The 57671-nt window shown below is 40.7% G+C and carries 52 protein-coding genes (1 of these 52 only partly in view); 29 read left to right on the forward strand and 23 right to left on the reverse strand.

Translation table 11 applies throughout. The features are described 5' to 3' along the window. Nucleotides 1–50 precede the first annotated feature (50 nt). The 4 genes from EGN73_RS19920 to EGN73_RS19935 are packed head-to-tail and all read right to left on the reverse strand — an operon-like array spanning nt 51 to nt 3645. A complete protein-coding gene (locus tag EGN73_RS19920; RefSeq protein WP_219293622.1) occupies nt 51–713 on the reverse strand; it encodes an acetoacetate decarboxylase family protein in 663 nt (220 codons plus the stop codon). Beyond that, a complete protein-coding gene (locus tag EGN73_RS19925; RefSeq protein ID WP_219293624.1) occupies nt 710–1153 on the reverse strand; it encodes a DinB family protein in 444 nt (147 codons plus the stop codon). Before EGN73_RS19925 ends, EGN73_RS19920 begins: the two co-directional genes overlap by 4 nt. A 10-nt stretch (nt 1154–1163) precedes the next feature. Next, on the reverse strand, nt 1164–1916 hold the full coding sequence (locus EGN73_RS19930; RefSeq protein WP_219293626.1) for an SDR family NAD(P)-dependent oxidoreductase: 753 nt from the start codon (nt 1914–1916) through the stop codon (nt 1164–1166). 10 nt (nt 1917–1926) lie between these two features. Then, complete coding sequence (locus EGN73_RS19935) at nt 1927–3645, reverse strand: IlvD/Edd family dehydratase (RefSeq protein WP_219293628.1); 1719 nt, start codon at nt 3643–3645, stop codon at nt 1927–1929. A gap of 441 nt (nt 3646–4086) precedes the next feature. On the opposite strand from EGN73_RS19935, the gene EGN73_RS19940 reads away from it, so the two are divergent. The 4 genes from EGN73_RS19940 to EGN73_RS19955 all read left to right on the forward strand — a co-directional run bounded on the left by EGN73_RS19940 (nt 4087) and on the right by EGN73_RS19955 (nt 6906). Continuing rightward, nucleotides 4087–4281, forward strand: a complete 195-nt coding sequence (locus tag EGN73_RS19940) for a hypothetical protein (protein ID WP_219293630.1) — start codon at nt 4087–4089, stop codon at nt 4279–4281. Between the two features lie 97 nt (nt 4282–4378). Then, a complete protein-coding gene (locus EGN73_RS19945; protein WP_219293632.1) occupies nt 4379–5503 on the forward strand; it encodes a DUF4221 family protein in 1125 nt (374 codons plus the stop codon). Then, nucleotides 5496–5894: a hypothetical protein gene (locus EGN73_RS19950; RefSeq protein WP_219293634.1), complete on the forward strand. Its 399-nt coding sequence runs from the start codon at nt 5496–5498 to the stop codon at nt 5892–5894. The genes EGN73_RS19945 and EGN73_RS19950 overlap by 8 nt, the downstream gene beginning before the upstream one ends. Further along, on the forward strand, nt 5884–6906 hold the full coding sequence (locus EGN73_RS19955) for a hypothetical protein (RefSeq protein ID WP_219293636.1): 1023 nt from the start codon (nt 5884–5886) through the stop codon (nt 6904–6906). The genes EGN73_RS19950 and EGN73_RS19955 overlap by 11 nt, the downstream gene beginning before the upstream one ends. A gap of 882 nt (nt 6907–7788) precedes the next feature. Here EGN73_RS19955 and murA read toward each other — a convergent pair. The 4 genes from murA to EGN73_RS19975 all read right to left on the reverse strand — a co-directional run bounded on the left by murA (nt 7789) and on the right by EGN73_RS19975 (nt 13406). After that, the gene (gene murA / locus EGN73_RS19960) at nt 7789–9093 is read right to left on the reverse strand and encodes a UDP-N-acetylglucosamine 1-carboxyvinyltransferase (RefSeq protein WP_219293638.1); all 1305 of its coding nucleotides are present in this window, start codon (nt 9091–9093) and stop codon (nt 7789–7791) included. After that, nucleotides 9094–9759 carry a DUF4290 domain-containing protein gene (locus EGN73_RS19965; RefSeq protein ID WP_219293640.1) on the reverse strand — a complete coding sequence of 222 codons (666 nt, stop codon included), beginning with the start codon at nt 9757–9759 and terminating at the stop codon, nt 9094–9096. It lies immediately after the preceding gene. A 56-nt stretch (nt 9760–9815) separates the two neighbouring features. Beyond that, on the reverse strand, nt 9816–12071 hold the full coding sequence (locus EGN73_RS19970) for an ATP-dependent helicase (RefSeq protein ID WP_219293642.1): 2256 nt from the start codon (nt 12069–12071) through the stop codon (nt 9816–9818). Between the two features lie 486 nt (nt 12072–12557). After that, nucleotides 12558–13406 carry a lysophospholipid acyltransferase family protein gene (locus EGN73_RS19975; RefSeq protein ID WP_219293644.1) on the reverse strand — a complete coding sequence of 283 codons (849 nt, stop codon included), beginning with the start codon at nt 13404–13406 and terminating at the stop codon, nt 12558–12560. Between the two features lie 118 nt (nt 13407–13524). On the opposite strand from EGN73_RS19975, the gene EGN73_RS19980 reads away from it, so the two are divergent. From EGN73_RS19980 to nadD, 4 genes are all read left to right on the forward strand, one after another. Next, nucleotides 13525–14118 carry a sigma-70 family RNA polymerase sigma factor gene (locus tag EGN73_RS19980; RefSeq protein WP_219293781.1) on the forward strand — a complete coding sequence of 198 codons (594 nt, stop codon included), beginning with the start codon at nt 13525–13527 and terminating at the stop codon, nt 14116–14118. A gap of 61 nt (nt 14119–14179) precedes the next feature. Continuing rightward, nucleotides 14180–14452: an anti-sigma factor gene (locus EGN73_RS19985; protein WP_219293646.1), complete on the forward strand. Its 273-nt coding sequence runs from the start codon at nt 14180–14182 to the stop codon at nt 14450–14452. Nucleotides 14453–14456: 4 nt separating this feature from the next. Beyond that, complete coding sequence (gmk, locus tag EGN73_RS19990; RefSeq protein WP_219293648.1) at nt 14457–15029, forward strand: guanylate kinase; 573 nt, start codon at nt 14457–14459, stop codon at nt 15027–15029. A gap of 14 nt (nt 15030–15043) precedes the next feature. Then, nucleotides 15044–15610 carry a nicotinate (nicotinamide) nucleotide adenylyltransferase gene (gene nadD, locus EGN73_RS19995; protein ID WP_219293650.1) on the forward strand — a complete coding sequence of 189 codons (567 nt, stop codon included), beginning with the start codon at nt 15044–15046 and terminating at the stop codon, nt 15608–15610. A gap of 91 nt (nt 15611–15701) precedes the next feature. Here the strand turns inward: nadD and EGN73_RS20000 are convergent, their stop codons facing one another. From EGN73_RS20000 to EGN73_RS20010, 3 genes are all read right to left on the reverse strand, one after another. Next, the gene (locus EGN73_RS20000) at nt 15702–16691 is read right to left on the reverse strand and encodes a 6-bladed beta-propeller (protein ID WP_219293652.1); all 990 of its coding nucleotides are present in this window, start codon (nt 16689–16691) and stop codon (nt 15702–15704) included. Between the two features lie 370 nt (nt 16692–17061). Further along, nucleotides 17062–17673 carry an RNA polymerase sigma factor gene (locus tag EGN73_RS20005; RefSeq protein WP_219293654.1) on the reverse strand — a complete coding sequence of 204 codons (612 nt, stop codon included), beginning with the start codon at nt 17671–17673 and terminating at the stop codon, nt 17062–17064. Beyond that, nucleotides 17664–18800, reverse strand: a complete 1137-nt coding sequence (locus EGN73_RS20010) for a glycosyltransferase (RefSeq protein ID WP_219293656.1) — start codon at nt 18798–18800, stop codon at nt 17664–17666. The genes EGN73_RS20005 and EGN73_RS20010 overlap by 10 nt, the downstream gene beginning before the upstream one ends. A 133-nt stretch (nt 18801–18933) precedes the next feature. On the opposite strand from EGN73_RS20010, the gene tgt reads away from it, so the two are divergent. The 4 genes from tgt to EGN73_RS20030 all read left to right on the forward strand — a co-directional run bounded on the left by tgt (nt 18934) and on the right by EGN73_RS20030 (nt 23408). Then, nucleotides 18934–20064, forward strand: a complete 1131-nt coding sequence (gene tgt, locus EGN73_RS20015) for a tRNA guanosine(34) transglycosylase Tgt (RefSeq protein WP_219293658.1) — start codon at nt 18934–18936, stop codon at nt 20062–20064. After that, nucleotides 20065–21138 (forward strand): LptF/LptG family permease, encoded by a 1074-nt coding sequence (locus EGN73_RS20020; RefSeq protein WP_219293660.1) that lies wholly within the window; start codon nt 20065–20067, stop codon nt 21136–21138. Continuing rightward, nucleotides 21138–22058: a DMT family transporter gene (locus tag EGN73_RS20025; protein WP_219293662.1), complete on the forward strand. Its 921-nt coding sequence runs from the start codon at nt 21138–21140 to the stop codon at nt 22056–22058. Before EGN73_RS20020 ends, EGN73_RS20025 begins: the two co-directional genes overlap by 1 nt. Nucleotides 22059–22271: 213 nt before the next feature. Further along, nucleotides 22272–23408 carry an ATP-binding protein gene (locus EGN73_RS20030; RefSeq protein ID WP_219293664.1) on the forward strand — a complete coding sequence of 379 codons (1137 nt, stop codon included), beginning with the start codon at nt 22272–22274 and terminating at the stop codon, nt 23406–23408. A 138-nt stretch (nt 23409–23546) separates the two neighbouring features. On the opposite strand, the gene EGN73_RS20035 is transcribed toward EGN73_RS20030, so the two are convergent. From EGN73_RS20035 to ispE, 3 genes are read right to left on the reverse strand one after another with little or no spacing between them, the layout of a single operon-like run. Continuing rightward, on the reverse strand, nt 23547–23882 hold the full coding sequence (locus tag EGN73_RS20035; RefSeq protein ID WP_219293666.1) for a type II toxin-antitoxin system PemK/MazF family toxin: 336 nt from the start codon (nt 23880–23882) through the stop codon (nt 23547–23549). Then, entirely contained in the window at nt 23869–24111 is a 243-nt protein-coding gene (locus EGN73_RS20040; protein ID WP_219293668.1) for a ribbon-helix-helix protein, CopG family, read from the reverse strand. The genes EGN73_RS20035 and EGN73_RS20040 overlap by 14 nt, the downstream gene beginning before the upstream one ends. Before the next feature lie 40 nt (nt 24112–24151). Next, nucleotides 24152–24958, reverse strand: coding sequence for a 4-(cytidine 5'-diphospho)-2-C-methyl-D-erythritol kinase (ispE, locus tag EGN73_RS20045; protein WP_219293670.1), 807 nt, complete (start codon nt 24956–24958; stop codon nt 24152–24154). 531 nt (nt 24959–25489) lie between these two features. Here ispE and ilvD point away from each other — a divergent pair. From ilvD to leuB, 9 genes are read left to right on the forward strand one after another with little or no spacing between them, the layout of a single operon-like run. Further along, nucleotides 25490–27166, forward strand: coding sequence for a dihydroxy-acid dehydratase (gene ilvD / locus EGN73_RS20050; RefSeq protein ID WP_219293672.1), 1677 nt, complete (start codon nt 25490–25492; stop codon nt 27164–27166). 13 nt (nt 27167–27179) lie between these two features. Then, a complete protein-coding gene (gene ilvB, locus EGN73_RS20055) occupies nt 27180–28862 on the forward strand; it encodes a biosynthetic-type acetolactate synthase large subunit (protein ID WP_219293673.1) in 1683 nt (560 codons plus the stop codon). 14 nt (nt 28863–28876) lie between these two features. Further along, nucleotides 28877–29386: an acetolactate synthase small subunit gene (gene ilvN / locus EGN73_RS20060; protein ID WP_219293674.1), complete on the forward strand. Its 510-nt coding sequence runs from the start codon at nt 28877–28879 to the stop codon at nt 29384–29386. Between the two features lie 13 nt (nt 29387–29399). Beyond that, nucleotides 29400–30443, forward strand: a complete 1044-nt coding sequence (gene ilvC, locus EGN73_RS20065; RefSeq protein ID WP_219293675.1) for a ketol-acid reductoisomerase — start codon at nt 29400–29402, stop codon at nt 30441–30443. Nucleotides 30444–30450: 7 nt separating this feature from the next. Continuing rightward, nucleotides 30451–31962, forward strand: coding sequence for a 2-isopropylmalate synthase (locus EGN73_RS20070; RefSeq protein WP_219293676.1), 1512 nt, complete (start codon nt 30451–30453; stop codon nt 31960–31962). Between the two features lie 6 nt (nt 31963–31968). After that, a complete protein-coding gene (leuC, locus tag EGN73_RS20075) occupies nt 31969–33366 on the forward strand; it encodes a 3-isopropylmalate dehydratase large subunit (protein ID WP_219293677.1) in 1398 nt (465 codons plus the stop codon). Between the two features lie 18 nt (nt 33367–33384). Next, nucleotides 33385–33975 carry a 3-isopropylmalate dehydratase small subunit gene (gene leuD, locus EGN73_RS20080; RefSeq protein WP_219293678.1) on the forward strand — a complete coding sequence of 197 codons (591 nt, stop codon included), beginning with the start codon at nt 33385–33387 and terminating at the stop codon, nt 33973–33975. A 54-nt stretch (nt 33976–34029) separates the two neighbouring features. Beyond that, nucleotides 34030–35658, forward strand: a complete 1629-nt coding sequence (locus EGN73_RS20085) for an alpha-isopropylmalate synthase regulatory domain-containing protein (RefSeq protein ID WP_219293679.1) — start codon at nt 34030–34032, stop codon at nt 35656–35658. Further along, a complete protein-coding gene (gene leuB / locus EGN73_RS20090; protein ID WP_219293680.1) occupies nt 35627–36688 on the forward strand; it encodes a 3-isopropylmalate dehydrogenase in 1062 nt (353 codons plus the stop codon). The genes EGN73_RS20085 and leuB overlap by 32 nt, the downstream gene beginning before the upstream one ends. 118 nt (nt 36689–36806) lie before the next feature. Here the strand turns inward: leuB and EGN73_RS20095 are convergent, their stop codons facing one another. Genes EGN73_RS20095 through EGN73_RS20115 form a run of 5 tightly spaced genes read right to left on the reverse strand, consistent with a single transcriptional unit; the run spans nt 36807 to nt 44487 of the window. After that, nucleotides 36807–38351 (reverse strand): hypothetical protein, encoded by a 1545-nt coding sequence (locus tag EGN73_RS20095; protein WP_219293682.1) that lies wholly within the window; start codon nt 38349–38351, stop codon nt 36807–36809. Beyond that, nucleotides 38348–40264, reverse strand: a complete 1917-nt coding sequence (locus EGN73_RS20100) for a glycosyltransferase family 2 protein (RefSeq protein ID WP_219293684.1) — start codon at nt 40262–40264, stop codon at nt 38348–38350. Before EGN73_RS20100 ends, EGN73_RS20095 begins: the two co-directional genes overlap by 4 nt. Next, nucleotides 40264–41109 (reverse strand): hypothetical protein, encoded by an 846-nt coding sequence (locus EGN73_RS20105; protein WP_219293686.1) that lies wholly within the window; start codon nt 41107–41109, stop codon nt 40264–40266. The genes EGN73_RS20100 and EGN73_RS20105 overlap by 1 nt, the downstream gene beginning before the upstream one ends. Then, nucleotides 41099–43150, reverse strand: coding sequence for a cellulose biosynthesis cyclic di-GMP-binding regulatory protein BcsB (locus EGN73_RS20110; RefSeq protein ID WP_219293688.1), 2052 nt, complete (start codon nt 43148–43150; stop codon nt 41099–41101). The genes EGN73_RS20105 and EGN73_RS20110 overlap by 11 nt, the downstream gene beginning before the upstream one ends. Continuing rightward, complete coding sequence (locus EGN73_RS20115) at nt 43147–44487, reverse strand: sensor histidine kinase (RefSeq protein WP_219293690.1); 1341 nt, start codon at nt 44485–44487, stop codon at nt 43147–43149. Before EGN73_RS20115 ends, EGN73_RS20110 begins: the two co-directional genes overlap by 4 nt. Before the next feature lie 107 nt (nt 44488–44594). Between EGN73_RS20115 and EGN73_RS20120 the strand changes: the two genes are divergently transcribed. Both EGN73_RS20120 and EGN73_RS20125 read left to right on the forward strand, forming a co-directional pair. Beyond that, nucleotides 44595–45602, forward strand: coding sequence for a glycoside hydrolase family 5 protein (locus tag EGN73_RS20120; protein WP_219293692.1), 1008 nt, complete (start codon nt 44595–44597; stop codon nt 45600–45602). An 18-nt stretch (nt 45603–45620) separates the two neighbouring features. Beyond that, nucleotides 45621–46409 carry a tRNA pseudouridine synthase A gene (locus EGN73_RS20125; protein ID WP_219293694.1) on the forward strand — a complete coding sequence of 263 codons (789 nt, stop codon included), beginning with the start codon at nt 45621–45623 and terminating at the stop codon, nt 46407–46409. 31 nt (nt 46410–46440) lie between these two features. Here the strand turns inward: EGN73_RS20125 and EGN73_RS20130 are convergent, their stop codons facing one another. Continuing rightward, a complete protein-coding gene (locus EGN73_RS20130) occupies nt 46441–47313 on the reverse strand; it encodes a geranylgeranylglycerol-phosphate geranylgeranyltransferase (RefSeq protein WP_219293696.1) in 873 nt (290 codons plus the stop codon). Nucleotides 47314–47396: 83 nt separating this feature from the next. Then, nucleotides 47397–48188: a glycoside hydrolase family 16 protein gene (locus tag EGN73_RS20135; protein ID WP_219293698.1), complete on the reverse strand. Its 792-nt coding sequence runs from the start codon at nt 48186–48188 to the stop codon at nt 47397–47399. 229 nt (nt 48189–48417) lie between these two features. On the opposite strand from EGN73_RS20135, the gene EGN73_RS20140 reads away from it, so the two are divergent. Further along, nucleotides 48418–49581: a homogentisate 1,2-dioxygenase gene (locus EGN73_RS20140; protein ID WP_219293699.1), complete on the forward strand. Its 1164-nt coding sequence runs from the start codon at nt 48418–48420 to the stop codon at nt 49579–49581. A 232-nt stretch (nt 49582–49813) separates the two neighbouring features. Here the strand turns inward: EGN73_RS20140 and pafA are convergent, their stop codons facing one another. Further along, entirely contained in the window at nt 49814–51445 is a 1632-nt protein-coding gene (pafA, locus tag EGN73_RS20145) for an alkaline phosphatase PafA (RefSeq protein WP_219293700.1), read from the reverse strand. Nucleotides 51446–51616: 171 nt separating this feature from the next. On the opposite strand from pafA, the gene EGN73_RS20150 reads away from it, so the two are divergent. Then, the gene (locus tag EGN73_RS20150) at nt 51617–53023 is read left to right on the forward strand and encodes an aminopeptidase P N-terminal domain-containing protein (RefSeq protein WP_219293701.1); all 1407 of its coding nucleotides are present in this window, start codon (nt 51617–51619) and stop codon (nt 53021–53023) included. Nucleotides 53024–53068: 45 nt separating this feature from the next. Here the strand turns inward: EGN73_RS20150 and EGN73_RS20155 are convergent, their stop codons facing one another. Continuing rightward, nucleotides 53069–53698 (reverse strand): carboxypeptidase-like regulatory domain-containing protein, encoded by a 630-nt coding sequence (locus EGN73_RS20155; protein ID WP_425515045.1) that lies wholly within the window; start codon nt 53696–53698, stop codon nt 53069–53071. Between the two features lie 145 nt (nt 53699–53843). Here EGN73_RS20155 and EGN73_RS20160 point away from each other — a divergent pair, with 145 nt between their 5' ends. The 4 genes from EGN73_RS20160 to EGN73_RS20175 all read left to right on the forward strand — a co-directional run. After that, nucleotides 53844–54227, forward strand: a complete 384-nt coding sequence (locus EGN73_RS20160) for an ArsR/SmtB family transcription factor (RefSeq protein WP_219293703.1) — start codon at nt 53844–53846, stop codon at nt 54225–54227. 12 nt (nt 54228–54239) lie between these two features. Then, nucleotides 54240–54935, forward strand: a complete 696-nt coding sequence (locus tag EGN73_RS20165; RefSeq protein ID WP_219293704.1) for a YjjG family noncanonical pyrimidine nucleotidase — start codon at nt 54240–54242, stop codon at nt 54933–54935. 115 nt (nt 54936–55050) lie between these two features. Beyond that, nucleotides 55051–56685 carry an L-glutamate gamma-semialdehyde dehydrogenase gene (gene pruA / locus EGN73_RS20170; protein ID WP_219293705.1) on the forward strand — a complete coding sequence of 545 codons (1635 nt, stop codon included), beginning with the start codon at nt 55051–55053 and terminating at the stop codon, nt 56683–56685. A gap of 419 nt (nt 56686–57104) precedes the next feature. After that, nucleotides 57105–57671, forward strand: partial view of a DUF4221 family protein gene (locus EGN73_RS20175; protein ID WP_219293707.1) — the 5' portion only. 546 nt of this gene lie beyond the right edge of the window; the window shows 567 of its 1113 coding nt (coding positions 1–567); the start codon lies at nt 57105–57107; its stop codon lies off the right edge, out of view.

Consider the following 57671-nt stretch of genomic DNA (forward strand, 5'->3'; position numbering starts at 1 on the left):
TTTTCGCGGAAAATGTTTTTCTGATATAGAAATCAGTGCCAAGATCAAACTCATTGGAGCTCTGTAATAGAAGATGGAGCCGGAAATTCTATGGAAAAAGGGCTTACTTTTACTCCAAATAGGGGCTTGAATTGACTGATGTCAGGAAAACGCTTGGCATTGATTTTCAAAGATTCAATTTTGGCCAATTTCCCCCAGCCTGATCCCCTGGGTTCTGTATGGAATGATCTTCTGTTCCATTGCTGGTGCAATTTGAGTGGTAATATTTTAGTGCTGACAGGGAATGCTATTCCTTTATGGCTGATCTTACAGAAAAAAAGAGGTTCATCTTCCTCACCCACTCCTATGGTATCCAAACCCTTCTCCGATTCCCAGATAATGGGAAGGGTTATTTTGGGAATACCCCAGTTGTACCTGCCGTTTTGTGTACTACTTTCTGAGTTGACGATGATGTGGGATATGCTTTGTCTGTTTTCAGGCTTGAATTTTCCAGGGATCAGGAGCAGTTCCTTATATGGTCCTACAGGTGAATCATAATAGTTGACCAACATCAGGTAGCCAAACCCTCCTTTAAATTCCCCCTTTAGGTACTGAGGAATCAATGGGTGATCATTGATCCATTTTTTGGGAAACCTGTAAAGAAGAATAATTCCTTCTCCTTTCAGTTGCCAAGGAGGAGGGAAGTGCGTTTCGGGTTTTTGTAGTACACTCATCTTTTTCGGAAAATAAAATCCGTGGACACAGCTTCATCGACTTCTTCCCTGAGCATCATCGCAACTTGCCCACGGTGGTAGGTGCCGTGATTGACTATGTGCGTCATGATGTCTTGTATGGTGTCATTGAATTGCAACCCTTTGGAGGTTTTATAAGAAATAATTTGCTCCAAATTTGATTCGCTTAAGATTTCTGAAGTTTTCTGATGCACTGCTTGGTTAATGGACTTCAGGCTGTCCAAAGGGTGTACTTGCCAAACCCCGTAATGTTGGGATTTTCCTAAAATACGATTGTTCCAGATGTCTTGGGCATTGAGAATATGGGAAAAAATGCGCAGGCAATTTTCAGAAACCCGGCCTTTGTGCTTTTCAAGAATTAGAATAATCTTCTCATTGCTGCTTAGGTTGTACTGAAAAAAGTCCTCAAGAAAATGTTTCATGACTTTGGATTTAATAAGGTGATGGACTGATGCTGGTCCAGCCCCCATCGATGATCAGGTTTTGACCTGTGATGTGGCGGGCTTCTTCTGATACCAGAAAGGCAGCAGCATGGGCAATGTCTGTGACAGTGGCAGGCCTTCCCATTGGAGTGATTTTGGACCATGTTTTTTCATAATCTTCATCCATGGCCGTTCTTTTGGTCAGTGTAGCTCCAGGAGCAATGGTGTTGACATTGATATGGTATTGGGATAGCTCGATGACGAGATTCTTTGCCAACATTTCTATGGCTGCCTTGCTCATGCCGTAGGCGGCGAGATTTTTATGGGCCTGATGTGCAGTGACCGAGGAAGTGAAAAGCAGGGAGCCACCGGATTCCTGTGTCTTCATGATTGATGCGGCTGCTTGTGCCAAAAAGAAAGTGCCTCCGGTATTCACCCTCATGACTTCCATAAAATCATCTTCCTGATATTGCCAAAAGTCCCCGTATAAAGTGATTCCTGCATTGGCTATGGCAATGTCCAGCTGTCCAAATTCTGAATTGGCCCTGTTGACCAGCTCGTGGATACAATCCCGGTCACCGGAATCTCCCTGTATACCGAGGATTTTTCCTTTACTTCCGGGCCGTAGAAATGCCAGGGCATCTTCCAGCAGGCCACCCTCCAGGTCGTTGAGGATGATATGATGTCCCTTGAGGGTAATGAGCCGGGCGATTTCGAGACCTATGCCCTGCCCGGCTCCTGTGATGATAGCTACTTTTTGCATAGCATGTTGATCAATGTGAATCTCTTTTCACTTCAGAACCTGAGGAGCCTTGAAGGAAATCAAAATCTACTCCATCATGTGCCTGATTGACTTTGTCAAGAAAAAGGTTGACATATCCCCTCTCATAAGGCAGGGATAGCGGCTTGAACGAGGATTTCCTTTTTTCCATTTCCTCCTCTGATATCAAGAGCTCCAAGGATCTGTTGGGTACATCGAGTTTTATCATGTCCCCGTTTTTGACCAAAGCCAATGGCCCACCAATGGCAGACTCAGGGGATACGTGCAATACTACTGTGCCATATCCGGTTCCGCTCATTCTGCCATCCGAAATCCTTACCATGTCTTTGATTCCCTTGTCCAGCAACTTTTTAGGAAGGCCCATGTTGCCTACTTCCGGCATACCTGGATAGCCTTTTGGGCCTACATTTTTCATTACCAAAACAGAATTCTCATCCACTTCCAGAGCTTCATTGTCAATTTTGGCTTTGTAGTCATCAATGTCTTCAAAAACTATGGCCTTTCCGGTATGTGTGAGCAGGTGAGGGCTGGCAGCTGAGGGTTTGATGACTGCACCATTTGGGCAAAGATTTCCTTTGAGAACAGCAATACCTGACTCGGGTTTGATGGGCTTTTCGAGTGTACCTATCAAATTCCTATCGTAGCACTCGGCATTGGCGATGTTTTCACCTAGTGTTTTACCATTTACTGTGATGCAGTCCCTATTGAGATGCTTTTGGATTTCTTTCATCACTGCTGGCATTCCTCCTGCATAAAACAAGTCTTCCACCCAATGCTCACCCGATGGCTGTACATTGGCTATCAAAGGGATCTTGGCAGAGAAATGGTCAAAATCGGTAAGGTCAAGGTCCACACCGATCCTTTTGGCAATTGCGGTGAGGTGAAGGATAAAATTGGTAGAGCCGCCGATGGCAGCATTGACCATAATGGCATTTTCAAAAGCCTGCCTGCTGAGGATTTTGCTCATTTTCAGGTCTTCTTTGACCATTTCCACTATCCGCATGCCGGCAAGGTGGGCCATTACCTTTCTTCTGGAATCGGCAGCAGGAATGGTGGCATTGTCCGGCAATGCCAATCCAAGAGATTCTACCATGGCAGCCATGGTGGAGGCCGTTCCCATTGGAGCGCAATGTCCAACTGATCTGGACATGGCCGCTTCCGCTTCGATAAAATCTTCTTGGGAAAGTTTTCCGGTCTTAAAGTCTTCTGCAAATCTCCATACATCGGAGGTGCCTATTTTTTTGCCCTTAAATCGACCCACCAACATCGGTCCTCCCGATAGGACCAGACTGGGGAGGTCTACGGAAGCTGCTCCCATGACAAGTGAAGGGGTGGTCTTATCGCATCCGCACATCAGGATGACCCCGTCCATAGGGTTGGCACGTATGCTTTCTTCCACATCCATACTGGCCAGATTTCTGAAAAGCATGGCGGTGGGTTTGATGGAGCATTCCCCCAATGACATCACGGGAAATTCAAGTGGAAATCCTCCTGCTTCCCAAACACCTCTTTTGACTGCTTCGGCGAGATCGCGGAAGTGGGCATTGCAGGGCGTGAGTTCGGAGTAGGTGTTGCAGATCCCGATGACAGGTTTTTCGCCTTCAAAAAGATGGTGGGGCAGGCCTTGATTTTTCATCCAGGAGCGGTAAATAAAACCGTCTTTACCGGTCCTTCCATACCATTCCTGACTCCTTAATTTCTTTTTTTTCATAGGTTAAATAGGGTTGAATGAAATTAAAATGCAGATCATTTTATTTAGAATTGAAGTTAGGAAAAGTTTTGGAGGAATAGTGGAGGATGAGCTACAAAATGTTAACTAAATAGATTGGTTTTGGAAAGTTTTATAGTCTTATTTACTTGTCACTTATCAAGTGACCCTAGCGATTATAAGATTGCCTGAAAACAAAGGTGTATACAAATAAATTTTTGATTTGAACTCCAACACCGGAAAAAATAATTTAAAACGATTTTATCACTTAAATAATTAAATAAGCATACCCAAAACTGGGTATTTTTTCTTGAAAACCTTAACTATTTATAGTTAATTCTTGGATAATAATAATAATAATAATAATAATAAATTTAAACAGTTAGTCGATTGGCTAATCGCTCTTGGCCAAGGGTTTTCATAAATTTTAAAGTTTTATTGTATATGAAAAAGTTTATTATAGGGATTGGTCTTTTGGCTCTAACCTTTGTAAATTTAATTCCTTCATTTGCGATTTGCAGGGATGGAAATGGTCAAATTGAAGTTGAAAATGGTAGAGTTTTTTCTGCAAATAATCTGGATGGCTCATGTTCAGATTGCGATTATACTTGCTCTATGCCTATTTCATCTATTCCTTAATCAAATCATAGTTCTGCTATCAATAGTATAGCAGGACTATGTTTATTTTGTTTTAATGATTATGATCAAAAAGAAATATATCAACTGTTTGTTTACAATGATAATTCTCATTTCATGTCAAAAAAATGAGAGGTTTTATGTTGAAAAGGTCCAAAAGTATCACGTTGGAGTAAGCAAACTAAGTATTGACGATTCGACCTCTTTGGATTTTATTAAAATATCATATTTGCATGTGGGAGATAAGGAATATTTATTTCACCAGAATGAATTCAAAAGAACCATTCAGGTATTTGATCTTAAAAGCGGATTTGTTGAAAATGAGATTCGTTATCCTGTTCAAGAACCATTTGGGCTGAAAGTGGTTCAAGGAATTACAGCTGTCAGCTTGGATTCAATTTTTGTTTTCTTGCCTTTATCAATACGAGGAACTCTCTTAATTAATGGGGAAGGCGAAATATTAGATAGGTTTATGCCAAATAAGGAAGAAGACTTGGAGAAGTCCTTAATAAATCATGTTTCCTTCGGGGCAATGCCAACTCTGCTTCATGAAGGTAAAATAAGATTTATAAAGCTTCCGCTTTTTGAATTGAGCAATCCAGCGAACATTAACGAAGAATTCCGGTTTGAAACTATTTACGATGTTGAAAATAATTTAATTACTGAAATTCCGGAATCTTCATTTCCTGAATTTTACCATAATAAAATTTGGGCTGGCCAAGATTTACAGGTTTCCAGAACCATTGATAATGCGGGAAGGATAATTTATTCTTGGAAATATCTTGACTCTTTAATAATAGTGGAAGGAAGAAATTTAAATAAAGTTTTTTCCAAAAGTGAATTTCTAAACAAGAAACCAACACCTTTTTCCATGATCCCAAGTTCAGATCAAAAGGCCCAACATATTATTGAAAACACAAAGTACTACGGCATATATTATGATAAATATCGTGACCTATACTATAGAACAGTTCAACTTCCGGGAATTTATGATAAGAATGGTATATTGAAAGAGATGGATTCAAGACGCGGTTTTTCTGTTATGGTGTTGGACAACAATTTCAACAAAATCGAGGAAGTCCGGTTTCCAGGTGGTATTTATAATATCTATAGGGCATTTGTGGGTAAACAAGGATTATACCTTCCTAAAAATAATGTCCTAAACCCTGATCTTGTTGAAAATTACCTAGATATAGATATTTTTGATTTTACAGCCGATGAATAAGCTTTTAATCTTATGTTTATTTGTTTTACTTGCATGTGAGAGGCCAATTATCACTTTAAAAAACTATAGCGAACAAATAGGTTTTGATGAAAGTAAACCCACTATTTTATTAAGTTTGGAGAATTGTAGTTATTGTTTCGTAGAGTACCAAGAAGCGATAAAGAAAATTGATACAAGCAAATTTAATCTTGTCATCATTTCTTCACAAAGAAAAAAAGCTTCAATGCTGGCAGTGCCCGATAATAAAACAATATTTGTCGATCAAGATAAACTCGCAATGAAATTGAATTTGATAAAGTCTCTGCCCGTAATATTACTCCCTAGTGGGGAAACTATAGAGATTTTTTCCCCAGATCAATTACTGGTTAATCTAAAAAACAATGTTCCATAAGAATTTAATTCAATTCATTATCCTTGCTTTAACTTTTGGTGGTTGCAAAAATAACAGTGATGTACCAAGAGAAATTTATTCAAATTTCAAATTGGATTTAACCTCAAATGCATTTGTGTCTGATATTGAAATAAGCGAAAATAAGGTATTTTTTTTTACGAACAAACACGAATTGTTAACTTATAACTATAGCGGAAATTTTTTACTTGATACGGTCATTTCTCCCCCAAAACTTTTTCCAAATGGTTCGGTTGAGGCTTATAATAATAATTATTTAGGATCAATTTTCTATTTTAATAATGCTATTTATTCTTTAGGTAATAACCCCAGTGATCTTTACCGTTTTGATTTGGAGTCAAGGGGGATTTCACAAAAAAGAATTGAAATAGCAGGAGGTGGCCTTTATGATATTTTGAGCACAGATTCAAAAAGAATGCTTGTAAGTTTTTGGATTCCTAGTCAAACTAAAGTCCAGTTTTTTAATTTAAATTTCCCCAACTTAAGGCCTACAAAAGTAGCAGAACTCTCACCTACTTCAAATAAAAACACTTTTGCTTCTTTTTATTACAAGGAAAAGATTTATCTGTTGGAGGCATTGGGAAAAGGTATATGGGAAATAAACCGTCAGGGGAAGGTTAGATTTCATGAAAGCTATTTTTTAGACTCTGTCCTTTTCAAAGGAAAGTTGAAGGGAGTTAAAGATTTAAATGAATTTAGTGGTTTAAAGCCTTGGGAACGGAATCAATATTTTCCTGATGAAATTCTATCAGTTATAAAGTTAAGAGAAGATTGCGCTTATTTTTTAGTGAAAAAGTTAAATAGGACTATGCCGGATTCAAGCGATTATAATATAGTTCTATATAGATTGTCTGCAGATAATTTTTCCCAGAAAAATCTAGATAGATTCCTTTATGCTAAACTTGATACCAAAACTCAATCTTTTTTTGGTGTAACAAATGAAAACAGGTTTTTTGCTACTTCAAACCTGGATAGTTTGATCAATAGCAAATAATAATTCACATTTAAATATTTAGGTTTGAGTAAATTGACTAAGAAAGGAATTTAGGAAATCTTTATGAGTAAACGGAAAAGAAGAATAAAAATGTGAGGAATGGGCAAATCAATGGATATGGTTGAGGTGAAAAATGGATATGAATTACAACTCATGTTCATTGTAAGGTTTTTATAAGGCACTCAAAATTTGTTTGTCGGTTTTTGAGTCTTGATTATTAATGTTCCAATGTTGGAGTAATGGAAAAAATTTTTAAATTCTTGGTTTAGAGAGCTTATTGTCTAGCAGATTTTATTTGAAACCACAAAAGTGACAAAAGAAAACAAAAGACTTCTATCAGTCAACTTTGGTATCCTTTTATAGTTTAAAAGAGAACTCTGATCTTTGCACGTTGAATCTGAAGAACCAAACCTTCAACTTTACGATTAACTGTAAATTGAGACCTTGGAGGGTGGGATGAATTTTCCCGTACGTACGGGAGGCCTGCGCAGGCCTTGAGCGTAGATAGAGCCTGTCCCTATTTTCTCGGGAATTCGAAATTCTTAATTTTTTGGCTACTTTTTCATCAAAGCCTGTCCCGAAAATCGGGAGAAAAAGTAGCTTCATGATCAACTTTTAATTAGCATTTAGCAGAAAGAATAGTTCAAAACGGTAATTGGCTACGTGCAATTAAGCGGATACTAATAATAGATTTTTTTACTGATCGTGAAAGTTGTCAGCCCATATTGATATTAATTGTTATCATTTAATTCTTTTTTTTGAAGATAGGATCTGGATGTCTCAGTGTCAAAGTAAAGAAAAATTCTAAGCTTTAATTCTAAAAAAAAAACCTGCCGGATTTTCAAAATCCGGCAGGTTAGGTCATTTAAATTATTCAGCTTACTAAATCCTTTCGATCTGTGCACCAAGTGCATTCAAGCGTTCGTCAATATGCTGGTATCCCCTGTCAATCTGCTCGATATTGTCTATGACTGAAGTGCCTTCAGCCGACATGGCAGCAATCAATAGTGAAACACCTGCCCTGATATCAGGAGAAGTCATTCTGATGCCTCTCAATGGATATTTTCTGTCCAATCCGATGACAGTTGCCCTATGTGGGTCACAAAGAATGATCTGGGCACCCATATCTATCAACTTATCCACGAAGAAAAGCCTGCTTTCAAACATTTTTTGATGGACTAAAACAGTTCCTTTTGCCTGAGTAGCGGTCACCAATACAATACTCAAAAGATCCGGAGTAAACCCTGGCCATATCGCGTCGGCGATAGTCAGAATGGAGCCGTCTATGAAAGTTTCGATTTCATAATGTTTCTGCGCAGGAATAAAAATGTCATCGCCTCTAAACTCCATTTTGATCCCCATTCTTTTGAAGGTCTCAGGAATAATACCCAATCTGTGGATCTGGGCATTCTTAATGGTGATTTCGGATTGGGTCATGGCTGCCATACCTATGAAGGAGCCGATTTCAATCATGTCAGGTAAAAGAGTGTGTTCGGTGCCATTCAGCTTTTTCACTCCTTCTATGTGAAGAAGGTTGGACCCTACACCGGTGATTTTAGCCCCCATCCTGTTCAGCATATCACATAGCTGCTGCAGGTAAGGTTCGCATGCTGCATTGTAAATGGTGGTTTTTCCTTCGGCCATTACAGCGGCCATCAGGATATTGGCGGTTCCTGTGACAGAAGCTTCATCCAAAAGCATGTAAGCCCCTTTCAGGTTTTTGCCATCTATGTGGTAAATCTCTTTTTTCTTGTCATAGTGGAATTCAGCACCCAGCTTTTGAAAACCTGTAAAGTGCGTGTCCATTCTTCTACGGCCTATTTTATCCCCACCGGGCTTGGATAGCCTCCCGGTGCCAAATCGGGCCAACAATGGTCCCAAAATCATCACCGAACCTCTGAGTGATGAGGCTTTTGTCAAAAAGTCTTTGGTCTCCAAGTAATCAAGATTGATCGAATCAGCCTGAAAGGAATAGGACTCAGGTCCTAATTGTTCGACTTTTACGCCCATCTCCCCTAAAAGTTCTATCAGCTTGTTTACATCGCGGATGTTGGGGATTTTGTGTATGGTTACTTTTTGTGCAGTCAATAATACTGCACAAAGTATCTGCAAGGCTTCGTTTTTTGCTCCCTGTGGGGTGATTTCCCCTTTGAGCTTCAAGCCTCCTTTTACTCTGAATGATGCCATTTATCTACGTTTTTTGGAATGTCCGCCGTTTCTTCTTCTGTCGTTGTTTCCGTATTTTCTCCTGTTGTTGTTGGAAGAAGACTCAGGCTCGGAAGGTAATTTAAAATCTCTTCTGGTATTGGTTTCAAAAAGTCCCATTTCTTTTACCTTTTCTAGGTCTATGTGGAGTTTGCCTTTCGAAAGTGTCTTGATGTCATCCAAAATGATCTGATCGTCAAAGTTGTCTCTGTTCCAGGTGGAGTGAAAACTCCTCATCAACTGACCTATATAAATGATCGCTGCTTCCTGTTCCTCGTCATCTTCGATTTCTATGGCTTTTTCTATCAGCTTTTCGATATTTCTGCCGTAGTGTTTGAATCTTACCTCACCTTTTGGATAGCCTACAATCTTTGGTTTTCTGAAAAGCACATCTTCTGCAGGCTTAGGATATGGTCCGTCCACGTCCAATTTAAATCCCGACATAATGTGAAGGTCATCCCATATTTTCTGATCATTTTCAGCCTTCATGTGAGGGTTGAGCTGCTTGACCAGTTCCACTAAAGTGTACACACTCTGGGTGCGCTTTTCTTTGTCCTCTATTCCGGCGATATGGATGGCCAGTCTTTGGATATTTTTCCCGTATTCTTTCAAAGTCACGGAATGCTTGTTGCTTTCTGTATTTTCCATGGATGTTCTTTGTCTATAGGCCCAACGAAATTTAAAAATAAAAATGTATGAGGGCCTTATTCTTCTATAATCCGAAGCTTCGCAAAGCTAAGTAATAATGTCTTTTCTCCAAAATTATCAAATACTATGCTGGCTTTTCTATTGATACCTTCTACTTCGATTTTATTTACCTTGCCAAATCCAAACTTGGGATGCTCTACTTTCATGCCGGCAGTCAGGTTGTTGGTGTTGGATGGCTTGAAGTCCGGACTGGGCGTGTGGACCTTTGCAGTGGTGGCAGGCCTGATACTTGGTTTTTTTAACCCTACAAATCCCGTCCTTCCTTCGCTGGATTCATTTCTCAGTGCACCGGAAAGTGCAGTACTAGCCCTTTTATTGACCTTGATGCAGGCTGGGTCTACTTCTTCCAAAAAGCGGCTCGGTTCGCAGTTGAGCAATCTTCCAAACCTATAGCGTGTCAATGCATAAGTCATATAGAGTTTTTCCATAGCTCTTGTGGTCGCCACATAGAAAAGTCTTCTTTCCTCTTCCAGGTCTTCCCTACTTTGCATCATCATTTGTGAGGGAAAAAGATCCTCTTCCATTCCTACAACAAACACCTGCTTAAATTCCAGCCCTTTGGAAGAGTGTATGGTCATCAAAGTGACTGCGTCGGTTGTGTCTTTGTCCCTGTCATTGTCGGTGAGCAGGGCTATTTCCTGCAAAAATGAACCTAGACTTTTATCTTCATTTTCAGGATTGTCCACATACTCCTTAATGGCATTGAGCAATTCCTGAACGTTTTCGTAGCGGTTGAGTCCTTCAATGGTTTTGTCTTCATAAAGCTCCCGCAATAATCCCGATTGCTTGGCAATGGAGCTTGCTGCTTCATAAGCATCTTTGCGCTCGACTTCTATGCCGAAGCTTTTGATCATGACTGTAAACTCCTCTACCGCATTGGCTGCCCGGCCCGGTAAAAAGCTCGAAGCATTGTTCATTACCTCCCACAAGGGGATGTCATGCTCATAAGCTGCTACCAGCATTTTTTCGACGGTAGTATCTCCTATTCCTCTCTTGGGATAGTTGATGATTCTTTTAAATGCCTCCTCGTCATCCTTGTTGACGACAAAGCGCATATAGGCCATCAGGTCTTTGATTTCTTTTCTTTGGTAAAATGAAAGTCCTCCTACGATCTTGTAGGTGATGTTCATTTTTCTAAGGGCTTCTTCTATGGACCTGGACTGGGAGTTGGTTCGGTACAAAACAGCGAAATCACTGTTGTTGAGTTTTTTATTGTTTTTTTCTTCAAAAATTGTCGTGGCCACCATGCGTCCCTCTTCATTGTCCGAGCTGGCTTTGATAAGCTCGATCAGATCACCATGTTGGTTTTGGGTCCAGACATCTTTTTTGAGCTGTGCTTTGTTTTTGGCGATGATGCTGTTTGCAGCCTGTACGATATTTTTGGTAGAGCGGTAATTTTGCTCCAGCTTAACTACGAACAGGTCAGGGTAATCTTTTTCAAAATTGAGGATATTCTGTATGTCAGCACCTCTGAAGGCATATATACTCTGTGCATCATCTCCCACCACACAGATGTTTTGGTGAACGGCCGCCAGTTTTTTGGTGATCAGGTATTGGGACAGGTTGGTGTCCTGAAACTCATCTACCATCACATAGCGAAAACGTTGCTGGTATTTGTTCAAGACATCAAGATGGTCCCTGAAAAGCACATTGGTATTGAAAAGCAGGTCGTCAAAATCCATTGCCCCGGACTTGAAAAGTCTTTTTTGGTAATTGCGGTAAATTTCTCCCATCTTGGGCTTCATGGCAGTCTCATCGTCCGCTTTGATGAAGGGGTCGTTCAGGTATTTTTCCCAGCTTATCAACCTGTTTTTTGCACCTGATATCCTGGCCAAAACCGTATTTGCTTTGTAGACTTTATCGTCCAGGCGCATTTCTTTGACGATAGTTCTGATCAGAGACTTGCTATCATCAGTATCGTAGATCGAAAAATTGGAGGGATAGCCAAGCTTATCGGCTTCCACGCGCAAAATTTTCGCAAAGATAGAGTGGAAAGTTCCCATCCAGGTATTTCTGGCTTCTAGTCCTATCAGCTGCTCTATCCTATGCTTCATCTCAGCAGCTGCCTTATTGGTGAAGGTCAGGGATAAAATCTGAAAGGGGTCTACACCTTTGGCGTGTATTAGGTGGGCAATTCTATAGGTCAGTACCCGGGTTTTACCGGATCCTGCACCTGCGATGATCATTACCGGTCCATCTGTATGTTCTACTGCTTCTCTTTGGGGGGGATTCAATCCTTTTAGGTACTCCATGCGCTTAATTTACCAACAAAGTTCAAATTTAGGGAATTTGGGATGGATAGGGGAGTTTGGGAAGATAAAATCTTATGTATATCTGCAATTAGACCAGTAACCAATTTAATGTGGGTCTTGAATCAACCTGATCCCGAATCTTCAGGATTGGATATTAATAGATATTGACTTTAAATCAAAGGTTATTTCTATTATGAAGATTCTACTGGTATGAAAGCGGACAATCATGTAAAATATAAACTGAGATGCAGAAACCTGCAGCAGTAAAGACTATGATCTCGAATTCATTAAGTATTCCGTTTAGGGTTCATGGCACAGCCTGTTGAGAGGTGGATGGCTTATTTCGAAACCAATAAAAAGTGGGAATTCGAAACTAAATTGTATAAGTCTATTTGCCGCATTTGAATCCCGTATCCCCAAATTTATCGAAACGGGATAAGTTTTTAATGCCACCCTTTTCTTCGGTCCTCCATACTGCTCAGATTTCTACTCCCCTCTTTTCCACTTCCAGCGATTGTGACTCCAAAGGTAGATTTCGGGTTCTTTTCGGATATTGTCTTCCAGAAGTGCTATAAAGCGGTCAGTGATGCCGTGTTCCGGTTTCCTTTCATAAGGTGGCTGGTCCATCAGTGCATAGTTGAAGACGTAGTGTCCCCTCTTTGGCTTGCTGACTGAGGAATAGATTACCGGATGGGAAAAGCGTTTGGCCAGCTTTTCCGCTCCCTCAAAGAAAGCAGTATCACGGTTCATAAAAGGAGTCCAATATCGGATATCCCTGTTTCCTGGCCTCTGATCAGCAGCGAGTACTATTAATCTGGGTTGATTTCTTTTTCTCAAAAAATCACGTTGGAAGGCCTCTTTTTCAACCATGGTCACACCAAACCTAGTCCGGATTTTCATCATCAGCTTTTCGAAAAAAGGGTTGCTGACTTTGGCATACACCACGTCACACCTTTTTTCAATATTGGCTGTCATCTGGAGCAGATGCCACTCCCAATTGAAAAAATGTCCCTGTAAGCCAATGATCACCTGATTTTTTTCAATGGATTCTGTCACGAGGTGGTGGTTGATGATTTTTACTCGTTTATCCAACTCTTCGGGAGTGATAGAATAAGATTTAATGATTTCGGCAAAAGAATCGGTGAGGTTTCTAAAAAACTTGCGTGCAATACTTCTGACTTCCTTTTCGGATTTATCCGGAAAAGCATGTCTGAGGTTATTGAGGATTATTTTTTTCCTGTAGCCAATTAGGTAATACCCAATTAAAAACAGAAAATCTGTCATGAGGTAAAGCGCCCAAAGTGGAAGAAAAGAAATGGCTTTGAAAACAAACATGCAGGCTTATCGCTATATTATTAGGGAGTCAGGTACAAAAGGCCAAATTAAGCCAAAAGCCTTGACTTTATTCAAAAAAATTAGTGATAAATTCACCCTTTCATTACTTTTGGAACTTATGTCAGAGGTGCAAAGAAAAAAATATTCCGACCGGGAAAAGAATGATATTTTCGACAACGAATTTATGCCGCACATAGATTCTATGTACAACTTTGGCTACAGGTTGACATTTGATGAAGATGATGCCAAGGATCTGGTACAGGATACCTATCTTAAAGCTTATCGTTTTATCAATTCTTTTGAGCAGGGAACAAATGCGAAAGCATGGCTGTTTCGTATCCTTAAAAATTCCTTCATAAACGATTACCGAAAGAAAAGTAAGCAGCCTGCCAAAGTTGATTATCAGGAGGTTGAAACTTATTATAACTCAGATGATGTTGACTATGGTATCACCACTGACCTTAGGGTAGATGCGGTGAAAGACATGCTTGGAGATGAGATTTCCAATGCGCTCAACAGCCTTGCGGTGGATTTTAGGACGGTGATAATTCTATGTGACCTGGAAGGGTTTACTTATGAGGAAATGGCAAAGATCCTGGACATTCCGATAGGAACGGTGAGGTCCAGACTTCACAGGGCGAGGAACTTATTGAAAGAAAAGCTGCGTTCTTATGCGCAGAACATGGGATACAAGACAGACGAAGAAGAGTAAAATCCAGGAGGGTTTTAGAAGGTCTTTAGATATGAATAAAATTATAAAATCAGTTAAGTAAATGGATAAGAAGTCAGCAGCGTCCGGAGATAGGAAATTGACGTGTGAGGATGTCAGCAAGTGCTTCCAGCTTTTGGAAAGTATTTTGGATGGCGAGAATATCCCCAATTCCAAAGAGGTCATCGATGAAAAACTTGCCAAATGCGCACCTTGTTTTCAGCATTATCATCTGGAGCAGGCCATCAGGGAGGTATTGAAGACCAAATGCACCAAGCAAAGCACCCCCGCCGAACTTGTTGCCAACATTAGAGAAAAAATACAGGAATTAAAATAAGCTCATGTCCTCAGGTAAAGCGATTATTTTTTCAGCCCCATCAGGCTCGGGAAAAACTACCATTGTCAAGCATCTAATCAAGCAATTCCCAAATTTAGGTTTTTCTATTTCGGCTTCTACCAGAGACAAAAGGGGCAGGACAGAAGAGAACGGCAAGGATTATTACTTTTTGTCACCGGAAGAATTCAAGCAGAAAATAGATACTAACGCATTTATAGAGTGGGAGGAAGTCTATGAAGGTAACTTCTACGGTACACTCAAAGAAGAAATTCAAAGGCTCTGGGATGAAGGCAAGCATGTGATATTCGATGTGGATGTTAAAGGCGGTGTCAACCTGAAAAATTATTTCGGTGACAAGGCGCTCGCCATCTATGTAAAAGTACCATCTTTGGAGGTGCTCAAAGAAAGACTGAAAGACCGGGGAACAGAAAGTGAGGAAAGCCTTTCCCGTAGGCTTTATAAAGCTAAGTTTGAAGCGACATTTGAAGATAAGTTTGATGTGACCATCCTTAATGATGACATGCAAAAGTCTTTTGAGACTGCCGAAAAACTAGTGGGCGAATTCCTATCCAAATAAAACCGACAATTGCTTTGAAAATAGGCTTATTTTTTGGATCTTTTAATCCTATTCATGTAGGCCATTTGATAATAGCCAACGTGATGCAGGATCAGACGGACTTAGATGAGGTCTGGTTTGTGGTAAGTCCACAAAATCCTTTTAAAAAACAAAAAACATTACTTCATGAATTTGATCGGCACAAGATGGTAGAGCTCGCCATTGCCGATCATTTTTATTTTAAGGTAACCGATGTGGAATTTCACATGCCTCGGCCCAGCTATACGGTAGACACTTTGGCCTATTTGGCAGACAAGCATCCCCAGCACGAGTTTAAATTGATCGTGGGAGGAGATAACCTCAGTCATTTTCATAAGTGGAAAAATCATGAAGTCATACTTGATAATTACGGATTATATGTCTACCCCAGACCGGGCAGCAATCCGGACTTTGAGCACCCTAATGTCCGCTTTGTAGAAGCTCCTTTGATGGATATTTCAGCCACTTTTATCAGAAAAACCATACGTAAGGGTAAATCCGTGAAATATTTAATCCCTACAGCGGTAGAGGAGTATATCAGGGACAAAAAGCTTTTTACTTAAGTTTTATGTGGACTTCTTATTTTGATCATTTTACAAGCCCGCCAAAAACTAAAGTAGTATCGGAGTATTCACCTTTATTTTGCTAGATTATTTAGATTTCGATTATTAATAAATAAAAATAATTTTGGTAATCAGAAGGCAAGGAGTTTCGAAATTCTTCGTTTAAGCTATCGAATTGTTCGTGAATTGTTTCTCCGGAAACCCCAAAAACTATCTGATTTTGATCTGCAAAACTTTTATTCCTGACTTTTAAACCTGTGTTCATGTCATCCAAAAAAAAGGAAATCATTTGTGCCTTGGAAGAATTTAGATCTATAACCAAGGGGTAATAATGCAATGCATGAAGAACGGTGGCTATCAGTTGGTTTTCCTTTCCAAAGTACAAACCTTCATGCAGTGAGTAGGTATCACTATTTGATAGCTTTTCATAGAATTGATATCCATTTTCTACATTGGTAAAAAAATCTTCAGGTATTTTCCTTTTTCCAAAATTCACCTTTGAAAAAGGTTTGAAAGTAAAATCTTCAGTAGCCAAGTAAAGTGTATCGTTGAATGGAAAGGAAGTTAAAGTTTTCCCCTTTTGAATAGCAAATGGGGAATAAGCCTTGAAATAAGGGTTGAAAGTTTTTGGGGCTATAGGAATGGAATTAATTATGGTTCCGTTAGAATCCAAACAGAAAACCTGAAAAGGTATTTCAGGAGACAGATTATTATTATACATTAAATATTTCTCACCTATCTTTTGGATGAACCCTGTTCTATTCGGTAGTTTTTTTAAGAAAAATGGGCTTAGATTGTAGTCAAAAGTATATATTGACTCTCCGTTTATCGCGACAAAAAGCGAATCCTTTTCCGTATAAAAATTAGTTATTCCATCAAGAGGGATAATTTGATCTCCATAAAACCCTGTTTTGTAAAGAAGATTTCCATTGGGGTCAAATTGGATAAGGTTACCAGAATGGTTTTGATCAAAAAGATAAATATTTGATTGGGTCACTAAAATATCCGTTGGAGTATGGATGGGTTGCGAAGTTTTTAACCTTATAATTTTTGAACTATTCCCAATTTTTGAAAGGTTCATTTCTTGGAAGCTTTCAGAAACATTTATTTCTGGAATTCTATTTTGTGGATTATTGCATGAGAAAAATAAAGAATAGGATATTAAATAGGTTAAAATTTTCTTCATCATGATTTTATCGGGTTTGGATGTTTTTTCCATTGACCAATTTAAATTTGATGAAAGCTAGAATTGTGTAACCTTGAAATAGTGAAGATTAGGTATTCAGCTTTTTTTAAAATTTTAAGCTCTTTTTTTAAGAGGAAGATGCGAAAATTTAACACTTTAATAAAAAATGCTTGTTTTAATTACAAAGTGGAAGAATAATTTCAGATAGGAGGCTGTTCATTTACTGTTAGTTTTTTACAACCATTTTAATTGTGCAGCTAATCGACTAGATATGCTTTTTCTTACCTTCAGCAATCTCATAAAGCAATTCTCTAGATCTATGAAGCTGTGCCTTGACGGTGCCAAGTGGTTTTTCGAGCTCTTGGGCAATCTCTTCATAAGACAGTTCCTGGAAATACCTAAGTTCCACCAGTCTCCTGTACTTGTCAGGTAGTTTGTCTACAAATATCCTTACCATTTCAATCCTTTGGGACTTGATAAACTCATCTTGGGGATTGTTGTCATCATCCTCCACATCAATATTGACCGAATTGCCACCATCATCACTGAGGGTGGTGTTGAGGCTCATGGTTTTGAGTTTCTTTTTTCTGATAAAATCAATGGTGTTGTTGGTGGCTATTCTGAATAGCCAGGTACTGAAAGTATAATCTTTTTTGAATCTGTGAAGGTTTTTGAAAGCCTTCGCAAAGGCTTCCATGGTAAGGTCTTCGGCATCGTCAGCATCCCGGATCATTTTGAGGATCATAAAATACACCGCCTTTTTGTAGCGCTTCATCAAGGTGGCATAGGCTTGCTGATCCTTTTCGATCACAGCTTTGTCGATAAGGTCAAAATCCTCTAATGCTTTGCTTGAAAATCCTCTTTGATTTATTTCCATCTGACTTTTTTTGATTGGTATCCGAAAGCTCCCACGATCCAAAAGTAAACAAGGTACATGAGGTCGTAGATTCCCGTCCACAACATGGTTGGCTTTCCTTCAAGTTTTTTCCTGGCGGAGGTAAAGACCGAGGTGAGCAAAATGGTACGGACAATAATTATACCTAATATTATCGCAAAATGTTCCCAAATTTGCTCTAATCCCAAAATTATAAGTAAAGAAATACCTGCCGACCAAAACAGGAGGTGAGAAAAGGAGTAAAATCCGATTTTCTGTTTGTCTCCTGATTTGTAGTATTTTCCGGCGTGAAAATGCCTTTTTTTCTGTCTGAAATAGGAACTCCAGGTAGTTTTAGGATTGGAGATGGTGATGCTCTCAGGGTCTACCACCACGGCTGTATTTTTTCCATTGGCATACTGATTGACAAAAAGATCATCGTCTCCGCAGTCTATATGCCACAGGCCACGAAATGCTTTCTGTTCCATAAAGAAGCTTTTCCTGTAGCTGAGATTACGTCCCACTCCCATAAAAGGGGACTTCCATAGCGCAAATGAAATGTATTGCAATCCTGTCCACAGGGTTTCGAACTGTATCCAATTGTTGAGTACGCCCTTCCCTGTACTGTACTGGGAAAACCCCAGGGCAAATGTTTTGTTATCTTCCCTTACCGGTGCTGTCATTCTTGTGATCCACTGTTTGGATTGAGGCAGGCAATCTGCATCCGTCAAAAGCAGGACGTCGTTTTTGGCTACTTTGATACCAAGGGTAAGTGCATATTTTTTGGCAGTGACATGATTGGGGGTGTATTTGATGGTAACAGTCCTGAGTTTTGGGTATCGGGACATCATTTCCTCCAAAAGACTTTTTGTCCCATCATTGGATCTGTCATTGATGATCATCACATCAAAGTTGGGATAATCCTGCTCGCAGATGGCAGGGATAAGTTTTCTTAGGTTTTCCTTTTCGTTGTGGGCAGCGACTATGACTGTGACACCTTCAGAGTTTTTAGGATTTGAGGAAATTTTATTTCGGTAAAAAAATGAAATTCTTCCAAAAATGATCAATATATAAAACAGTTGTACGCCGAGCGCAAGTAAAAAGACAATCCACAAAATATCTAATAACATCCCCATGACTTTAACAGACAAATATAAACGCAATTTGAGCATTCATTTAAGAATAAGCTTATATTTTTGTCCTTGAAATAAGGAAAAAAATACCAACTTCCTAGCATTAATGGAGTTGTGATGTAAGATATTCATGAAATTTAAATTAGAAGCCACAGACCCTAAAAGCAAAGCCAGAGCGGGTATTATCAAAACAGATCATGGGGATATTGTCACCCCTATTTTTATGCCTGTAGGGACAGCCGGCTCTGTTAAGGCCGTGCACCAAAGGGAGTTGACCTATGATGTCAAAGCCCAGATTATCCTTGGCAATACCTATCACCTTTACCTGAGGCCAGGTTTGGATATTTTGGAGAAAGCAGGCGGCCTGCACAAGTTTAATGGTTGGTCCAAGCCTATTCTTACTGATTCAGGTGGTTATCAGGTTTTTTCTTTGGCTGAAAACAGGAAGATTACAGAAGAAGGTGCCGTTTTCAAATCGCACATTGATGGATCCAAGCACCTTTTCAGCCCGGAGCGGGTGATGGATATACAGCGTGTGATAGGGGCTGATATTATCATGGCATTCGATGAGTGTCCACCCTATCCTTGTACTTATGAATATGCCAGAAAATCCATGGAAATGACCCATAGATGGTTGAAGAGATGTATAGAGCGATTTGACAATACTGAGGGGAAATATGGTTACACCCAGGCATTGTTCCCAATTGTGCAGGGCAGTGTATTTAAAGATTTGCGAAAGCAGTCCGCTGAATTTGTGGCTTCCTGTGAGCGTGAAGGAAATGCAATCGGAGGACTTTCAGTAGGTGAGCCTGTTGAAGACATGTATGAAATGACGGATATGGTCACCGACATACTTCCGTCTGACAAGCCCAGGTACCTGATGGGGGTGGGGACCCCGGCCAATATTCTGGAAGGGATAGCGCTGGGAGTGGACATGTTTGATTGTGTCATGCCTACCAGAAATGCCAGAAATGGAATGCTCTTTACTTCTGAAGGAATTATCAACATCCGAAATGAAAAATGGAAGGATGATTTCAGCGCGATTGATCCGCACATCAACAGTTATGTAAGTTCTTTTTATTCAAAAGCTTATTTAAGACATTTGGTGATTGCTAAGGAGATCCTTGCAGCACAGATTGCCAGTATTCATAACCTTAGTTTTTATCTTTGGCTGGTGACGCAGGCAAGAGAACATATCATTGCAGGGGATTTTGCCGTTTGGAAGAATCAGATGGTAGAAAAAGTAAGCAGAAGATTATAAATGAAAATTCTCGATAAATTGATCATTAAGGATTTCCTCAAGACCTACTTCTTTGTGGTCTTGATGCTCATCCTTATTGTCTTGGTACTGGATTTTACCGAGAAGAATGACAAGTTTATCAGAAATCAGGTGCCGGCTACTGATATACTGATTTATTTGGGTAACTATGGCCTATACCTGAATAATCTACTTACCCCTATCACAGTTTTTATTTCTGTGATTTTCATTACTTCCAAAATGGCCGGAAGGACAGAAATCATAGCCATACTGAGCAGTGGGACGAGTTTTGTGCGTATGCTGGTTCCTTTTTTTATAGGAGCTACTATGATCGGATTGGCAGCTTTTCTCTTGAACGGCTGGGTACTTCCCGGAGCCACAGCAGGTGTGACCGAATTCAAGTCAAGGTGGCTGGATGAGGAGAAATTTTATACCGAAACCAACATCCATGTTAAGATTGCCCCTGATGTTTACGCATATATATCCAGGTATTATACTTCGGGAAATACTGGATATAGCTTTACCATGGAGCAAATCCGTGATGGACGATTGATAGCCAAGCTGTCTGCTGACCGTATCGTATGGGATACCGCCATCAATTCATGGCAGATCAGAAACTGGAGACTCAGGGAGCTTCATGATTGGGGAGAGCATTATTCCGTAGGAGAGACTTTGGATACCTTATTGTCCATAACTCCGGATGATTTTGATTTGCCTTCCAATCACCATGAGACACTCAAGCTGCCAGACCTTAACAGGCAGATAGAGATTTTGGAAGCCAGAGGAGCAGATAATGTCAATTATTACAAAATTGAAAAATATGTGCGCTATATGTCGCCATTTGCGGCAGTGATATTGACCTTCATAGGAGTGATTGTTGCTTCCCGAAAAACCCGTGGAGGATCGGGGTTTCAGATTGCTTTGGGATTTTTACTGGCATTCATCTATATCATCATGTTTTTACTTTCACGTACTTTTGCTGAAGCTGGTACGGCTTATCCGATCCTGTCTCTCTGGACGCCCAATATCGTTTTTGCCATTACCGGGCTGGTGCTTTACAAAACCGTCCCACGCTGATGTCTGTCGAGTCTACCGTCAAGGATTACCTGATGCTCCATTTTATTGTTTTGATATGGGGCTTCACTGCTATCTTGGGTCTACTGATCAGTATTCCTTCAATGGAGGTAGTGTTTTACAGGACCTTGATCGCTTCTGTGCTGCTGGGATTTTTGTTTTTTGTCAAAAAGAAATCTATCAGACTTTCCCGCAATGAGCTTTTGAAGATTGTGGGCACAGGATTTATCATATCATTGCATTGGATTTTGTTTTTTTGGGCTGCACGGGTATCTACAGCTTCTGTTTGTCTCGCTGGTATGGCCACTACCTCTCTTTGGACGGCATTTGTGGAGCCTTTCGCCAACAAAAGCAAGGTCAAGCCTTTTGAAATTTTTCTGGGCTTGATGGTGATTTCAGGGCTTTATGTGATTTTTAGGTTTGAGCTCAATTATTGGTTGGGGCTTTTGATGGCAGTAGGTTCGGCATTTCTGAGTGCGGTCTTTACAGTGATCAATGGCAGACTGACCAAGCGTCACAGTCCTTACGTACTCACCTTGTACGAAATGATGGGGGCCTGTTTGTTTACTGTCATTCTTATGGGTTTGTATGTGCTAGTCTTTCCCCAAGCTGTATTGGACTTGGCTCCCGTAGGTATGGATTGGTTCTGGCTTTTTCTGTTGGGAGGCATTTGTACAGTTTATGCCTTTTCGGTGTCGGTTGAGCTGATGAGGAGGATTACGGCTTTTGCAGTGAACCTTACCATCAACCTGGAGCCGGTATATGGGATTATTTTGGCGGTATTGATTTTTGGAGAAAAAGAGCAGATGTCAGGAGGATTTTATTTGGGTACGCTGATCATTTTGGTATCGGTATTGATCTATCCGGTGTACAACTATTATCAAAAAAGGAAGGCTAGGGGGAATAATCTTTTGAGGGCTTGAGGATTTTTTAGAGATTATTCTTACCGAGAATGGGTAGTGATTTTTCTTTACGCATGATTTAATGAAATAGCTTTCATGATCTGAAACATGACTTTACAGGAATGTAATCCTTTAAAGTTATAACTTTACGGGAATGTAATCCTCTAAAGTTATGACTTTACGGGAATATGTTTTAAATTTATGCTTGAATTAGGTTTCAGAAAAATTAGTAGTATGAAGTTTGAACGGTCCATTCAAGAGTTAATTCAGAAAAAGTTTTTCTTAGGGAAAGCGATTGTATTATTGGGACCGCGGCAGGCGGGGAAAACGACCTTGATTGAAACCATCCTGAAAGGTAGGGAGGAGAAGTTTTTATACTTGGATGGTGATGATTCTACCGTTAGGGAAATTCTTGAGCAAGCTAATACGGAGACTTTGCGCGCCATCATTGCGGACAATAAAATAGTGTATATAGATGAAGCCCAACGCATCAGCGCAATTGGGTTACAGTCAAAGATCATCGTGGATCAGTTCAAGCATATTCAATTAGTCCTGAGCGGATCATCAGCGTTTGAACTCAATGAAAAAATCCAAGAACCCCTTACCGGAAGAAAGTGGACTTTTCATCTGTGGCCCATTGCTTGGCAGGAATATGAGAAAGAAGTGGGCTATCTGAAAGCGGAACAAAGTCTAGAAAACAGGCTGGTGTATGGGTTTTATCCAAATGTTATTACTGATGCTACTCATGAAGAGGAAGTGCTTTTGGAATTAACTGAAAGCTATTTATATAAAGATGTGTTGATTTACGGAAACTTAAAAAAGCCCAAATTGGTACGAAACATCCTAGAGGCTTTGGCTTACCAAGTGGGAAATGAAGTGAAATATAAGGAACTGGGAGAAACCGTTGGTGCAGATCCAAAAACTGTCGCCTCATACATTGATGTCTTGGAGAAAGCATTTGTGGTTTTTAGTCTGTCCTCTTACAGTAACAATCTCCGTACCGAAATTAAGACAGCCAAAAAGATATATTTCTATGATAACGGTGTCAGGAATGCTGTGATCAGGGATTTTACCCCAATGGCGGCAAGACAGGATGTAGGTGCTTTATGGGAAAATTTTTTGATCAGTGAGCGCTTAAAAGCTAATACCTATACTAAAAGCCTGGTGAGAATCTTTTTTTGGAGAACCAAGCAACAACAGGAGATTGATTATGTGGAAGAGTTAGCAGGAAAACTTCATGCCTATGAATTTAAATGGAATCCTAAGCGAAAAGTGAATTTCCCAAAGACATTTACAGAGACTTATCAAAGTCAAAATCAAATAGTGAATAGAGGGAATTTCAGGGATTTTGTAAAAGTTGGTGTTTTTTAGCACTTCCTAATAGCTGTTTTGGCACTAATCGTGATCTTGAAAGAAGATATTTTTCAAGTAATTTTTTCGGATGTCTCTGGATATATAAAAATCGGTATCGATACTAATAACCTCCCCAATTTAAACGTATTATAAAAATTAGTCCAAATTAACCAAATCATTCAAGGTCTCCAGTGCCTGCTTAACTTCCTTTTCAGAGATATCTCCAATCTTTTCTACCAATCGCTCCTTGGATATAGAGCGGATATGGAAAACCATCATTTCGGAAGTTGCTTTTAGGTTGTTTGTGGTGTTGGGCTGTAGGATTGGGTTGCCTTGGTAACGTTTGATTTTTGTAGTTAATGGCACGGTAATTACTACATTCAGGTATTTGTTCAGCATATTGCCACTGATGATGACTACAGGTCTAAATCCAGCTTGCTCAGAACCTCCTACAGGATTCAAATCTGCAAACCAAATCTCACCTTGCCTCATCTTCTAGTTGTTTGAAGTACGCATACATACCTTCTTCTGCCAAAGTCAGGATATCCTCATCATCGGCCGCGGTTTTGTAGGATTTTACATACTCTGCTCTTTTCAGATGATCCAGATAGAGACTCAGAGCTCTTTCTATCAGTTTGTTTTTAGGCAAACCCATGGTTTTTGCATGCTCAGCCAGTCTTTGCACGAGCTCATCGGGGAGTGAAGTAGTGATAGTGGTCATAATTTATATATTTTTTGTAAAAAAAAAACATACATATAAATTACACAAAGCGCTCAAAAACAATATATTCTGAAGGCCATTTGATGAGTTCTGGCTTCTCTGAAAACAAACCGAACACCGTCGAGCCCGAACCAGACATAGCAGCATAATAGGCACCCATTTCATATAGCTTGGCTTTGATTTGAGGGAGAGATGGATGGTTGGGGAAGATGCTTTTTTCAAAGTCATTCACCAGCTGTTCTTTCCAAGTGCTTTTGTCTTTCAGGACTTCCTGAAGAATTACTGCAGGCGCTTGGGGTTTGACACCGGCATAGGCCTCTTTGGTCCCGATATGAATGGGAGGCTTTACCAAAACAAGGTAATCACCCTTTAAATTGACATCAGTCGGGGCCAGGATTTCACCTCTCCCTGTAGCTATTTTAGGCATGTTTTCTATAAACAGAGCACAGTCGCTTCCAAGTTGGACAGCATATTCTTCAAGCATCCAATCATCTAGATAAAGGTCAAAAAGATTGTTCATTAAAGTCAGTGCAAAAGCAGCATCGGCAGATCCGCCCCCAAGACCAGCTCCCATGGGTATGTTTTTGTGTAGGTGTATATGTAATGGTGGAATATCATTAAAATCTTTCTTCAGCAATTGGTAGGCTTTGGTGATCAGGTTGTCCTTTGAGTCTCCCGGAATGGGCAGACCCGTTGTATCAAAAATCATTTTTTTGGAGGGGATCATTTCAAGTGCATCAAAAAGAGGAATGGGTATCATACAGGTTTCCAGTTCGTGGAAACCGTCATTTCTTTTTGCTGTAATGTGAAGTCCAAGGTTGATTTTGGCATTTGGGAAATTGATCATAATTAAAAGCGACTTGTGGAAAGGGTGTAAATATGTGAAATATTTGATAAAATATTGATTGTGGTATAAGTAGAAAATAGGGGGTTCGGTTAAAGATTAATTTTATAATAAATTTTTCTGTTGAAAAAAAATTAAAGAACTAGCCAATATTTTGAAAAAAATAAAATTCGATACTTTATTTTGAAAAGGCTTAAAATTTTGTCATTTGACTAAACATGATTCTGATATTTTTTTTTAAAAGAAATAAAAATCTGTTAAAAATAACTTAAGCTTGTTTTTTAAACATCTTTTGAATCAAAAAAAGAAATTAAATATTGTTTCTGAAAAAATTGAAGTTTAATATTGTAGAGTCAAAAACAAAAAAGAACCAAAACCACATGTTAGAACTAGTCACTCCTCTCAGCTTTATTATTCTCATTTATAATAAATGACGGGGCGCTAGACTGTTATAACAAACAACCATACAATCTAAAGTGCCTCATCCAAATGAGGCATTTTTTTTTGTAACTCTTAAACCGACCTAAAGTAGCCATGAGTTTGAAGAAGTATAGCTGGGAAATCAGCCAAAATGAAGAACATCCCGCAGGAAAAGCCATGTTGTATGCCACTGGGATGACTGATAAACAGATGAACCAACCCTTTGTTGGGGTAGCTTCATGTGGATATGAAAGCAACCCCTGCAATATGCACTTAAATGACTTTGCCGGTCTGATCAGAGAAGCCTCAAGGGCTGATGGTCTGACCGGTTTGGTTTTTAATACCATGGGCATTTCTGATGGCATCAGTATGGGTACACTTGGGATGCGGTATTCTTTGGTTTCAAGAGAGATTATTGCCGATTCCATAGAGTCTTTTATTCTGGGGCATTCTTTCGATGCCTGTATAGCCGTAGCCGGTTGTGATAAAAATATGCCTGGTGCTGTGATGGGAATGCTCCGAATAAACAGGCCTTCCATCATGGTGTATGGTGGGACCATTCGGTCTGGAAACTATAAGGGAGAGAAGCTTAATATTGTCTCGGCCTTTGAAGCTTATGGTAAAAGGGTAAAAGGAGAAATCAATGACCAAGATTATCAGGGGGTAATCGAAAATGCCTGTCCCGGAGCAGGTGCTTGTGGTGGAATGTACACAGCGAATACCATGTCTTCAGCTATTGAAGCTATGGGGATGTCACTTCCCTACAGCTCATCGACCCCGGCTACAGCAGAAGAAAAACTAAAGGAATGCAAAGATGTATCAAAGTATATCAAGATCCTTCTGGAAAAAGACATCAAGCCTAAGGATATTGTTACCAAAAAGAGCCTCGAAAATGCTGTGAGGGTAGCAGTGGCATTGGGAGGAAGTACCAATGCGGTACTTCATATATTGGCGATAGCCAAGACTGCCGGAGTAGATTTTACACTTGAAGACTTTAAAAGGGTCAATCATGAAACTCCTTTGTTGGGAGATTTCAAGCCTTCAGGCAAATTCCTTATGGAAGATCTCTTCGAGCAAGGGGGCTTGCCGGCCTTTATGAAATATTTGCTTGACAATGGCATGCTTCACGGAGATTGTATGACAGTCACCGGGCAGACTGTTGCCGAAAATCTTGCCACAGTAGAAGCAGTGACTCCTTCTGTAGTCAATGTGATACATCCATTAGAAAAGCCATTAAAGGAAACAGGTCACTTGTGTGTTTTGAAAGGGAACCTAGCTCCTGAGGGAGCTGTGGCAAAAATTTCAGGCAAAGAAGGTAAATCTTTCACAGGTCCTGCCAGGGTTTTTGATTCAGAACTGGAGGCCAACGAAGCTATCAAAAAGAAGCTGGTGCAAAAAGGAGAGGTGATAGTGATCCGGTACATAGGTCCAAAGGGAGGGCCGGGAATGCCTGAAATGCTCAAGCCAACTTCCATGATCATAGGTGCAGGATTAGGTTCTGATGTAGCCCTGATTACTGACGGTAGATTTTCTGGAGGTACACATGGGTTTGTAGTAGGGCATGTGACGCCTGAGGCATACAGTGGTGGTCCTATTGGGTTGTTGAAAGACGGTGACATGATCACCATAGATGCAGACAGTCTTGAACTCAGCTGTGGGCTTTCTGACGAAGAACTGGCTGAGAGGAAGAAAACCTGGCAAAACAAGGACATTTCTGAGCTACAAGGTACGCTAAAAAAATACAATAAACTTGTGTCATCAGCTTCTGAAGGCTGTGTGACGGATAAATAATCGAATCAACATTATGGTAAGAGGAGCAGATATAGTTGTCAAATCCCTGATCGCCGAAAATGCCGAATATATTTTCGGATATCCGGGAGGTGCCATCATGCCGGTGTATGATGCTTTGTACGATTACAGTGCCCAGATCAAGCATGTGCTTACACGTCATGAGCAGGGAGCCATCCATGCAGCTCAGGGATATGCACGGGTTTCAGGAAAAGTCGGTGTAGTACTGGCCACTTCTGGACCTGGAGCCACTAATCTTATTACAGGACTTGCAGATGCACAAATAGACAGTACTCCTCTGGTCTGCATAACAGGACAGGTAGCAGCCCATTTGCTTGGTTCGGATGCTTTTCAGGAGACGGATGTAGTGGGATTGTCCATGCCTGGTACCAAATGGAATATACAGGTAAGGAGTGTGGAAGATATTGCTCCAGCCATAGCCAAAGCTTTTCACATTGCCATGACCGGAAGACCGGGGCCAGTTTTGGTCGATATCACTAAAAATGCCCAGGTTGAATTCGGGGAGTTTAATTATATCCCCTGTACGGGAATTAGGTCTTACCGACCATTTCAGCCGATCAACACACAGTCAATCCAAGCAGCGGCCGAGCTGATCAATAAAGCAGAAAGGCCTTATTTGCTATTTGGTCAGGGAGTGGTGTTGGCCCATGCAGAAAAGGAATTGCAGGAATTTGTAGATAAAACCGGAATTCCGGCTGCCTGTACCTTGCTTGGTTCTGGAGCTTTGCCCGAGACACATCCCAACTATGTGGGAAAACTTGGTATGCACGGCAATTACGCCCCCAACCTGTTGACCAATAAATGTGATGTCCTTATTGCTGTAGGGATGAGGTTTGACGATAGGGTGACAGGAGATTTGAAAAGGTATGCCAAACAGGCTAAGGTCATCCATTTGGAACTTGACCCATCAGAAATTGACAAGAACGTAAAGTGTGCAGTTCCAGTGTTGGGAGATTGCAAAAAGAGTCTTGCTATGCTGACTCAGGCCGTAGATCAAAAGTCACATTTATCATGGCTTGAAAAATTCAGAGAGCTTGAAGCCCAGGAAAAAGAAGCAGTAGTCGCCAACGATCTTCATGCCACGCATGGTGGCCTTCACATGGGCGAAGTCATCCGCTTGATCAATCAATTTAAAGAAAAGGATGCTATTCTGGTTACGGATGTAGGTCAGCATCAGATGATTGCCTGGAGGTATTTTGATTTCAAAACTACTAGAACCCAAGTCACTTCCGGCGGATTGGGTACTATGGGATTTGCCTTACCAGCTGCTCTTGGAGCACAATTGCACGATTATAAAAAGCAGGTAATCTGCGTAGTAGGGGATGGAGGAATACAGATGACTATCCAGGAATTGGGGACTATCATGCAGACCAAGGCACCTGTGAAAATTGTATTGCTCAACAACAATTATCTCGGTATGGTAAGACAATGGCAACAGCTTTTCTTCGACAAGAGGTATTCCTTTACTGAGCTGGACAACCCTGATTTTATCAAAATAGCAGAAGCTTACAACTTCAAAGCCCGGAAAGTTACCGAAAGAGAAGATTTGGAAGCTGCGGTAGCAGAAATGCTGGTGCAGGATGGACCTTATTTCCTTGAAGTAGTAGTGGAAAAAGAAGACAACGTGTTTCCGATGATAGCCACTGGCTGTTCAGTAGAAGAAGTAAGGTTAAGCTAATTGCAAAAAAGCACATGAACAGATACACCATCTTAGTTTATACAGAAAATTTCATTGGTATCCTCAATAGGATCACCATCATATTTACCCGCAGGGGTATCAATATCAATGCACTTACCGCCTCAGAAAGCCGCTTGGATGGAATTCATAAAATCACCATTGAAGTAACGGTCACGCCTGAGCAAATAGAGCATCTGGTCAAGCAAATTGAGAAAGTGGTAGATGTGATCAAGGCCTACTATTTTACTGATAACGAGGTAGTATATCAGGAAATAGCGCTGTACAAAATACCTATTGAAAGCCTGGATCCTAGTGTGGAAAAGGTAATCAGGCAGTTCAATGCCCATATAATAGCAGCAGAAAAGGAATTTGTAGTACTGGAATTTACCGGACATAAAGAGGATACACAGGCTTTGCTAGAAATCCTCAAGCCGTTCAACCTGCTGGAGTTTTCGAGGTCTGGTAGGGTGGCAATCGCCAAGCCGAAATTTTCGGTCCAAGAGTATTTAAATAATCAAACCTAATTAACAATTCACTATGAAACTGAAATTCGGATCAGTAGAAGAAAATGTGGTTACCAGGGAAGAGTTCCCTTTGGAAAAAGCCAGAGAAGTATTGAAAGATGAAACCATCGCAATTCTAGGATATGGTGTACAGGGTCCAGGTCAGGCTTTGAACCTTAAAGACAATGGATTTAATGTCATTGTGGGGCAGCGTAAAAACTCCAAAACCTGGGACAAAGCAGTTCAGGACGGATGGGTTCCTGGAGAAACATTGTTTGAGTTGGAAGAAGCCTGCGAAAAAGGAACCATTCTCCAGTTTCTACTCTCAGATGCTGGTCAGATATCCCTGTGGCCTACTGTCAAAAAACATTTGAGCAAAGGTAAAGCCCTTTATTTCTCCCATGGCTTTGGAATCACCTACAAAGAAAAGACAGGTATTGTTCCGCCGGATGATGTAGATGTAATTCTTGTAGCTCCTAAAGGTTCAGGGACATCCCTTAGAAGGATGTTTGTTGAAGGTAGAGGACTCAATTCCTCTTATGCCATTTATCAGGATGCTACAGGAAGAGCCAAGGATAGGGTGATCGCACTCGGAATAGGTGTAGGTTCCGGTTACCTTTTCGAAACTGATTTTTACAGGGAAGTGACCTCAGATCTTACTGGTGAGAGAGGGACATTGATGGGAGCCATACAGGGAATTTTTGCCGCCCAGTATGAAGTATTGCGCGCCAACGGTCATACGCCTTCTGAAGCATTCAATGAAACAGTGGAAGAGCTTACACAAAGTTTGATGCCCCTTGTAGCTGAAAATGGAATGGATTGGATGTATGCCAACTGTTCTACTACGGCACAGAGAGGTGCTTTGGATTGGTGGAAGCCATTTAGGGATGCTACTAAGCCGGTGTTTGAGGACCTGTACAATAGTGTGAAAACCGGACAGGAAGCCCAGAAGTCCATCGACTCTAACAGCAAATCAGATTACAGAGAAAAGCTTGAAGAGGAATTGAAGGAACTGAGAGAATCAGAAATGTGGCAGGCAGGTGCTACAGTAAGAAAATTAAGACCGGAAAATAACTGATATAATTATGAGTGAAAAGCTATGGATATTCGATACCACGCTCCGTGACGGAGAGCAGGTACCGGGGTGTCAATTGAACACCAAGGAAAAGATAGTGGTGGCTAAAGCTTTGGAAGAGCTGGGGGTAGATATCATCGAGGCGGGATTTCCAATTTCCAGCCCTGGTGATTTCAATTCCGTATTGGAAATTTCAAAAGCAGTTTCTAATCCTATCATCTGCGCACTCTCAAGAGCTGTGGAAAAGGATATTGAAGTAGCTGCTGACTCATTGAAATATGCCAAAAAAGGTAGGATTCACACCGGTATAGGTGTGTCTCCCTACCATATTCAATACAAACTCAGGTCTAATCCTGATGACATTGTAGAAAGAGCTGTAAGAGCAGTGAAGTATGCCAAGAGTTTTGTGGAGGATGTGGAGTTTTATGCAGAAGATGCCGGTAGGGCAGAGCATGAATTTTTGGCAAGAATAGTGGAAGCAGCAATCAAAGCCGGAGCCACTGTAGTCAATATTCCTGATACCACCGGATATTGTCTTCCCGAACAATATGGTGCGATCATCAGGTACCTCAAAGAAAATGTAAGCAATATTGACAAAGCCATAATTTCCACCCACTGTCACAATGATCTTGGGATGGCTACCGCCAATACCCTGGCAGGTGTACAGCATGGTGCAAGGCAAGCAGAGCTCACCATCAATGGAATAGGAGAAAGGGCAGGAAATACCTCTATGGAAGAGGTGGTGATGGCCATCAAATGTCACCATGATATTGATGTGCATACCAATATCCGTACGGAAAAAATCTATGAAACCAGCAGGTTGATTTCCAAGCTAATGAATATGCCTGTACAGCCCAACAAGGCTATTGTAGGAAGAAATGCATTTGCCCATTCTTCAGGTATTCATCAAGATGGAGTATTGAAACACCGTGAAAACTACGAAATCATAGATCCTAAAGAAGTGGGAGTACATGAATCATCCATTGTCCTTACTGCCAGAAGCGGTAGGGCTGCGTTGAAGTTTCATTTGGACTCTCTAGGGGTAGAGCTTGAAGGAGATGCTCTTAGGGAAGTATATGAGGATTTTCTTCTTCTGGCTGATTCCAAAAGAGATATTGGACCAAAAGACCTCCTTTCTCTGGTAGGAAAGTATTTGGATGATTCCAGCTTTATAGAGTTGCAAAATGTAACCTACGCTTCCAATGGTAATATCAAAGCAGAAGTGAGCCTCAAAATCGGTGAAAAATCCTACAACACGAGTTCTGAAGGCAATGGCCCCGTGGATGCAGTTTTAAAGGCAATAGAAAAGGTCGTAAAGCCAGACATAGTACTGGAAGAATTTCTGATTCAGGCCATTACGGCAGGAAGTGATGATGTGGCTAAAGTTCACATGAGACTCATGCAGGGAGAGAAGCCATACTATGGATTTGCTTCAAATACAGATATCGTGCTGGCTTCGGCCCAGGCTTATGTGGATGCCTTGAACAAAATCCCAGTGAAGGACAAAGTGATAGTAGCTTAACAGACGATGGAAAAGAAAACATTATTCGATAAAATTTGGGATGCCCATGTGGTCAAGTCAGTACCAGCAGGACCTGATGTATTCTTCATTGATAAACATTTTATACATGAGGTGACGAGTCCAGTGGCTTTCCTCAATCTGGAAAAAAGAGGTGTCAGCGTACTTTATCCGGAGAGGACAGTCGCTACTCCGGATCACAATGTGCCCACAGTGGACCAGGATAAGACCATAAAGGACAAGCTTTCCAGAATGCAGGTAGAAAAGCTAAGGGAAAACTGTAAGAAATATGATATAGAGCTTCATGACCTTGGTACTGATCATCATGGTATAGTACATGTCATTGGTCCAGAACTTGGGATTACCCAGCCAGGCATGACCATTGTATGTGGAGACAGCCATACCTCCACCCACGGAGCATTCGGTGCGATTGCTTTTGGAATTGGTACTTCAGAAGTAGAAATGGTATTGGCTACCCAATGTATCATGCAGAGTAAGCCAAAGAAAATGAGGATTACTGTGGATGGTGAATTGGGACAAGGAGTGACCAGTAAGGATATTATTCTTTATATCATTTCTAAAATCACCGCTGCAGGTGCTACCGGTTACTTTGTAGAGTATGCCGGCTCGGCATTCAGAAACCTTAGCATGGAAGCCCGTATGACGGTCTGTAATATGAGTATAGAGATGGGAGCCCGGGGGGGATTGATAGCGCCGGATCAGACTACCTTTGATTATTTGAAAGGGAAAAGATACGCACCAAAAGGTGAGGCTTGGGATAGAGCGGTAGCTGAATGGACGGCACTTCAAACGGATGAAGGCGCTGTTTTTGAAAAAGAATACAATTTCGACGCGGCTGATATCGAACCTATGATCACTTATGGTACCAATCCGGGCATGGGGATTAAGATCAAGGACCTTATACCCACCGACGAAGGATTGGAAGGAAGTAACAAGAAATCCTTTTTGAAGTCTCTGGACTACATGGGATTTGCCCCGGGAGAAGCCATCAAGGGAAAAGTAGTGGATTATGTGTTTGTCGGAAGCTGTACCAACGGCAGGATAGAAGACATCAGGGCAGTAGCCAATTTTGTAAAAGGCAAGAAAAAAGCAGATAATATTACCGCTTGGATAGTACCAGGATCCAGAGAAGTAGAAAAGCTGGCATCCGAGGAAGGCCTTGTACAGATATTGGAGGAAGCAGGGTTTCAGTTGAGACAACCAGGATGTTCGGCCTGTCTGGCAATGAATGATGATAAAATTCCTTCCGGTAAATATGCCGTATCTACATCCAATAGGAATTTTGAAGGAAGGCAAGGGCCTGGAGCCAGGACTTTGCTTGCCAGTCCTCTGACTGTAGCAGCAGTCGCTGTAACAGGCAAAATAACCGATCCAAGGGAAGTTTAATCATTCAAAAAGAAAAAAATGGCTTACGATAAATTTAATGTATTGACCAGCACTGTAGTACCACTACCAGCAGAAAATGTGGATACAGATCAGATCATTCCTGCAAGGTTCCTAAAGGCTACTGAAAGGGAGGGTTTTGGTGATAACCTTTTTAGGGATTGGCGCTATGATGTGGAAGGCAATCCTAAGAAAGATTTTGTCCTGAACGATTCTACCTACAACGGTAAAATCTTATTGGCCGGGAAAAATTTCGGATCAGGTTCCAGTAGAGAACATGCTGTTTGGGCGCTCTATGATTATGGATTCCGATGTGTGGTATCCTCTTTTTTTGCGGATATTTTCAAAAATAATTGTCTAAACATTGGTGTACTGCCTGTGACCATAAGTCCGGAATTTGCCGAAGTACTCTTTGAAGCGGTGGAGAGTGATCCTAAGACAGAAATTGAAGTCGATATCGATAAGCAGACAATCACACTTTTGTCAAGTGGTCAGTCCGAATCATTTGACATCAATGCTTACAAAAAGCAAAACATGAAAAATGGATTTGACGATATTGATTATCTGCTGAACATCAAGTCTGATATCACTGAGTTTGCCAAATCCCGATAAAATACAGATACTAAATCGTACACCGTAACACGTATATCGTAATTCGTAATTCAAATGGGGCATTATAGAAAAATAGAAATCATGGATACCACCCTCAGGGATGGTGAACAGACTTCGGGTGTTTCTTTTTTGCCCTCAGAAAAACTTCAGATTGCAAAGCTGCTGCTGGAAGAGTTGAGGGTAGATAGGATAGAAGTGGCATCGGCCAGGGTGTCAGAAGGTGAGATGGAAGGTGTGTCTAAAATCACCCAGTGGGCCTCCGAAAAAGGATTCATTGATAGGGTTGAAGTCTTGGGCTTTGTGGATGCTCCTGCTTCTGTAGATTGGATTACTGCTGCAGGCGGTAAGGTGATGAATCTCTTGACAAAAGGTTCTCTCAACCACCTGACTCATCAGCTTCGAAAGACCCCCGAGGAACATTTTGAGGATATTCGGAAAAATATTGCCTATGCAGAAAGCAAAGGTATCACGGTGAATGTCTACCTGGAAGACTGGTCCAACGGAATGCGCAATTCCACGGAGTATACTATGGACCTGATTTCCTTCCTTTCGGGCTTGTCGGTAAGGAGGATTATGCTGCCGGATACCTTGGGCTTGCTAAATCCAAGAGAAGTCAGTCATTTTGTGAAGTTGATCACCACAGAGTTTCCCGATACCCATTTTGATTTTCATGCCCACAATGATTACGATCTCTCTGTAGCCAATGTATTGGAAGCCATATACAACGGTATCAATGGCATACATACTACAGTCAATGGTCTGGGAGAGAGGGCCGGAAATGCTCCTTTGGAATCTGTGATCGCAGTGCTAAAGGACTTCACGGATTTCAGATTGAATATCAAAGAAAATAAAATATTCAGGGTCAGTAAGTTGGTGGAGCAGTTTTCAGGCCAGCATATCCCAGCCAACAAGCCTGTAGTCGGAGAAAATGTCTTTACCCAGACAGCTGGTATCCATGCCGATGGGGACAATAAAAAGAACCTATATTTCAATGATCTTTTGCCGGAACGATTTGGTCGTCAGAGGAAGTATGCTTTGGGGAAAACTTCCGGTAAGGCCAATATTGTCAAAAACCTGCAAGAGTTAGGCATATCACTGGAACCTGAGGAACTTACTAAAGTAACCCAGAGAATCATCGAACTTGGGGATAAAAAGGAAAGGGTCACTACAGAGGATTTGCCCTATATCATATCTGATGTGCTTCAGAATAACTCTATTTCACATGATATTTTTATTGAAGGATACAGCCTGAGCCATTCCAAAGGACTGAAACCAAGTGTTCAGCTTAAAATGAACGTGCATGGGGAAAGCTATGAAGAGGGAGGCTCTGGTGATGGACAGTATGATGCATTTATGCAGGCCTTGAAGAAGATTTACAAATCTATCAAGCTTCCCTTGCCTAAGCTGATCAATTACCACGTGACCATCCCACCAGGAGGTAAGACGGATGCATTTGTGGAAACAGTGATCACTTGGGATTTTGGGAGGATTTTCAAAACCAAAGGATTGGACAGTGACCAAACCGTAGCCGCTATGAAGGCTACAGAAAAAATGCTTAACATCATTGATAAAATGACTGATAGGCCTAGCGGGAATGAGATGTCAAATAATGAAATAAAAGATAACCCAGAACAAGAAAACAACAGTTTTTATGGAAATGAATATCGCGCTTTTGCCGGGTGATGGAATAGGCCCTGAGGTGATAGCCCAAGCAGTAAAAGTAGTAAAAGCAGTAGGAGAAAAATTCGGGCACAAAATTTCTTTTGAAGAAGCTGTGGTCGGCGCTACAGCCATTGATAAGACAGGTGATCCGTACCCTGACAGCACACATGAAGTATGCCTAAGAGGAGACGCGGTTCTTTTCGGTGCCATCGGAGACCCTAAGTATGACAATGATCCAAAAGCAAAAGTAAGACCGGAACAAGGCCTACTAAGAATGAGACAAAAACTCGGACTTTTCGCAAATGTACGTCCTACTTTCACATTCCCCTCTTTGGTGCACAAGTCTCCTCTTAAGTTGGAGAGGGTGGATGGAGTTGATTTTGTCTTTTTTCGCGAATTGACTGGTGGGGTTTACTTTGGTGAGCCAAGAGGAAGAAATGAGCAGGGGACCAAGGCTTTTGATACCAATGTCTATTCCAAGGAGGAAATTACCAGACTTGCCAGGATGGGTTTTGAAGCAGCTCAAAAACGGAGAAAGTTATTGACCTGTGTGGACAAGGCCAATGTCATGGCAACCTCAAGACTGTGGAGGGAAACGGTTCAGGAGCTGGCGGGAGAGTATCCTGATGTCAAAGTCGAGTATGAATTTGTGGATGCTGTGGCCATGAGATTGATACAATGGCCAAAAGCCTATGATGTCCTGATTACCGAAAATCTTTTCGGGGACATTTTGACAGATGAGGCTTCCGTAATTTCAGGCTCAATGGGATTGATGCCTTCGGCTTCCTTAGGTACTGAAAACAAGCTTTTTGAACCTATCCATGGATCTTACCCGCAGGCTGCAGGTAAGGATATCGCCAATCCATTGGCTACGGTATTGTCCGCAGCGATGATGTTCGAATACGCATTTGATTTAAAAGAAGAGGCTCAAGCCATTTCAGATGTAGTGAATAAATCTTTGGCTGAGGGAGTGGTCACAGAAGATATTGCTGAAGGTGGGAAGGCCTATAAAACCTCAGAAGTAGGAGATTGGCTCGCTGCAAATATTTGATACAAATATTTGATTTAGTGAACACCACTATCCTGTCAGGCCCTGCTTGGCAGGATTTTATTTTTTGGGAGTACTTTATTCTGGTTTTTGAAGAAGTATACTTTTTGAGATAGGGAGATTAAAGTGGTTTAATTTGGTGAATTTCAAGAAATTCATTTTCGAAGAGCAGTCGAAGCTCTGGTTTTTGTCCCATTGTTTCCAACCTTTTTAAAGAAATAGCCACTAGGTCGTCTAAATGTAGCCTGTGGTGGCTTTTGGTCACAATTAGGTAGTCTGCGTAAAGTTCCGGGTGTTGGAGTGCTTGCTGAAAACTAGGGCTGAAATGTCCTTCCCAATCATAAGTGTCAGGAACCCCTGTCAATTCTGCAAAAAATATAGCATCATCTACCAGAATTCTGCCCGCTGGAAGCTTTCGTGTGACTTCCTTGACCTCTGATATACTATTAAGCAACGCGGACTCTTGTGGTGATTTGAAAGTAGACAAAAACCTGCTTTCAGTGGCCACAGGAGTGATTTCAAAGTACAATAATTTAAAGGCCAAAGAAAGAAAGATCAATGCCACAAGAGGGAAAGGGACAGGCATTTTTTTCTCTTTGTTTCTTGATGCTGACAAAGTGCCTGAGGCTGCAATAGCTGCCCCAGTCATCATGCTTAAGAAGTTAAGATTTAAGTTGTTGAGTGTGTCATTTCTAACTTGACTGAAAGCAAAAAACAATACCAGGGTAAGTAAGAAGGACTTTTCCGTCATATTTTCCGTCACAAAAATCTGATAGATCAAAAATATGGAAAGCAAGAAGAAAAGGGCTAGGTATTGTACATCTCCGATATAGGGTAAAATATATATTAGGTCATCTTTAAATGGAAGCAGGTTGGAGTAGGCAGTCCAAGTTGTTGTTGGGCTGAATAGAAAGTAGAAGAAGCTGCCACCAAAGACCCAGTTGAGCAACAAAAAGGTGATTAAGGCAGAAATTGGTATAAACAGTACGACGATTATTGAAGAGAAAAATGATCCGAAGAATTTACGTCTTTGGGAATCATTGCTGAAGATCATAGATGCTCGGGAATAGAAGCTACCCGAAATTCCCTTGGCTTTAAAAAAAGAAACGAAGAAGAATACAGGAATGAGTATCAGGAGAAGCTGAAGCAGTTTGGGATCCAGCAAGAAAAACATTCCCAAAAGTATACTGATCAGTGTCAAATGGTATACCGAGTAAGTTTGGGTATACTTGAATAGTAGTCTGAAAAAAACAAAGTAAAAAATAAGATAAAAACCAAGACTGCCACCGGAAACAGCTCCATACCAGATCACAGGGCTCAATAGCAAGTAAAATACCATGATGGGTGAAATGGTTTGGCCTTTTACAGATTTATGGATCATGTGGTTGGTGAGGGCGCCTACCAGAAATGCATTTACCACAAAAGTAGCCTGAACCGCACTTGTGAACCCAAAGACCAGACTGCTCAAAAAAAGTAAGGCCGGAGAAGTAAAATAAAACGTGTTAACCAGACTGTCACTGTATTTGTGAAATATGATTTTTTTGTATTCCAGAAAATAGGCTTCCAGATTGAAAAAGCCTCTGCTTTGCAGCCAGTAAGCGGCATAGAGGTAGATGGCACTGATAAGCAACCAGGTCAAAACATAAATTAGCCTTTTCACCATCATACGGAATGGGGTTTTGTAGATTTAGTAAGGCCATGATTGGTTTTTTCCCAATAAAAAGGCTTGGTAATCAACTGTATTAAACCTTTGTATGCCGAAATGGAATGCATCAACCAATACAGGGGATTGAGTAGTGCAAACAACATGAGGGAATATGCTTTTCTTCTGAACACAGCAATCATATTCACATATATCATGATGAGGTTTCCTACTGCAAAGTTGAATATGGCGACCAATACAAGCCAATCCGGAAAGAAAACATTGAAGTAGGCCAAAATCTGATTACTGGTATCTTCTGGGCTCCAGAATATAAGTAAATCCAAGATTTGTGACTTCAGGAAAACTATCAAGAGTAAGAACAGCAAAAGAACAGGGTATATCAAGAAGGTGAAAAAGGTACCTCCAATAAAGAACTGGAAGCCAAAAAAGCCCTTGATACCGACTTTCCTTAGGAGTTTTGCAGGATTTCTCATATGGACAAGGTAGGTCTGCATGTACCCTTTTATCCATCTGGAGCGTTGTCTGATCCAGTTGAAAAAATCATTGTTGGCCTCTTCAAGAGTCGTTGAATCCAGGACTGTCACTTTATAGGATTTGGCATAGGCACGAAGTCCCAGGTCTGCATCCTCTGTCACGTTAAATCCGTCCCATCCTCCAAGTTCCATCAATTTATCGAATTTGAAATGATTACTTGTTCCTCCCAAAGGGATAGGAACATCAAGATTGTCCAAACCAGGAAGCATGTAATCAAACCAATAGGAATACTCAAGTGTAAATAGTCGGGTAAGTAAATTTTCTTTTTTGTTGAAATAGTTGAGCGCACACTGTATCACTACATAGTCCTCTGGTATTTTTTTGAAAAGGGAGTGTACCAGTTTCAGCTGATTATTGTCCGGGATATCCTCTGCATCGTAAATGGTCAGGTATTTCCCTTTACTGAAGTAGAGGCCATAGTTACAGGCCTTGGGTTTGGTTTTAGGTTGGGCGTAAGGGATAATGAGGGGCTCAAAAACACATGGGAATTTCATGTTCTTCACAGCGTTATAGGTCATCTCATCATCAGATTCTATGAGAAGTTTTATATCCAATTTTTCCAAAGGATAATCTAGGTTCTTCAAGTTATACACCAATTTGTGGATCACTTCTGATTCTTTGAAAACAGGCAGCAGGATGGTGTAATTGGGCAATTCTTCATCGCTTATGCTCTCCAGTTCTTCGATGGATACTTTTTTGGAAACTTCAAATTTGGATCCATAAAGGGTAAGGAGAAATTTGAAAGTTATGGAGAAAAACAGCAATACATTCAACAGGAGGTTGAGGCCAATAGCCACGCTCACTGGGAAGAACAGGAATAAGCTAAGACAAAGGGTGATAAATCCGCCTATAAAAATGAGCTGGGATTTGGTGAATGTCTCGATGGCACAAACATCGCGGTCTTTGTCGTAAATATGAAATACGGCTTTATCCAAATATTCAAGTCCATAAGTCACGTGGAGTGCCTTTAAGATATCCATATCCTCTGAAATCAGGATATTGGTTACTTTTTGACCCAAAATTTCTTCTACAAAATTGATATTGATGCCGTCAGAAGGATCAGCGACGACGATTTCAAGATTATTTTCATCCTGATGGATCGGAAAAGCAAGCAGATCCAAAAATCTGTGAAGGTTGCTCGCAATAACATCTCCTTTTGGAATTTGGCTAAGATTGCTGTAATCAAACTGATAGAATTCGATCCCGTTTTTAATCAGCGTGGACTTCCAGTCTTTTCTGCTGACATAGCCATAATTCAATGCAATTCTCAAAAAGCTCTGATTGAGTTTTTTTTCCAGCCCTTCTATTTCTTCCACTTGAATGGTATTGAGTCCAATGCCTTCCTGAAACAAAGCTTTTCTGTAGAATTCCGTTTTAAACATTATTTTTTGTCAATTTTAATGATCGAAAACAATTGAAAGCCACTTCCGATTCCGGAATTTCTGTTGTGTATGTCCTGGAATACCCCGGCATAAATGGAGAAATTAGGGGTGAATTCATAACCAAGATTTATGGCTGCTTTCACCATATTGAAATCGGCAACAAGCTGTAGGTTGTTTTCTATAAATTCACTTTCATCACTGAAAGAAAATATACCGTCCAATTCTCCTAAAAAAACAAAGTTTCCACCTACTCTCAAGCCTTGAGAGGCATATATCCTCACCTGTGTAGGGCCTGCTAGGAAAAACTGACGGAGCCCAAGCTCAACTCTGTGAAAGTTATTGCTTTCTCCCAGCCAAGGAGAGTTGCCTCCAAGGATTGCCCTTGCTTCCAAGCCATACCTTCCATAGCCGGCATATGGGAGTCTATTGTTGTTGTAGGCAGGAATGAAGCCTGTCACAGCTCCCATTAAATAGTGGTTTTTGAGAGCTTTCAGATGGAATCTGGCTCCTAATTCTATGTCTCCCAAGTCAATGTTGGATTGGGAGCGGTTATTGTCTTCAAACCTGTTGGAGAATATGGGGATTGACCCAAACAAGTTTACTTTATAGCCTTTTAATGGTAAACTGAAAAACACTCTGGGATTGTAATTATAGAATATCCCGTCATCGTTAAACGCTACTCGTTCGCCCTCTCTGTTGCGAAAAGAAGTAGCCCTGTAGTGACTTACAAAAGGGGAAATGAGGTATTCACCTGAATCTTGCTGCCAGGGGTTTTGTGCCAGGCAGTCGCCAATACCCGCAATGAGCAAGGCTATAAATACAACAATGAGTTTTTTACCGGGCATTTTCTATGTTTCTTTTAGCTTCCTGTGATTTTTTATATATGTATACCAATAGGATCAAAAGCAAAGAAAAAGCAATCAGAATCAAAAGGATCCCATATTGATCCCAGAATGTATCAAAGTTTGCTCTTGTCTCCATTTCTGCACTTTTGGTCCTTTCACTTCTCAGATCAAAAAAACTGTACCTTTTCTCATTTGAGATCATGACATTTCCGGTATTGGTTAGGAATTGATCTTTCATCCCTTCCCAGAGCCGGGTGACTGCCTTAGGATCGGGGTTAAATTGGTTTAAGAGAAGTATTTTCGAATTATTGTGTTCAAATAGCTGCAGGTAATTCAGCTTGTCACTATGATAAAATTCAAAAAATCTATCCAATTGATCTGACTTATAGCTTATTTTTCCATCTATGAATTGGATAAATTGGCTTTTGCTTAAATTCAAATTGCCAAGGTTAGCATTTTGAAACATGAAAATATAATCTGTGTTTCTGTCCAAGACATATTCTGGATCAAACCGTTGTATTGTTGGAAGGTACAACTCATTGACATGTGGATCTCTTTCATTTAAGAGATAAATTATATCCGAAAATGTTTCAATATCTCTTATCCCGGATATTTTTTCATAGTGCAATGCAACACTTTTATTTTTGAAATTGGCGGGAAAAGACGCAAAAGTCGATGGTGTTTTCGGGAAAAATGTTGGAGAGATTTTTGACTGATTGTTGTCAATTACTGCATAGAAATTATCCGACGATTTATCACACAACCCACCTTCGGGTATATAAATAAATTCAAACCCAAAATAGCTTCCTGTAGATAATTGTATTATATCGAGAAAGATGCTTTTTTGTAGTATCCCACTTTGATCCAGTCTGATTGATTCGAGAAGTCTGTTGTTGAGATAGACATTCAAATAACCTTGCTCTTTCTTTTGTATAGGTCTGTAATTGACTGCTACATTCAATTCGAGATTTCTGACAGCCCTTTTTGCTAGATAGGAGGGGAGGGATAAATTTCTTCTGATAATTCCGATACCTGAAACTTCCTCACTTTCCATTCCCAACTCATCAAAAGTGTAGGTGTTTTTGAGCTTAAAACCAAAGTCAGGGTTTTTTTCTTGAACTTCGGAGATCAGCATATACTCAGTGATTGCTGAACTCCTTAATTCAGGATCGCGAAGTGTTTCAATACCCTTTTGGAACGCCTCCCGATCAGGTATATTCATTATCAAAGAGCTTGTGTAGACATTTTTTGAAGCTGTCGAATCAAATGTTTCCTTATAACTGATTTTAAATTCGACTGCTCCTGCTGAATTCCTAAAATTTTCTTTAGGAAAATATTTTCCTACAACATTTGGATTAGAAATAACTAATCCATGGTGAAAATCCTCATTATTTGCATCTTCTAAGGCTTTGATGTTGAGTTTAGAACCGAAATTCTTTTGAATAAGAAAATGGGTATGTGCCAAAAGATCGGGATAGTTTTCCAAAATGGACTTTTCTATCAACAAATTTTCGACGGTAGGTAAAAAATCATTAATAGCAAATTCAGGTTTTTTTTCTGAGAATGACAGTCTTTTTTCTACAATGCCGCTGTTTTGGGTTACCTGCATCCAGATTGACCTTTGGTCTAAATCGGAACAATCCTCGTCTTCCCAAAAGAAGCTGGGCTCGATACTTAGATGGATATAACCTGAGCTAATGGCTGAAACTGATAAAGGAACCTTTACCCGAATGGTATCTTGAAAGTCATCTAACTTTACAGAAGACGTATAATAATCTCCTACTCTAAATCTAATTCCGCTTCGCTTCCTGTCGATCAGGTCAGAGACTGTGATTTTCAAGTCAAAAAAGCTGTTTGCATAATCCCTGGTTTCTTTGTGTTTGATATAAAAGTTTACCGGAGTGCTTCCCGTTACAGTGGTTTGCCTGGAATATCCATACTGTTCAAATCCTGAAATCTGATTTTCTATATTGGATCCGAACAAAAGTTGGCTTACACCAAGGAGTCCTATAGTGAGTAGCAGGGTAAATTGTCTTTTCATTTTTTCAATGTTTTAAACTCGACAATAAAGACCACACCGCCATTTAGTTCTGTCCGGTACTTAAAATAACCGCTCATTTTGTCTATCATATTCTTGGCTATTTGTAAACCGAGGCCTTTCGGTGCTTCAAAACTAGAATTGAACTGAAACGATTCAAGGGGCTTGAACATGGCGTTTAGGGATTTGGCCGAGATATCGGCAGAGGGGCCAAAGATTTCTATGTAGGTGTTATTTTCATTACTTCCGGATGAAATAATGATTTCTGAATTGTTTTCTGACCAAATAATCATGTAGTTCAACATGTTCTGAAGTACATTACTCAAAATCAGAAAATCTGCCATAATGAAATCGTCTTTGTGGATTTTTTCAGCTTTCAGTATGATGTTTTTCTCTTTGGCTTTGTTCTGCACTCCAATGAGTGCTTTGGAAACTACAGATACAGGGTTGACCGACTCAAGAATAATCGTAAGTGGGCTGTCGAATTTGTCTTCGTTTTGTTTGTAAATACTGTCTGCATATTTTAAAAGGTCATTGCTGACATCTTTAAGCAGGGCCATATAACTTTTCTCTTCATCATTCAGGTTGTCCCCATCTATAATCTGTGCCAGCCCTATGATGTTGTGTATTTTGTTTTTGAGGTCATGTCTCAAGAGCTTTTCCCGGTCTTTATCGATTTTTTGAGATTGTTCAAGTTCATTAAGCTTAAGACTGGTATAGTTGTATTGGGATACCAATTCATTGAGGACAGCTTGCTTTTTTTCATCCCTTTCCAAATAGAGCAAGTAGTTTTTTTTGCGGGCGTTGGGAACGAAAGCAGATAGGTACATAAAGGAAAAAAAAGCATATCCCCCAAGTGTCATTTTATCGGAAAGCTCCATGAAGTCATCTACACCGATTATCAGAAAGAAGAAAGCAGTAATAAGAAAAACTTCAATAAAAGAATATACAGGGGACCAAAGGGTGAGGTAATTGGCGCCGGTTACTACTAGGGTGAGCAATAAGAAGTAAAAGGTAACTACTGGACCTGATTCGATATTGATAATGGTGAAACAGTATGCAGTAAACAAAATCAAATAGGATAAGCATAGTATTTGAAAGTGTTTTTGATTTTTTTTTGCCAAAGGATGTGATACAAAGCCAATGAAAATCAGGATGAGCTTAAATAAAAATGTAGATTTCCAAAGTGAACTGAAAATAAAAAACTCCACTATAAATAACCCAATCAGTAAGCTGGTAATGCTCCAATAAATATAATTTGTAGCATCCCACATTTTCTTTTGATATTTACTCAAAAGTTCGTCTTTTTCAATTGACGCTGAAACTGTTGTTTGTTTCATAAATTAAACCGTAAAGATTAAAGTAGATATCGGGGTATTTAACTGTGAAATAAGTGTCTTATTTCAGTCAAATAAGCATAATAAAATTTTAATTGTCAAAAATAAAAATGAAGAACATTTTCTTAGTTTTGAGTCCGTTTTTTATTAGTCTGTATTTTTGGATGCCTTCAAAAGCGCAGGTTTTGGTGGACTTCCGAGGTGTAAATCTTACAGGCTGCGAAAGGGTCTGGGAGGATAGAAAATTGAATGGAAGACATGCTTTGAATTCTATAAAAAACGCGGAGCAAAAAGGATTCAATGCTTTTAGATTACCCTTGGCAGTAGATGAATTGATAAAAAATGACAGGAGATTTTTAAATGAGTTAAGGAAGCTTGTGAAGTATACAGAAAAGACAGGCACTCCATTGATTTTGGCATATTTTCACCATGGAATAGACAATGACAATTGGAAAACTCAAAGTGATAAACTTGCTGAGAACTGGTTGGAGATCCTCAAGCATATTCCCAATGATACCAGGTATCTTTACTTGGAACTTGCAAATGAGCCTACTCTGAATCCGGATTACTGGGAGGAAGCTGCCATTTCCGCGATTGGCAAGATTCGGGAAGTAAGCCCTACTATTCCCATCATTGTCGGCGCTTCAAATTATAATAGTCTATTTGAATTGTCAAGAACCAAGCCTTTGCCTTTTGATCATCTGATCTATACCTTCCATTACTATGAACCTTACCTTTTTACACACCAAGGCACGGAATGGACAGGACCTCAAAATGCCACTATTGGTATCCCATATCCATACAGCGCCCCGGATATGCCGAAAATTCACCCGGATGCTTTGGGAACAGACGGTGAAATAAATTATAGAGACTACGAAAAAACCGGAGACATCAATGGTATGGTAGACAAAATTTCGATAATTGCGAACTGGGCCAAGAAGCATCAGGTTTCCTTGATGTGTACTGAATATGGAGTAAGTCAAAATGCCGACGAAATGTCCAGGGTCAGGTATCTCAATGATTTGGGAAAAACACTCAGGGAGTTTCAAATTCCGGGATTTGTATGGGAGTGGAGGGGTAATTTTGGAATTGAAGGAATAGTAAAAGAGGTGAAATAAAAGGGATTACTTAGCAACATGAACACGAAAAAGAACTGCTACCTCCTGTACATCCAATACTTAGGCCTGAGGTATTCTGGCTGGCAAAGGCAAAAGGGAGTCAAGACCATTCAGGGTACGTTGGAACGGGGGATCAGGTATGTGCTTGGTCATGAAGATTTCAATGTTTTGGGAGCAAGTAGGACAGATGCAGGCGTTTCATGCAGGAAGGGAGCTTTTGAACTTTTTCTGAAAGAGCCTTTACCAAACATTGATTTTTTGACACTTCTCAATCAAAATCTACCTACCGATATTAAGGTTTTGGAATTGCAACCTATAGGTCTAGAGTTCAACATTATTCAGGATGTAGAATCTAAAACCTATGCCTATACTTTTGTTTTTGGAGAGAAGCCGGACCCTTTAGAGAATCCGACTGCAGGATATTTTCCAGGCATGCCTGATGTAGATTTAATGAAAGCTGGCGCAGCCAAATTGGTCGGGAAATTTGATTTTCGCCGCTTTTGCTCAGTCGATAAAGTGACCATTGACTTTGTTAGGGAAGTAAGCGCTGCGGAATTGGTTCAGGATGCTTCCATAAGAGATACAAAGTCTACAACATTAGTGTTTATTGTTTCCGGGAAAGGATTTCTCCGGTATCAGGTAAGAATCATGGCAGGTGCCTTGGCAGATTTGGGACTGGGAAAACTGACCTTGGAAGATTTTGAAAATGCCCTGATTCAGACAGAAGGAAGCCCTGTAGCCATAGCTGCACCGGCTTGCGGGTTGGTGTTAGAACAGGTTAGATTTTTAGAAGAAAAATTGAAGTGAAAATCGCCTTGGGAATAATCTCTAGCTGAATTTATAAAAAACCCATACTCAATATACCCGTCAGCATCAGCAGCTTTGAAAGCATGCTCAGTTGGGTAAAGTGTGCTTTTCTATCGGCTATGTAAATTTTATACATAAAAAAGAAAAACAAGAGGCTCAAGATTCCGAAGTAATAAAACAGCTGGGCATTGTTGATTTTGAAAGTTACCACCAGAATGGCGCAGACAAATGCAATGGCAATCAGAAAAATCACCCGCTTGGTATTTCTGAAACCGATGACTATAGGCAGTGTTTTACAACCATGTTTTCTGTCCCCCTGTCTGTCTTCTATGTCCTTAATGATCTCCCTGATCAGATTGAGGAAAAATGCAAATATTGCATAAGTGAGTACTAGCAGCTCTGACTGTTGATAATAGTACCCCACAATCCAGATCGAGGCACCGGTAAGCAAAGCAACTGTAAAATTTCCTACCAAAGGGAGTCTCTTAAGCTGATTGCTGTAAAGCCATAATAAAAAAGCCGACACAAAAGTTATGATAGCCACTCTTGGGCTTACTGCAAGTGCTATCCCAATTCCCACAAAATTCAGTACGGTATGAAAAAAAATGGCCATCCGGCGCTTCATTCCCTTACCAATGATAACTTCTTCCGGCTTGTTGACATAATCAATTTTGACATCGTAATAATCATTAATCATATAACCTGCTGCAGCTATGATCACCGTTGACAAGACCAGTAAGTACAGGTTGATATCCTGGAGCACAGGGACTCCCATGCGCGTGGTTTCCACCAAAAAATAAGCCGTCATCAGCTGAGCGAAAGCCAAAATTACCAGATTGGCGGGCCTACTGATTTTCAATAGACTCCAAAAGGTAAAGGAATTGACTGTAGCTGTGGCGTTCATGTTTCAAAATTAACACAATTTGCACTCTGAAATGCAGGAACTTGCTGCTCCAAGTGAAATAATGTGTCATTTCTGATACGATGTTACTCCGGCCGGGTTTTATATACACGAATGTAATCTACTTCCATCTGTTGTGGCCAGATATCAGGATCTACGCCCTGAGCACCGCCCCAATCTCCGCCTACTGCTATATTGAGAATCAAATGGAACTCTTGGTCAAATGGCCACTCTTCCCAATCTCCACCGGTATTTTCAAAAGTATGGTATTTTTCCCCGTCAAGATAAAAGTCAATTTTGTCCTCCTGCCAATCAATGGCATACACATGAAATGCTTTGTCAAAATCAGGGACTTGCACTTGCTTGCCTACCTGGGTGTCTTTTCTGTGATTAAACGCTTCTGTGTGTACCGTCCCGTGGACTACTCCTGGATCATAGCCTACATGCTCCATAATATCTATTTCCCCACTTTTTGGCCAGCCTCCATAAGTATTTTGCTCTGGAAGCATCCAGATGGCCGGCCAGGTGCCCACTCCGTAAGGAAGCTTGGCACTTACTTCAATGTAGGCATATTTCCATGCCTTTTTGCCCCTTGTCAAGAGTCTGGCAGAGGAATAGCCTTTTTCGTAAGTGCTGTCCTGATGTGCCTGGATGATCAGTTTGCCATCTTCAATCCTGGCATTTGAGCTTTCATTCTCTGTGTAATACTGCAACTCATTGTTGCCCCAGCCGTGGTCCCCTACATCATAGGTCCATGAATCTGAGTCTGGGAGGCCTTCATAATCAAATTCCTCGGCCCAGATCAGATTGTCATCTGATCCAGATCCTTTGCATCCAAGCAATAAAATTACTGAAAGGAGGAAAAATAAGTTTTTCATATCTTAACAGGTTTGATTGAAATCTTGATGAATTCTAGCCATTGAAATTAAAGGATATATGGCTGTAAGCCAAAGATAAGGGGATAAAAGGTAGGATGATCAGTAATTGTGGAATATTACTGTCTTGAAAGCTCATCCGATTTATTCTTCCCTTAAAAACAGTCTGGCCATTCAAGCCGTTAAAATTTTATTATTTTTGAATACGTATAAACCCAAAAGTATTTTAATAATGGCATATTATCACAGACTGGGGAATATTCCTCCAAAGAGACATACACAATTCAGACAGCCTGATGGCAGTCTGTACAAAGAGGAGCTGGTCAGTTCCAAAGGTTTTTCAGGCATCTACTCCAACCTGTATCATATTCATAATCCAAATAATGTGATCTCCATCGGGGAGCCAACCCCGTACAGTTGGGAGCCTGCCAAAGAATATGGATTGAAGCAGACCCACTTAAAAACCTCGGGAGTTGGGGCCACAGGTAAAGATTACCTCACTGCCAGGAAGATGCTCATGATGAACAATGACTGCATGATGGGTATCTGCGCACCAGAAGAGCGCAAAATGGATTACTATTTCAAAAATGCAGACGGTGATGAGTTGATTTATGTGCATGATGGAGAAGGGGTGCTTTACTCACAGTTTGGCAAGCTCCAAGTTCGGCAAGGAGATTATATAGTTATTCCAAGAACGACCATTTACCGATTTGAGTGGAAGGAAGAAGGGCCTTTGCGCTTGTTGGTAATAGAATCCCATGGACCTATCGAGACCGTGAAGAGGTATAGAAATGAAGTAGGGCAGTTGTTGGAGCATTCCCCATACTGCGAAAGAGATATCCGTCCTCCAGGTGAGTTGTACACAGAATCAGAAAAGGGAGAGTTTTTGGTTCAAATAAAAAAGGGTGGAATGCTCCATCCTTATACTTACGGTCACAGTCCTTTGGATATCGTAGGTTGGGATGGGTACTTGTATCCATATGCTTTGTCTATCCATGATTTTGAGCCAATTACCGGGAGAATTCATCAGCCGCCTCCAGTTCATCAGACTTTTCAGGCTTGGGGCTTTGTCATCTGTTCCTTTGTGCCAAGGCTGTTTGACTATCACCCTTTGGCAATACCCGCGCCGTACAACCACAGCAATATTGACTCAGATGAGGTCTTATATTATGCCGAAGGAGAATTTATGTCCAGAAAGGGAATTGACAGGGGTTCCTTCACTATTCACATGGGCGGATTGCCACATGGACCACATCCTGGTACAGTAGAAAAGTCCATCGGAGCAAAAGAAACTCATGAGTTGGCAGTCATGTTGGACACGTTTAGGCCACTTTTTGTTACGACGCAAGGTTTGGATTTTGTAGATCCGGCATATCCAATGAGTTGGAGGGAATAGAACGGTGTCGATGCTTTGAGTAGATTGGATTGCGTATGCAATTTGGGGATTACGATTCAAAGTCGTTTAGATAAGAAACAAGTTGAATTTAATCTATTCCAAAGTTGGATTAAAAGTAAAAACAAACATTGTTTACAAATCTGAACTTTGGAAAAGTTACCCTAAACTAAACGACATTGAATTACGATTGACGATTTACGAACAGTCTCATAAATCGTCAATCGTGATTTCATCAATCTAAAATCTCCAATATAGGCTGTCCTGAGGCTCCATTTGGGAGTCTGGTGCCGAGCATCATAGAAAGTGTAGGGGCGATATCAGTGATGGTGACATACCTGGCACTTGAACCTTGAGGCACATTCCAGCCCATAAATACTATCGGAACATGGGTGTCATAAGTATAGCCTGTTCCATGAGTCGTTCCTTTCCAAGAGCTACTAAGCCAAGCCGGCTCCAAAATCAACAAGAGGTCACCTGAAGCTTTGTGGTTGTACCCCATTTGAAGCAGACTTTTTCTTCCTTCAAGGTATTCCTGCCTTCTCATGTCCGTAGCGGTATATACTTCTTTTATTCCATCGAATCTTCTTAGGAGGAATTCAGCTACTTCCCGTTGGATTCTTTCGATGTCAATCTCCCTTTCTTTGGCCAGTTCATGATTAAAAAAGACCTGCTCATTGGAGAAATTGGACACCCAGTTCCCGTCGCCATAATTGATGCTGCAAAACCCTCTGATTTGGGTCAGAACCTGACGTGTGTTGAAATTTCCTGCGGGAACATTTTCGCTGAGCATATAATCTACAATATCAGCTACTGCATGGTCAGCAGTCAGAAAAATCAAGTATTCCCCTTTGCCATACTCTTGGTCAAGAAAGTTGAAAAAATTCTCCAATTCCCGGTCAAGTCTAAGGTAATTGTCTTCAACTTCTACGGAAGAAGGGCCAAATCTATGTCCAATATAGTCAGGTGAAGAAAAACTTACAGCCAACAGGTCAGTTTCCCCCCTTTTTCCTAACTGTTCGCCTTCAATGGCAGCATAAGCCAAATCCAGTGTCAGGGTATTGCCAAATGGTGTAGTGGAAATGAGGCCGTAATTGTCATTGTCCTCCATCAATGCCGGTAGATCGTGCGGAAATGAGGTGGTTTCCATTCCGATAAAAGGTCCTTCAAATGGGTTGTCATCCTCAATACTTTGCTTATAGGTCTCTAAAGGGAATAGGGTCTCCCACTTTTGGGACAAATATTCCTGAGGGAGTTTGCGGTCGTTGAATTCTTGCACCCATTCCGGTAGGTTTTCATAATAATAAGTAGATGTCATAAACTCCCCTGTATTGCTGTCAAACCAATAGGCATCGCCCAAGTGACCCGCAGGTAAGGAGGCTCCACGGTCTTTGAGTGCTATTCCAACTACTTTTGATCTTTTGTTGGTCGAAAACCTGAGCTCATCAGATATGGTGGTAGTTCTCATATTCCTAGGGGAAATCTGTCCGCTTTTTTCGCTTCCACCCACTGCCGTGACAGTACTGTCTTCAGCACAATAAATCATGCGGTCCAATGACCTTACATACCAATTATTGGCAATGATGCCATGGGTAGCGGGAGTGGTGCCCGTGTAGACCGAAGCATGGCCAGGACCTGTATAGGTTGGGATATAATTATAGTGGGCATTTTTCATCATATATCCCTCGCTCATAAGTCTCTTAAAACCGCCTTCTGTGTACCTTTCCTGGTATTTGTAGAAATATTCCTGTCTCATCTGGTCCACTACTATTCCTACCACGATCTTAGGTTTTTCACTTGTTTGATTTTGGGAAAAAACCGGGGCGGCCATCAACCCCATCCATATAGCCATTATGATTTTTTTCATGTCAGCATTTTCATATTTGGGCACAAATATAAGAATTTGATCTCCCTGTCCCCTTTAATGAATTGTTAAATGCTTGTGAAGGGCCTTGTGAGCATGGCTCTTTTTTTACCATCGGTTCAGATTTTTCGCGTATGCTGTATTATATTTCTGGCTCATTTTATTTTAGTAATTATGTCCAAATATTTCAAAGTCATTATTCTAATCTGTTTTGCCTCCTGGGCAATGCCTGATCTATATGCACAGTCCTATTTTGCAGATGGATTGTCTCCTGAATTTCACAAAGAAAGAAGAGAAGTCCTAAGGAAACAGCTTCCCGCCAATGGGGCAGCAATATTTTTCAATAATCCCGTGAAAAATAGGTCCAATGATACTGAGTTTACCTACAGACCGAATTCGGACTTTTTTTATCTGACAGGATTCAGAGAGCCGAATGCCGCACTGGTGATTTTTCAGTCACCACAGATGATCGGTGGGAAAGAGGTGAAAGAAATTATTTACGTGCAACCCAGAGATCCCTTGAGAGAGCAGTGGGATGGAGAGCGTCTAGGGCCTGAGGGGGTAAAAGAAAAACTTGGTTTTGAACATGTTTATCTGAACAATGAGTTTTTACAATCTCCTGAGATGGACTGGAATAAAGTCAGCCCATTTCTTTCTATGGAAATGGCTGCCATAGAAGGGGGGAAGCATAATGAAGTGTTGGCAGGTATGGTAGAAAAGACCAGTTTACTCAATATCAAGGCAGAAGTGCCAAGAAACAATCAACTGGTAAATATAATGGAGAAAATGAGGGCAGTAAAGACGCCCGAAGAGTTGGAAGTATTGGAAAGGGCGGTTGTGATCTCAGGTAAAGCGCACATTGAAGCTTTTAGGTCCATAAAACCGGGTGTTTCCGAACGTGCAATCCAAGGGGTGCACGAGTTTGTCCATAAAGCCATGGGTGCAGAAGAAGTGGGTTATGGCTCTATAGTGGGAGCAGGCAACAATGCTACCATTTTGCATTATGTGGAAAACCACAAGACTTCCCTTCAGGAAGGACTTATCCTGATGGATGTTGGAGCAGAGTACAGGGGGTATTCTGGAGATATTACCAGGACTGTTCCGATCAAAGGGGTGTTTTCTGAGGAAGAAAAAGCCATCTACCAGATAGTATTGGACGCTTTGGAAGCTGGGATAGCAGCATGTCAGCCGGGATCTGATTTTCAGGCAATAGATAGGGCTGCGAGAAGAGTGGTCGACGAGGGATTGGTGAAGTTAGGCCTTGTCAATGAGGGTGAAAAGCATAGGTTTTTTCCTCATGGGACCGGGCACCACTTGGGATTGGATGTGCATGATAGAGGTGGGTATGGCAAACTTGAGCCAGGTATGGTGCTGACTGTGGAACCTGGAATTTACATACCGGAAGGCAGTGATGTAGACCCTAAATGGTGGGGAATCGGTGTCAGAATTGAAGATAATATTCTGATTACCAAAGAGGGTAATAAAAACCTCAGTGAATTTGTTCCGAAAACAGTGGAAGACATCGAGGCTACCATGAAAGAAGAAGGGGTGTTGCAGCGCTTACAGGTAGAGCTAGAATAGCCTGATGCAAAAAAGCCCGGTAGAATTTTTCCTACCGGGCTTTTTTTAATCCCTTTTCTTTAAGTCACCCCGCTTGATGGATTGGATGAATCTTGACCAGGCAAAAGGATCAACCAGTGTAAAAGGCCGTGGTCCGTATCGGTCCTGGATCTGCATGACTTGACCCTGTTGGAAGTTTCGCCAATTTTCGTTCCCTGATGCCTGCATACCTTCTGCGTACCTGAGGAGCGTTTCAGGACTCAGGCTTCCCCTAGCGTCCATAGCCATTGGCGCATCATAGTTCATTGCGAGCAATTGCCTTTTAAATTCTTCCTCTGTAGGAAATGGCATTACCTCAATTTCTGCTAAGGCAATTTCATCCGTCTGCATGGTCACAATAAGGCTGATTTTATCCTCATTCATGACGGCTGGAACTTTGTAGGTTTGACGCTGCATACCGATAAAACTGAAAATGACACTGTCACCTTCCAGGACTGGCAAAGAAAAATAACCGTATCTCCCTGAACTCGTTCCACGACCTTTTTTTGGCACGTAGACATTGACTCCTGGGACTGCATCGGTACTATCAGCATTGAGGATAATTCCAGAGAGCTGGATTACTTTTCTTTCCTTTTCTTGGGCTGAGGACTCCTGTGTAGATAAAAAAAAGAAAAAACCTACCAGTAGAAGGGCTATATGGGTAAACTTACTTTTCAATGTGATATGGATTTATTACTCTATAACCCTTATACGGGCCAATTGTCTAATTTGCTTTTAATATTAGCCTATTTTACATTCAAATGTTTAATTTCAGGCATAATTTTGTTGTTAAAGATACTAAATGCGGCTCAAAAATATAAGTCTTAATTACGGAATGAGGATTTTTAAAGCCCTTTCAGAAGAGTCAAGGGTTAGAATTCTCCACCTTTTACTTCAGAATAAAGAGCTTTCCATATCCGATTTGGAGCATATTTTGGATTTTACACAGACAAAAACCAGTAGGCACTTGAGTTATCTCAAAAATGCCGGATTGGTAGGTAGCAGAAGGGTAGACCAATGGATTTTTTATTATATTCTGGATGAAGCATACGAAATTATAGTTCAGATTTTTAAGTTTATTCAAAAAGACATTAACCTTATCAGGGATCAGGAAGTTTACCATATACTCCATTCCAATAGGGAGCTTGCTATCAATAAAATAGAAAATAATCCTTACAGAAAGTAAAGAAAAGAGATTTTGAAAAAGTACCAGCATCTTTTTTTTGACTTGGATCATACCTTATGGGACTATGATACCAATGTGAAAGAGTCCCTTTCAGAAATTTTCGACTACTTCAAGTTGGAGGAAAAGGGAATACCTACTATTGAATCTTTTCTTAAAGCTTTCTATGAAATAAATTTTCAGTTGTGGGCCATGTACGACACAGGGAAGGTCAACAAAGAAGAACTAAGGGATATTAGATTCAAAAAAATTTTTGAAAGGGCCGGAGGAAAGATTCTGGATATTCCCAAAGATCTGGAAGCTGATTTTATGCAGAGAACTTCCTCCAAACCCCATCTTTTGCCATATACTATGGAGATATTAGAGTATTTGAAGCCCAATTACTTTCTGCACATCATTACAAACGGGTTTGATGAAAGTCAGGCCAAAAAGATGGAAGCTTCAGGACTTTCTCCCTATTTCGATTTAGTAATAACCTCGGAGACTACAGGTCATAAAAAACCAGATCCTAGGATTTTCCAATATGCCTTAAATAAATTGAAAGTGAAAAATACAGGAGCGATGATGATTGGGGATAATCCAAATTCAGACATTCTTGGTGCCATCAACTCAAAAATCGATAATGTGTATTTTGATCCCCATCAAAAGGGGATAGAACATCAGCCCACCTATACCATCCGGCACCTTAAGGAGTTGGAGAATATTCTTTGAGGTATTCATACGTGTTTTCATACAGCAGGCTTGCCACTGGTCAAGCAATGCTCGGGTTTTCCACCTCTAGTTTCTTATATTTGTCTCATTCAGAAATCAAATAAACTCAAATCATATGCTTAAAGGTTTTTTCAATGTGCCGGAACCAAAAAACGAACCGGTAAAATCTTATGCTCCCGGATCTCCGGAAAGATCAGAGCTTCAAAAAACACTAAAAGAATTCAGGTCCCAAGAAATAGATGTGCCCATGTACATTGGTTCGGAGGAAATAAGGACAGGGAATAAAAAGTCCATGTCTCCTCCCCACGACCATCAGCACATTCTTGGTTATTTCCACGAAGGTGATGCCTCACATGTGGAGCAGGCAATCAATGCTGCTCTAGGGGCAAAGGAAGCCTGGGAATCTATGGAGTGGGAGCAAAGGGCAGCGATATTTCTGAAAGCTGCTGACCTTTTGGCCGGTCCTTATCGTGCAAAGATCAATGCGGCGACCATGTTAGGCCAATCCAAAAATGCCTTCCAAGCTGAAATAGACGCTGCTTGCGAGTTTATTGACTTCCTTAAGTTCAATGTCAAGTACATGACTGAAATTTATGCCCAACAACCTCCGGTATCAGGAGATGGGGTATGGAATAGGGTAGAGCAAAGGCCGCTTGAAGGATTTGTGTTTGCCTTGACTCCATTCAACTTCACAGCCATTGCTGGGAACCTACCTGCTTCTGCTGCCATGATGGGAAATACTGTCGTGTGGAAGCCAGCTTACACACAGATTTACTCTGCAAAAGTCCTTATGGATGTATTCAAAGAAGCCGGAGTACCCGATGGCGTGATCAACCTGATCTATGTAGATGGACCGACTGCGGGAGAGATTATTTTTAACCATCCTGATTTTGCAGGAATCCACTTTACAGGATCTACAGGCGTGTTCCAGCATATTTGGAAGACCATTGGGAGCAATATTTATAAATACAAGTCTTACCCAAGGATCGTCGGAGAGACTGGGGGTAAAGACTTTGTGATCGCACATAAATCCGCTAATCCAAAGGCCGTTGCCGTAGGGCTCTCTAGGGGAGCTTTCGAATTCCAAGGACAGAAATGTTCTGCTGCCTCAAGGGCTTACATTCCAAGCAATATCTGGGAGGATGTGAAAAAATATCTACTTGAAGACCTAGCATCCATGAAAATGGGACCAACGGAAGATTTTACCAATTTTATCAATGCCGTGATTGACGAAAAGGCATTTGATAAAATCAGTAAATATATAGACGATGCAAAAAGCGCTGAAGGTGTTGAAGTGATCGCGGGTGGTAATTATGACAAATCCAAAGGCTACTTTATTGAGCCGACGGTACTGGTCGTGACTGACCCTATGTACACCACTATGCAGGAAGAGATCTTCGGGCCAGTTCTGACGATTTATGTATATCATGCAGAACATTTCGAGGAAGCCCTTGAGTTGGTAGATCAGACTTCTCCTTATGCATTGACAGGAGCGATATTCTCCACCGATAGGTATGCCATCGAGTTGGCTACCAAGAAGCTGAGAAATGCAGCAGGCAACTTCTATGTGAATGACAAACCAACAGGTGCTGTAGTAGGACAGCAGCCATTCGGAGGTGCTAGGGCTTCCGGTACCAATGATAAAGCTGGGTCTATGATCAATTTGCTAAGATGGGTATCGCCAAGAACGATCAAGGAAACCTTCGTTTCTCCTGTGGATTACAGGTATCCTTTTTTGGGAGAAGATTGAGGAGAGAAGCGAGAAATTAGAAACAAGAGACAAGAGACAAGAAACAAGAGACAAGAGACAAGAAACAAGAGACAAGAAACAAGATTCAAGAGGTTGAAAATATGCGATAATTAGGGTTTCTTGTATGTCTAAAAAGATAGACCTTTGGGGTTTTGCTACCCTGAAGGTCTTTTTTTGTTTGAGGTAATCAGATATAACTTTCGGTGGTATACCTTGTAATTTTAAAATATCACTTTAAATTTAAAAGGAAGAAATTAAATTTACTGCGTAGGCTTTGGACTATGCTTGCGCACCAACAAGGCCACGCAAAGGTATTTTGTATATGGAGGAGATGATCATTTCCCAATCAATGCCGACACAAGGGTTGTCTCGCTCCGGAAAATAATGGAAATAATTACTACTGTCTAACTGGCTTTTTTATGATGCGAACTATGACCCTTTTATTTGGCTTGACCCTTTTGTTCTCTTGCAATGGTTCAAAGAGGGGAAACTCTTTTTTCACTGCCGACCTGACTGATTACATCGTGGACACCCTGTATTTGGAAAAGGATACTTTGACCAGGAGTCTACCTCAAGAGTTTTCCTTTTTCGATCAAAATGGTAAATTTTTTTTATTAGGTGTCGTAGGGAAAAGGCTGTATCAGTATAGCTACCCTTCAGGAGAGCTGGAGGGTACAGTTGATTTTGAAAAAGAAGGGCCTGATGGTATAGGAGGGTTTATATCAGGAAGCTTGATTACTGAAGATAGGATTTTTTTCATCTCAGACCAAAAATCAATTATTCACACTGATTTTCAGGGAAAAGTACTTGACAGGTTTCCATTACCCAATGTCCCTGAGGAAAGACTTGCCGCCAACTTCTCTGTGGTAAACGGAAATAGGATGAGCTATGACAGAGAAAAGAAGCAGTTAATATTTTCGGATGTTCCTTTTGTGCTAAAGGAGCCTAATATGGCTTATGAGGACTGGATTTGGAAATATGATTTG

Origin of the sequence: Arthrospiribacter ruber, from assembly GCF_019343195.1 — a bacterium.
GTDB classification, from domain to species: domain Bacteria; phylum Bacteroidota; class Bacteroidia; order Cytophagales; family Cyclobacteriaceae; genus Arthrospiribacter; species Arthrospiribacter ruber.

Bases quoted from the DNA above. Each gene is read 5' to 3' on its own strand.
- gmk (WP_219293648.1), top strand. From the start codon at position 14,457: ATGTCCTCAGGTAAAGCGATTATTTTTTCAGCCCCATCAGGCTCGGGA.
- EGN73_RS20085 (WP_219293679.1), top strand. From the start codon at position 34,030: ATGGGGCATTATAGAAAAATAGAAATCATGGATACCACCCTCAGGGAT.
- pruA (WP_219293705.1), top strand. From the start codon at position 55,051: ATGCTTAAAGGTTTTTTCAATGTGCCGGAACCAAAAAACGAACCGGTA.
- EGN73_RS20135 (WP_219293698.1), bottom strand. From the start codon at position 48,188: ATGAAAAACTTATTTTTCCTCCTTTCAGTAATTTTATTGCTTGGATGC.
- EGN73_RS19965 (WP_219293640.1), bottom strand. From the start codon at position 9,759: ATGGAAAATACAGAAAGCAACAAGCATTCCGTGACTTTGAAAGAATAC.
- ilvN (WP_219293674.1), top strand. From the start codon at position 28,877: ATGAACAGATACACCATCTTAGTTTATACAGAAAATTTCATTGGTATC.
- leuD (WP_219293678.1), top strand. From the start codon at position 33,385: ATGGCTTACGATAAATTTAATGTATTGACCAGCACTGTAGTACCACTA.
- ilvB (WP_219293673.1), top strand. From the start codon at position 27,180: ATGGTAAGAGGAGCAGATATAGTTGTCAAATCCCTGATCGCCGAAAAT.
- pafA (WP_219293700.1), bottom strand. From the start codon at position 51,445: ATGAAAAAAATCATAATGGCTATATGGATGGGGTTGATGGCCGCCCCG.
- EGN73_RS19950 (WP_219293634.1), top strand. From the start codon at position 5,496: ATGAATAAGCTTTTAATCTTATGTTTATTTGTTTTACTTGCATGTGAG.
- tgt (WP_219293658.1), top strand. From the start codon at position 18,934: ATGAAATTTAAATTAGAAGCCACAGACCCTAAAAGCAAAGCCAGAGCG.
- leuB (WP_219293680.1), top strand. From the start codon at position 35,627: ATGGAAATGAATATCGCGCTTTTGCCGGGTGATGGAATAGGCCCTGAG.
- EGN73_RS19970 (WP_219293642.1), bottom strand. From the start codon at position 12,071: ATGGAGTACCTAAAAGGATTGAATCCCCCCCAAAGAGAAGCAGTAGAA.
- EGN73_RS20150 (WP_219293701.1), top strand. From the start codon at position 51,617: ATGTCCAAATATTTCAAAGTCATTATTCTAATCTGTTTTGCCTCCTGG.
- EGN73_RS19955 (WP_219293636.1), top strand. From the start codon at position 5,884: ATGTTCCATAAGAATTTAATTCAATTCATTATCCTTGCTTTAACTTTT.
- EGN73_RS19940 (WP_219293630.1), top strand. From the start codon at position 4,087: ATGAAAAAGTTTATTATAGGGATTGGTCTTTTGGCTCTAACCTTTGTA.
- EGN73_RS20010 (WP_219293656.1), bottom strand. From the start codon at position 18,800: ATGTTATTAGATATTTTGTGGATTGTCTTTTTACTTGCGCTCGGCGTA.
- EGN73_RS19975 (WP_219293644.1), bottom strand. From the start codon at position 13,406: ATGTTTGTTTTCAAAGCCATTTCTTTTCTTCCACTTTGGGCGCTTTAC.
- EGN73_RS19945 (WP_219293632.1), top strand. From the start codon at position 4,379: ATGATAATTCTCATTTCATGTCAAAAAAATGAGAGGTTTTATGTTGAA.
- EGN73_RS20035 (WP_219293666.1), bottom strand. From the start codon at position 23,882: ATGAGGCAAGGTGAGATTTGGTTTGCAGATTTGAATCCTGTAGGAGGT.
- EGN73_RS19985 (WP_219293646.1), top strand. From the start codon at position 14,180: ATGGATAAGAAGTCAGCAGCGTCCGGAGATAGGAAATTGACGTGTGAG.
- ilvD (WP_219293672.1), top strand. From the start codon at position 25,490: ATGAGTTTGAAGAAGTATAGCTGGGAAATCAGCCAAAATGAAGAACAT.
- EGN73_RS19935 (WP_219293628.1), bottom strand. From the start codon at position 3,645: ATGAAAAAAAAGAAATTAAGGAGTCAGGAATGGTATGGAAGGACCGGT.
- ilvC (WP_219293675.1), top strand. From the start codon at position 29,400: ATGAAACTGAAATTCGGATCAGTAGAAGAAAATGTGGTTACCAGGGAA.
- EGN73_RS20130 (WP_219293696.1), bottom strand. From the start codon at position 47,313: ATGAACGCCACAGCTACAGTCAATTCCTTTACCTTTTGGAGTCTATTG.
- EGN73_RS20115 (WP_219293690.1), bottom strand. From the start codon at position 44,487: ATGAAACAAACAACAGTTTCAGCGTCAATTGAAAAAGACGAACTTTTG.
- leuC (WP_219293677.1), top strand. From the start codon at position 31,969: ATGGAAAAGAAAACATTATTCGATAAAATTTGGGATGCCCATGTGGTC.
- EGN73_RS20040 (WP_219293668.1), bottom strand. From the start codon at position 24,111: ATGACCACTATCACTACTTCACTCCCCGATGAGCTCGTGCAAAGACTG.
- EGN73_RS20100 (WP_219293684.1), bottom strand. From the start codon at position 40,264: ATGTTTAAAACGGAATTCTACAGAAAAGCTTTGTTTCAGGAAGGCATT.
- EGN73_RS20095 (WP_219293682.1), bottom strand. From the start codon at position 38,351: ATGATGGTGAAAAGGCTAATTTATGTTTTGACCTGGTTGCTTATCAGT.
- ispE (WP_219293670.1), bottom strand. From the start codon at position 24,958: ATGATCAATTTCCCAAATGCCAAAATCAACCTTGGACTTCACATTACA.
- EGN73_RS20120 (WP_219293692.1), top strand. From the start codon at position 44,595: ATGAAGAACATTTTCTTAGTTTTGAGTCCGTTTTTTATTAGTCTGTAT.
- EGN73_RS19930 (WP_219293626.1), bottom strand. From the start codon at position 1,916: ATGCAAAAAGTAGCTATCATCACAGGAGCCGGGCAGGGCATAGGTCTC.
- EGN73_RS19925 (WP_219293624.1), bottom strand. From the start codon at position 1,153: ATGAAACATTTTCTTGAGGACTTTTTTCAGTACAACCTAAGCAGCAAT.
- EGN73_RS20160 (WP_219293703.1), top strand. From the start codon at position 53,844: ATGCGGCTCAAAAATATAAGTCTTAATTACGGAATGAGGATTTTTAAA.
- EGN73_RS20000 (WP_219293652.1), bottom strand. From the start codon at position 16,691: ATGAACCTTTCAAAAATTGGGAATAGTTCAAAAATTATAAGGTTAAAA.
- EGN73_RS20140 (WP_219293699.1), top strand. From the start codon at position 48,418: ATGGCATATTATCACAGACTGGGGAATATTCCTCCAAAGAGACATACA.
- murA (WP_219293638.1), bottom strand. From the start codon at position 9,093: ATGGCATCATTCAGAGTAAAAGGAGGCTTGAAGCTCAAAGGGGAAATC.
- EGN73_RS19920 (WP_219293622.1), bottom strand. From the start codon at position 713: ATGAGTGTACTACAAAAACCCGAAACGCACTTCCCTCCTCCTTGGCAA.
- EGN73_RS20105 (WP_219293686.1), bottom strand. From the start codon at position 41,109: ATGCCCGGTAAAAAACTCATTGTTGTATTTATAGCCTTGCTCATTGCG.
- EGN73_RS20110 (WP_219293688.1), bottom strand. From the start codon at position 43,150: ATGAAAAGACAATTTACCCTGCTACTCACTATAGGACTCCTTGGTGTA.
- EGN73_RS20005 (WP_219293654.1), bottom strand. From the start codon at position 17,673: ATGGAAATAAATCAAAGAGGATTTTCAAGCAAAGCATTAGAGGATTTT.
- EGN73_RS20070 (WP_219293676.1), top strand. From the start codon at position 30,451: ATGAGTGAAAAGCTATGGATATTCGATACCACGCTCCGTGACGGAGAG.
- EGN73_RS20020 (WP_219293660.1), top strand. From the start codon at position 20,065: ATGAAAATTCTCGATAAATTGATCATTAAGGATTTCCTCAAGACCTAC.
- EGN73_RS20030 (WP_219293664.1), top strand. From the start codon at position 22,272: ATGAAGTTTGAACGGTCCATTCAAGAGTTAATTCAGAAAAAGTTTTTC.
- EGN73_RS20025 (WP_219293662.1), top strand. From the start codon at position 21,138: ATGTCTGTCGAGTCTACCGTCAAGGATTACCTGATGCTCCATTTTATT.
- EGN73_RS20125 (WP_219293694.1), top strand. From the start codon at position 45,621: ATGAACACGAAAAAGAACTGCTACCTCCTGTACATCCAATACTTAGGC.
- EGN73_RS19980 (WP_219293781.1), top strand. From the start codon at position 13,525: ATGTCAGAGGTGCAAAGAAAAAAATATTCCGACCGGGAAAAGAATGAT.